This window comes from Aeromicrobium sp. (genome assembly GCF_047606445.1).
In the GTDB taxonomy this organism is placed as follows: Bacteria; Actinomycetota; Actinomycetes; order Propionibacteriales; family Nocardioidaceae; genus Aeromicrobium.
The window spans coordinates 1-54,296 of the sequence record NZ_JASGEK010000004.1; the positions used below are offsets into that span (position 1 = coordinate 1).

The 54,296-nt window shown below is 72.2% G+C and carries 61 protein-coding genes and 2 riboswitches (1 of these 63 running past the window's edge); of the genes, 25 read left to right on the forward strand and 36 right to left on the reverse strand.

Going from position 1 to position 54,296, the window contains the following annotated elements; translation table 11 throughout:
• The 4 genes from QM621_RS01055 to QM621_RS01070 all read left to right on the forward strand — a co-directional run.
• A partial coding sequence (locus QM621_RS01055) for an Ig-like domain-containing protein (protein ID WP_414988492.1) occupies window positions 1-1,153 on the forward strand: 1,153 nt, incomplete at its 5' end.
• Between the two features lie 120 nt (window positions 1,154-1,273).
• On the forward strand, window positions 1,274-2,434 hold the full coding sequence (locus QM621_RS01060; protein ID WP_414988493.1) for an MFS transporter: 1,161 nt from the start codon (window positions 1,274-1,276) through the stop codon (window positions 2,432-2,434).
• A 37-nt stretch (window positions 2,435-2,471) separates the two neighbouring features.
• Entirely contained in the window at window positions 2,472-3,128 is a 657-nt protein-coding gene (locus QM621_RS01065; protein ID WP_414988494.1) for a lysoplasmalogenase family protein, read from the forward strand.
• Window positions 3,125-3,886, forward strand: a complete 762-nt coding sequence (locus QM621_RS01070) for a lysophospholipid acyltransferase family protein (RefSeq protein WP_414988495.1) — start codon at window positions 3,125-3,127, stop codon at window positions 3,884-3,886. The genes QM621_RS01065 and QM621_RS01070 overlap by 4 nt, the downstream gene beginning before the upstream one ends.
• Here the strand turns inward: QM621_RS01070 and QM621_RS01075 are convergent.
• Window positions 3,876-4,541: an exonuclease domain-containing protein gene (locus QM621_RS01075; RefSeq protein WP_414988496.1), complete on the reverse strand. Its 666-nt coding sequence runs from the start codon at window positions 4,539-4,541 to the stop codon at window positions 3,876-3,878. The two genes, QM621_RS01070 and QM621_RS01075, sit on opposite strands and share 11 nt — an antisense overlap.
• A gap of 98 nt (window positions 4,542-4,639) precedes the next feature.
• On the opposite strand from QM621_RS01075, the gene QM621_RS01080 reads away from it, so the two are divergent.
• Complete coding sequence (locus QM621_RS01080) at window positions 4,640-5,485, forward strand: SDR family oxidoreductase (RefSeq protein WP_414988497.1); 846 nt, start codon at window positions 4,640-4,642, stop codon at window positions 5,483-5,485.
• 3 nt (window positions 5,486-5,488) lie between these two features.
• Here QM621_RS01080 and QM621_RS01085 read toward each other — a convergent pair whose 3' ends face one another.
• From QM621_RS01085 to aroQ, 4 genes are read right to left on the reverse strand one after another with little or no spacing between them, the layout of a single operon-like run.
• The gene (locus QM621_RS01085; RefSeq protein WP_414988498.1) at window positions 5,489-6,151 is read right to left on the reverse strand and encodes a dihydrofolate reductase family protein; all 663 of its coding nucleotides are present in this window, start codon (window positions 6,149-6,151) and stop codon (window positions 5,489-5,491) included.
• Between the two features lie 14 nt (window positions 6,152-6,165).
• On the reverse strand, window positions 6,166-6,633 hold the full coding sequence (locus QM621_RS01090) for an SRPBCC domain-containing protein (RefSeq protein ID WP_414988499.1): 468 nt from the start codon (window positions 6,631-6,633) through the stop codon (window positions 6,166-6,168).
• A complete protein-coding gene (locus QM621_RS01095; RefSeq protein ID WP_414988500.1) occupies window positions 6,626-6,976 on the reverse strand; it encodes an ArsR/SmtB family transcription factor in 351 nt (116 codons plus the stop codon). Before QM621_RS01095 ends, QM621_RS01090 begins: the two co-directional genes overlap by 8 nt.
• Before the next feature lie 30 nt (window positions 6,977-7,006).
• A complete protein-coding gene (gene aroQ / locus QM621_RS01100) occupies window positions 7,007-7,441 on the reverse strand; it encodes a type II 3-dehydroquinate dehydratase (RefSeq protein WP_414988501.1) in 435 nt (144 codons plus the stop codon).
• A 38-nt stretch (window positions 7,442-7,479) separates the two neighbouring features.
• Here aroQ and QM621_RS01105 point away from each other — a divergent pair, with 38 nt between their 5' ends.
• From QM621_RS01105 to mnhG, 7 genes are read left to right on the forward strand one after another with little or no spacing between them, the layout of a single operon-like run.
• Window positions 7,480-8,703, forward strand: coding sequence for a type II toxin-antitoxin system HipA family toxin (locus QM621_RS01105; RefSeq protein ID WP_414988502.1), 1,224 nt, complete (start codon window positions 7,480-7,482; stop codon window positions 8,701-8,703).
• Window positions 8,704-8,715: 12 nt separating this feature from the next.
• The gene (locus QM621_RS01110) at window positions 8,716-11,553 is read left to right on the forward strand and encodes a Na+/H+ antiporter subunit A (protein WP_414988503.1); all 2,838 of its coding nucleotides are present in this window, start codon (window positions 8,716-8,718) and stop codon (window positions 11,551-11,553) included.
• A complete protein-coding gene (locus QM621_RS01115) occupies window positions 11,550-11,993 on the forward strand; it encodes a Na(+)/H(+) antiporter subunit C (RefSeq protein ID WP_414988504.1) in 444 nt (147 codons plus the stop codon). Before QM621_RS01110 ends, QM621_RS01115 begins: the two co-directional genes overlap by 4 nt.
• Complete coding sequence (locus QM621_RS01120; protein WP_414988505.1) at window positions 11,990-13,555, forward strand: Na+/H+ antiporter subunit D; 1,566 nt, start codon at window positions 11,990-11,992, stop codon at window positions 13,553-13,555. The genes QM621_RS01115 and QM621_RS01120 overlap by 4 nt, the downstream gene beginning before the upstream one ends.
• Entirely contained in the window at window positions 13,552-14,091 is a 540-nt protein-coding gene (locus tag QM621_RS01125) for a Na+/H+ antiporter subunit E (RefSeq protein WP_414988506.1), read from the forward strand. Before QM621_RS01120 ends, QM621_RS01125 begins: the two co-directional genes overlap by 4 nt.
• The gene (locus QM621_RS01130; protein ID WP_414988507.1) at window positions 14,088-14,381 is read left to right on the forward strand and encodes a monovalent cation/H+ antiporter complex subunit F; all 294 of its coding nucleotides are present in this window, start codon (window positions 14,088-14,090) and stop codon (window positions 14,379-14,381) included. The genes QM621_RS01125 and QM621_RS01130 overlap by 4 nt, the downstream gene beginning before the upstream one ends.
• Window positions 14,378-14,692 carry a monovalent cation/H(+) antiporter subunit G gene (mnhG, locus tag QM621_RS01135; protein WP_414988508.1) on the forward strand — a complete coding sequence of 105 codons (315 nt, stop codon included), beginning with the start codon at window positions 14,378-14,380 and terminating at the stop codon, window positions 14,690-14,692. Before QM621_RS01130 ends, mnhG begins: the two co-directional genes overlap by 4 nt.
• Window position 14,693: 1 nt before the next feature.
• Here mnhG and QM621_RS01140 read toward each other — a convergent pair whose 3' ends face one another.
• Window positions 14,694-15,551 (reverse strand): DNA-formamidopyrimidine glycosylase family protein, encoded by an 858-nt coding sequence (locus QM621_RS01140; protein WP_414988509.1) that lies wholly within the window; start codon window positions 15,549-15,551, stop codon window positions 14,694-14,696.
• 80 nt (window positions 15,552-15,631) lie between these two features.
• On the opposite strand from QM621_RS01140, the gene QM621_RS01145 reads away from it, so the two are divergent.
• Window positions 15,632-16,015, forward strand: coding sequence for a helix-turn-helix domain-containing protein (locus QM621_RS01145; RefSeq protein WP_414988510.1), 384 nt, complete (start codon window positions 15,632-15,634; stop codon window positions 16,013-16,015).
• Window positions 16,012-16,602, forward strand: a complete 591-nt coding sequence (locus tag QM621_RS01150; protein ID WP_414988511.1) for a PIN domain-containing protein — start codon at window positions 16,012-16,014, stop codon at window positions 16,600-16,602. The genes QM621_RS01145 and QM621_RS01150 overlap by 4 nt, the downstream gene beginning before the upstream one ends.
• On the opposite strand, the gene QM621_RS01155 is transcribed toward QM621_RS01150, so the two are convergent.
• From QM621_RS01155 to QM621_RS01180, 6 genes are all read right to left on the reverse strand, one after another.
• Complete coding sequence (locus QM621_RS01155) at window positions 16,599-17,663, reverse strand: alpha/beta hydrolase (RefSeq protein ID WP_414988512.1); 1,065 nt, start codon at window positions 17,661-17,663, stop codon at window positions 16,599-16,601. The genes QM621_RS01150 and QM621_RS01155 overlap by 4 nt on opposite strands.
• A 42-nt stretch (window positions 17,664-17,705) precedes the next feature.
• Window positions 17,706-18,932 (reverse strand): DEAD/DEAH box helicase, encoded by a 1,227-nt coding sequence (locus QM621_RS01160; protein WP_414988513.1) that lies wholly within the window; start codon window positions 18,930-18,932, stop codon window positions 17,706-17,708.
• 157 nt (window positions 18,933-19,089) lie between these two features.
• Window positions 19,090-19,311, reverse strand: a complete 222-nt coding sequence (locus tag QM621_RS01165) for an SCO4848 family membrane protein (protein ID WP_414988514.1) — start codon at window positions 19,309-19,311, stop codon at window positions 19,090-19,092.
• Entirely contained in the window at window positions 19,308-19,979 is a 672-nt protein-coding gene (gene purQ, locus QM621_RS01170) for a phosphoribosylformylglycinamidine synthase subunit PurQ (RefSeq protein WP_414988555.1), read from the reverse strand. Before purQ ends, QM621_RS01165 begins: the two co-directional genes overlap by 4 nt.
• 82 nt (window positions 19,980-20,061) lie before the next feature.
• The gene (gene purS, locus QM621_RS01175; protein WP_414988515.1) at window positions 20,062-20,304 is read right to left on the reverse strand and encodes a phosphoribosylformylglycinamidine synthase subunit PurS; all 243 of its coding nucleotides are present in this window, start codon (window positions 20,302-20,304) and stop codon (window positions 20,062-20,064) included.
• 29 nt (window positions 20,305-20,333) lie between these two features.
• The gene (locus QM621_RS01180; RefSeq protein WP_414988516.1) at window positions 20,334-20,735 is read right to left on the reverse strand and encodes a hypothetical protein; all 402 of its coding nucleotides are present in this window, start codon (window positions 20,733-20,735) and stop codon (window positions 20,334-20,336) included.
• Here QM621_RS01180 and QM621_RS01185 point away from each other — a divergent pair.
• A complete protein-coding gene (locus QM621_RS01185) occupies window positions 20,727-20,969 on the forward strand; it encodes a hypothetical protein (protein ID WP_414988517.1) in 243 nt (80 codons plus the stop codon). The genes QM621_RS01180 and QM621_RS01185 overlap by 9 nt on opposite strands.
• 65 nt (window positions 20,970-21,034) lie before the next feature.
• Here QM621_RS01185 and QM621_RS01190 read toward each other — a convergent pair whose 3' ends face one another.
• The 5 genes from QM621_RS01190 to QM621_RS01210 are packed head-to-tail and all read right to left on the reverse strand — an operon-like array spanning window position 21,035 to window position 25,229.
• Complete coding sequence (locus QM621_RS01190; protein ID WP_414988518.1) at window positions 21,035-21,901, reverse strand: AIM24 family protein; 867 nt, start codon at window positions 21,899-21,901, stop codon at window positions 21,035-21,037.
• 13 nt (window positions 21,902-21,914) lie between these two features.
• Window positions 21,915-22,844: an AMP-binding protein gene (locus QM621_RS01195; RefSeq protein ID WP_414988519.1), complete on the reverse strand. Its 930-nt coding sequence runs from the start codon at window positions 22,842-22,844 to the stop codon at window positions 21,915-21,917.
• Between the two features lie 34 nt (window positions 22,845-22,878).
• Window positions 22,879-23,574 carry a SecDF P1 head subdomain-containing protein gene (locus QM621_RS01200; protein ID WP_414988520.1) on the reverse strand — a complete coding sequence of 232 codons (696 nt, stop codon included), beginning with the start codon at window positions 23,572-23,574 and terminating at the stop codon, window positions 22,879-22,881.
• Window positions 23,575-23,578: 4 nt separating this feature from the next.
• A complete protein-coding gene (locus tag QM621_RS01205; protein ID WP_414988521.1) occupies window positions 23,579-24,316 on the reverse strand; it encodes an HNH endonuclease family protein in 738 nt (245 codons plus the stop codon).
• A 31-nt stretch (window positions 24,317-24,347) separates the two neighbouring features.
• Window positions 24,348-25,229, reverse strand: a complete 882-nt coding sequence (locus tag QM621_RS01210) for a phosphoribosylaminoimidazolesuccinocarboxamide synthase (RefSeq protein ID WP_414988522.1) — start codon at window positions 25,227-25,229, stop codon at window positions 24,348-24,350.
• 230 nt (window positions 25,230-25,459) lie between these two features.
• Here QM621_RS01210 and clpB point away from each other — a divergent pair, with 230 nt between their 5' ends.
• From clpB to QM621_RS01235, 5 genes are read left to right on the forward strand one after another with little or no spacing between them, the layout of a single operon-like run.
• Window positions 25,460-28,054, forward strand: coding sequence for an ATP-dependent chaperone ClpB (clpB, locus tag QM621_RS01215; RefSeq protein WP_414988523.1), 2,595 nt, complete (start codon window positions 25,460-25,462; stop codon window positions 28,052-28,054).
• A gap of 27 nt (window positions 28,055-28,081) precedes the next feature.
• A complete protein-coding gene (locus tag QM621_RS01220; RefSeq protein WP_414988524.1) occupies window positions 28,082-29,101 on the forward strand; it encodes a hypothetical protein in 1,020 nt (339 codons plus the stop codon).
• 9 nt (window positions 29,102-29,110) lie between these two features.
• Window positions 29,111-30,454 (forward strand): NAD(P)/FAD-dependent oxidoreductase, encoded by a 1,344-nt coding sequence (locus QM621_RS01225; RefSeq protein ID WP_414988525.1) that lies wholly within the window; start codon window positions 29,111-29,113, stop codon window positions 30,452-30,454.
• 14 nt (window positions 30,455-30,468) lie between these two features.
• Complete coding sequence (locus QM621_RS01230) at window positions 30,469-31,230, forward strand: LamB/YcsF family protein (RefSeq protein WP_414988526.1); 762 nt, start codon at window positions 30,469-30,471, stop codon at window positions 31,228-31,230.
• Window position 31,231: 1 nt separating this feature from the next.
• Window positions 31,232-32,737: a carboxyltransferase domain-containing protein gene (locus QM621_RS01235; RefSeq protein ID WP_414988527.1), complete on the forward strand. Its 1,506-nt coding sequence runs from the start codon at window positions 31,232-31,234 to the stop codon at window positions 32,735-32,737.
• Here QM621_RS01235 and QM621_RS01240 read toward each other — a convergent pair.
• Complete coding sequence (locus tag QM621_RS01240) at window positions 32,694-32,933, reverse strand: hypothetical protein (RefSeq protein WP_414988528.1); 240 nt, start codon at window positions 32,931-32,933, stop codon at window positions 32,694-32,696. The genes QM621_RS01235 and QM621_RS01240 overlap by 44 nt on opposite strands.
• Window positions 32,934-33,237: 304 nt before the next feature.
• Between QM621_RS01240 and QM621_RS01245 the strand changes: the two genes are divergently transcribed.
• Complete coding sequence (locus QM621_RS01245) at window positions 33,238-33,660, forward strand: hypothetical protein (protein WP_414988529.1); 423 nt, start codon at window positions 33,238-33,240, stop codon at window positions 33,658-33,660.
• Between the two features lie 73 nt (window positions 33,661-33,733).
• Here the strand turns inward: QM621_RS01245 and QM621_RS01250 are convergent, their stop codons facing one another.
• Window positions 33,734-35,644: an acyl-CoA dehydrogenase gene (locus tag QM621_RS01250; RefSeq protein ID WP_414988530.1), complete on the reverse strand. Its 1,911-nt coding sequence runs from the start codon at window positions 35,642-35,644 to the stop codon at window positions 33,734-33,736.
• Between the two features lie 35 nt (window positions 35,645-35,679).
• Here QM621_RS01250 and QM621_RS01255 point away from each other — a divergent pair, with 35 nt between their 5' ends.
• On the forward strand, window positions 35,680-37,167 hold the full coding sequence (locus QM621_RS01255) for a cobyric acid synthase (RefSeq protein ID WP_414988556.1): 1,488 nt from the start codon (window positions 35,680-35,682) through the stop codon (window positions 37,165-37,167).
• Window positions 37,164-37,898 (forward strand): cobalt-precorrin-6A reductase, encoded by a 735-nt coding sequence (locus QM621_RS01260; protein ID WP_414988531.1) that lies wholly within the window; start codon window positions 37,164-37,166, stop codon window positions 37,896-37,898. Before QM621_RS01255 ends, QM621_RS01260 begins: the two co-directional genes overlap by 4 nt.
• Before the next feature lie 14 nt (window positions 37,899-37,912).
• Here the strand turns inward: QM621_RS01260 and QM621_RS01265 are convergent, their stop codons facing one another.
• The 12 genes from QM621_RS01265 to QM621_RS01320 form a co-directional block, all read right to left on the reverse strand.
• A complete protein-coding gene (locus QM621_RS01265) occupies window positions 37,913-38,878 on the reverse strand; it encodes a cobalamin biosynthesis protein (protein ID WP_414988532.1) in 966 nt (321 codons plus the stop codon).
• Window positions 38,875-39,636, reverse strand: a complete 762-nt coding sequence (locus QM621_RS01270) for an adenosylcobinamide-GDP ribazoletransferase (RefSeq protein WP_414988533.1) — start codon at window positions 39,634-39,636, stop codon at window positions 38,875-38,877. Before QM621_RS01270 ends, QM621_RS01265 begins: the two co-directional genes overlap by 4 nt.
• A gap of 7 nt (window positions 39,637-39,643) precedes the next feature.
• On the reverse strand, window positions 39,644-40,699 hold the full coding sequence (gene cobT / locus QM621_RS01275) for a nicotinate-nucleotide--dimethylbenzimidazole phosphoribosyltransferase (RefSeq protein WP_414988534.1): 1,056 nt from the start codon (window positions 40,697-40,699) through the stop codon (window positions 39,644-39,646).
• Window positions 40,696-41,511, reverse strand: coding sequence for a CbtA family protein (locus QM621_RS01280; protein WP_414988535.1), 816 nt, complete (start codon window positions 41,509-41,511; stop codon window positions 40,696-40,698). The genes cobT and QM621_RS01280 overlap by 4 nt, the downstream gene beginning before the upstream one ends.
• Before the next feature lie 109 nt (window positions 41,512-41,620).
• Entirely contained in the window at window positions 41,621-41,836 is a 216-nt protein-coding gene (locus tag QM621_RS01285; protein WP_414988536.1) for a CbtB domain-containing protein, read from the reverse strand.
• A gap of 54 nt (window positions 41,837-41,890) precedes the next feature.
• A riboswitch (cobalamin riboswitch) is annotated at window positions 41,891-41,956 on the reverse strand.
• Window positions 41,957-41,973: 17 nt separating this feature from the next.
• Entirely contained in the window at window positions 41,974-42,402 is a 429-nt protein-coding gene (locus QM621_RS01290; protein WP_414988537.1) for a histidine phosphatase family protein, read from the reverse strand.
• Window positions 42,399-43,160, reverse strand: a complete 762-nt coding sequence (gene cobA / locus QM621_RS01295; RefSeq protein WP_414988557.1) for a uroporphyrinogen-III C-methyltransferase — start codon at window positions 43,158-43,160, stop codon at window positions 42,399-42,401. The genes QM621_RS01290 and cobA overlap by 4 nt, the downstream gene beginning before the upstream one ends.
• A 236-nt stretch (window positions 43,161-43,396) precedes the next feature.
• A complete protein-coding gene (locus QM621_RS01300; RefSeq protein WP_414988538.1) occupies window positions 43,397-45,856 on the reverse strand; it encodes a cobyrinate a,c-diamide synthase in 2,460 nt (819 codons plus the stop codon).
• The gene (gene cobO, locus QM621_RS01305) at window positions 45,850-46,464 is read right to left on the reverse strand and encodes a cob(I)yrinic acid a,c-diamide adenosyltransferase (protein WP_414988539.1); all 615 of its coding nucleotides are present in this window, start codon (window positions 46,462-46,464) and stop codon (window positions 45,850-45,852) included. The genes QM621_RS01300 and cobO overlap by 7 nt, the downstream gene beginning before the upstream one ends.
• Complete coding sequence (locus tag QM621_RS01310; RefSeq protein WP_414988540.1) at window positions 46,464-48,437, reverse strand: magnesium chelatase subunit D family protein; 1,974 nt, start codon at window positions 48,435-48,437, stop codon at window positions 46,464-46,466. The genes cobO and QM621_RS01310 overlap by 1 nt, the downstream gene beginning before the upstream one ends.
• A gap of 21 nt (window positions 48,438-48,458) precedes the next feature.
• A riboswitch (cobalamin riboswitch) is annotated at window positions 48,459-48,588 on the reverse strand.
• A gap of 42 nt (window positions 48,589-48,630) precedes the next feature.
• A complete protein-coding gene (locus QM621_RS01315) occupies window positions 48,631-49,026 on the reverse strand; it encodes a type II toxin-antitoxin system VapC family toxin (RefSeq protein WP_414988541.1) in 396 nt (131 codons plus the stop codon).
• Window positions 49,017-49,241 carry a type II toxin-antitoxin system Phd/YefM family antitoxin gene (locus QM621_RS01320; RefSeq protein WP_414988542.1) on the reverse strand — a complete coding sequence of 75 codons (225 nt, stop codon included), beginning with the start codon at window positions 49,239-49,241 and terminating at the stop codon, window positions 49,017-49,019. The genes QM621_RS01315 and QM621_RS01320 overlap by 10 nt, the downstream gene beginning before the upstream one ends.
• Before the next feature lie 94 nt (window positions 49,242-49,335).
• On the opposite strand from QM621_RS01320, the gene cbiE reads away from it, so the two are divergent.
• Both cbiE and cobM read left to right on the forward strand, forming a co-directional pair.
• Window positions 49,336-50,547 carry a precorrin-6y C5,15-methyltransferase (decarboxylating) subunit CbiE gene (cbiE, locus tag QM621_RS01325; protein ID WP_414988543.1) on the forward strand — a complete coding sequence of 404 codons (1,212 nt, stop codon included), beginning with the start codon at window positions 49,336-49,338 and terminating at the stop codon, window positions 50,545-50,547.
• Window positions 50,544-51,305 (forward strand): precorrin-4 C(11)-methyltransferase, encoded by a 762-nt coding sequence (gene cobM / locus QM621_RS01330; protein WP_414988544.1) that lies wholly within the window; start codon window positions 50,544-50,546, stop codon window positions 51,303-51,305. Before cbiE ends, cobM begins: the two co-directional genes overlap by 4 nt.
• Here the strand turns inward: cobM and QM621_RS01335 are convergent, their stop codons facing one another.
• The 5 genes in view from QM621_RS01335 to QM621_RS01355 are tightly spaced (at most 41 nt apart) and all read right to left on the reverse strand, a layout consistent with a single transcriptional unit that may run on beyond the window.
• Window positions 51,306-51,656 (reverse strand): DUF86 domain-containing protein, encoded by a 351-nt coding sequence (locus tag QM621_RS01335; protein ID WP_414988545.1) that lies wholly within the window; start codon window positions 51,654-51,656, stop codon window positions 51,306-51,308.
• Entirely contained in the window at window positions 51,646-51,939 is a 294-nt protein-coding gene (locus tag QM621_RS01340) for a nucleotidyltransferase family protein (protein ID WP_414988546.1), read from the reverse strand. Before QM621_RS01340 ends, QM621_RS01335 begins: the two co-directional genes overlap by 11 nt.
• 41 nt (window positions 51,940-51,980) lie before the next feature.
• Window positions 51,981-53,459: a precorrin-3B C(17)-methyltransferase gene (cobJ, locus tag QM621_RS01345; RefSeq protein WP_414988547.1), complete on the reverse strand. Its 1,479-nt coding sequence runs from the start codon at window positions 53,457-53,459 to the stop codon at window positions 51,981-51,983.
• Window positions 53,456-54,118, reverse strand: a complete 663-nt coding sequence (locus QM621_RS01350; protein WP_414988548.1) for a precorrin-8X methylmutase — start codon at window positions 54,116-54,118, stop codon at window positions 53,456-53,458. The genes cobJ and QM621_RS01350 overlap by 4 nt, the downstream gene beginning before the upstream one ends.
• A protein-coding gene (locus QM621_RS01355; RefSeq protein WP_414988549.1) for a nitrite reductase crosses the window boundary here: on the reverse strand, window positions 54,109-54,296 show its 3' end. It continues 715 nt past the right edge of the window; only the last 188 of its 903 coding nucleotides appear in the window; the start codon falls outside the window, past its right edge — the gene reads right to left on this strand; its stop codon occupies window positions 54,109-54,111. The genes QM621_RS01350 and QM621_RS01355 overlap by 10 nt, the downstream gene beginning before the upstream one ends.

Sequence of the window (54,296 nt, forward strand, 5' to 3'; positions counted from 1 at the left end):
GAGCGAGGACGGTTCGGAGACCTTCACCTCCACGATGGTGGTGGACGTGATCGGCGAGGTCGCCGACGACACGGCCACGATGCAGCCGGGCGAGACGAGCGTGACGGTCGACGTGCTCGCCAACGACTCGGTCGACGGCGTGGTGCTCGACCCGACGAGCGTGCGGCTGGTCGACCCCGGCACCGGCGCCCTGGTCGACGAGGTGGTCGTGTCGGGCGTCGGCGTGTGGAGCGTGGACACGACCACCGGCGCGGTCACCTTCACGCCCGTGCCGAACTACGTCGGCGAGGTCCCTGCGGTCTCCTATGTCGTGACCGGCGACGACGGCGCGACCTACACCGCCGACGTCTCCGTCGAGGCGCTCGGCGCGGCCGACGACGACGTCGCCTACACGGCGCCGGGCGGTCCGGGAACGGTCGACCCGCTGGCCAACGACTCGGTCCCCGGGGCGGTGCTGAACCCGGCGTCGGTACGGCTGGTCGACCCGGCCACCGGCGACGAGACGACCACGTTGACCACCGCCGAGGGCGCCTGGACCGTGAACCCGGCGACCGGGAGGGTCACGTTCACGCCGACCGCCGGATACGTCGGCACGCCCGCCCCGGTCGCCTACCTCGTCGACGACGGCGAGGGCCGCACCTACACGGCGACCATCACGGTGACCGCGGTCGGCGAGGCCGCCGACGACCAGGCGACGGCCTCCGATAGCGGGCCCGTGGTGATCGACCCGCTCGCGAACGACAGCGTGGGCACGGTGCTGATCCCGTCGAGCGTGCGGCTGATCGACCCGGACACCGGCCTGCCGGTGACCGAGCTGGCGGCCGACGGCGTCGGCACGTGGACCGTGGACACGACCACCGGACGGATCGCCTTCACCCCCGCCGACGGCTTCACCGGGGCCGTCCCGCCCGTCGTCTACATCGTCACCGGCGAGAACGGCCTCACCTACGGCGCGATGATCGAGCTCACCATCGAACCCGCGACCGACACCGACACCGACACGACCGGGACGGCCGACGACCCCGACGACGGCCCGCCCGGCCTGCTCCCCGGCACCGGCACACCCGTCCCGCCGATAGTGCTGCTCGCCGCGCTGCTGGCCGTCGTCGTCGGAGCGGCGCTGCTGCGCCGCTCCCGTCGGCACAACAGCTGACTCGCGCGCTGAGACGGCGCCCGCCATCGTGCAGATCTGGACCGAGTCCACCCGCGACCCCGACTGTGCCGAGGTCGTTCACCACGCCCTCGACCTGCTCGCCACCATCTCGACCGTCCCATGACCCGGACCGCGTGGACGGCGCTGCTGATCCACTCCGCCCTCGTGCAGGCGATCACCTTCTGCCTGCGCCCGGCCAGCACCTACCGGGCCATCGAGCTCGACGTGCCCGGGGCGGCGCTCGGCGCCATCGGCGCGTCCTTCGCCCTCGTCCCGCTGCTGTTGGCGCTGCCCGTCGGCGGGCTCGTCGACCGCGTCGGCGAGAAGGCGCTCGTGCTCAGCGGCGGGGTCTGCATGGTCGGCGCGTCGACGGTCTTCCTCACCCTGTCCGACACGGTCGCCGGACTCGTCGCTGCCAACGCACTGCTCGGCGCAGCCCACCTCGCCTGCGTGATCGGCCAGCAGGCACTCGTCGCGAACGTGTCCGGCACGAGCCAGCTCGACACGATGTTCGGCTACTACACGTTCATGGCGTCGCTCGGCCAGGCTGCCGGACCGGGTCTGATCGCGGCGGTGTCGGGCAGCTCGGTGCAGCCCGACACCGGACCGATCTTCGCGCTCGCCCTCGTGCTCAGCGTGGTCCTTCTGGCATCGGCACTACCGCTGCCCCGACGTCGGCGCAGCGCGAGCGAACGGTCCGAGGCTGGCGGCGGACTCGTCGCGCTGCTGCGCACGCCGGGCCTCGGCCGCGCGCTCACCACCAGCGCGATCATCCTGTCGGCGGTCGACCTGACGCTCGTCTACCTGCCCGCGCTCGGGGCCGAACGGGGGCTGTCGGCGGCGACGGTCGGCGCGCTGCTGACCGTGCGAGCGGTCTTCTCGATGGCGTCGCGACTCCTCCTTGGACGCCTGTCGGCCTGGCTCGGCCGCACCCGACTGATGAGCGTGTCTATCCTGTTGTCGGCCGCGACCCTGGCCGCCTGCGCCGCGCCACTGCCCGTCTGGGCACTGCTGATGATCGTGGCGCTGCTCGGCCTCGGACTCGGCGTCGGCCAACCGCTGACGATGTCGTGGCTGACTGAGCAGGCCCCGCCCGCACGGCGCGGGCAAGCCCTGTCGCTGCGCCTCGCGGGCAACCGGGTCGGCCAGGTGGTCGTCCCAGCGACCCTCGGCGCCGTCGCGGGCGGGTCGGGCGCGGCCGCGGTGCTCGCCGCCACGGGCGTGGTGGTCGGCGCCTCGGCCTTGCTGTTGCGCGGTTTCAGCATCGACCCCGGCGAGTGAGCCGCGCTTCGGCCCCGTCGCGCACTACCGTGAGGACATGCGCGAGGTCCCGTCGATCCCCTGGTGGCCGCTCTTCGGCGCGGTCGCTCTGATCCATGTCGTCCTGCTCAGCGTCGGCGCCGGGCCGTGGGACAGCGTCACGAAGTGCCTCGCGGCGCCGCTGCTCGTCGGCTGGCTGTGGTCGATCGGCGCGCCGCGCATCCTGATGTTGGCGATGATCTTCTGCCTCGGCGGCGACTTCTTCTTGGAGTTCGACAAAGACCCCTTCTTCCTCGCGGGCATGGCGTCGTTCGCGCTGGCCCACGTCTGCTTCATCGCGTGGTTCGTGTCACGTGGGGCGCTGCCGCTGCTGCGTCAGCAACCCGCGCTGATCGGCGTGCTCGTGGCGGCGGCCGTCGCCATCGTGGCGACCGTGTGGACCGACATCGGCGACGTGGTGATCCAGGCGGCGCTCCCGTTCTACGCCCTGTTGTTGGGCGGCACGGCGGCCACGGCGCTGGTGGTCGACAAGCTCGCCGGGGCTGGCGCGGTGCTGTTCCTGGTCTCCGACGCGATCATCGCGCTGACCGCGTTCGGCACGGTCAAAGCCACGACGGTCACCGATGTGGCGATCATGGTGCTCTACTTGTCGGCCATCGCCCTGCTCGCCGTCGGCGCGAGCCGCCTCGACCCGAAGGTCGCCGCGTCGCAGTGAGCGGGGGGAGCCGCTTCTACCGCTGTGTCGCCTGGCTCGCCGCGACCCTTCTGCGCCTCCAGGGCTACCGCTTCGACATCCAGGGGACCGAGAACATCCCGACCGACGGGCCCGGTGTGCTGGCCGCGAACCATCAGAGTTTCATCGACTTCATCCTCGTCGGCTATGCCGCGCGGCAACGCGGACGACTCGTGCGGTTCATGGCGAAGCAGGCGCTCTTCGACCTGCCGCTCGCAGGGCGGGCGATGCGCCGCATGGGGCACGTCCCCGTCACCCGTGGCAGCGGGGCGCTCCCCTACCGGCGAGCCCGCGACTGGATCGACCGGGGCGAGCTGGTCGGCGTCTTCCCCGAGGGGACGATCAGTCGGTCGTGGCTGATCAAACCGCTCCGGCCGGGGGCGGCGGGCCTGTCGCTCAGCCGTGGCGTGCCGCTGATCCCGGTGATCTCCTGGGGCGGTCACCGGATCTTCTCGGTCGACGGACACCGGAGTCTGCGGCGGCGTATCCCGGTGACCATCCGTGTCGGCGAGCCGCTGACCCCCGACGAGGGCGAGGGCGTGCCGGAACTGACCGACCGACTCCGCGTCGCTCTGACGGCCCTGCTCGACCAGGCCATCGAGGACTACCCCGATCAGCCCAAAAACGACGCCGACCGCTGGTGGCTCCCCCACACCCACGGCGGCGCCGCCCCCGACCCGGAGACGGCCCACGCCTTGGACGTGGCGGCGGTGGAGCGGCTGGGGGACATCATCGAGTGAGCGGCCAGGCGGCGAGGTCGTCGAGGGCGCGGTTGTTCTGGCGAGCCCAGCGGTTCCAGTCCTCGGCTTTGGCGGCGTGCCAGCGGCGCTGGCGCTCCATCAACTCCTTGACCGACAGGCCCGCGAGTCTCGGGTCGGAGGCCTGAGCGCGGGCGACGTCAGCAGCGGCCCGCGCGTCGGAGAGCGCGTCATGGGCGTTCTCCAAGACCACGCCCAGCCGCTGGGCCACATCGCCCAACCGACGCTGACCGCGCAGCCGGGGGTTGAGGCCCCAGTCGACGACGAACGGGTCGACCACGACGAGTCGCGACCACTCCGGCTCACGCAGACCATGCCGTCGGCACTCCGCGGCGAGCATGGTCAGGTCGTAGGCGGCGTTGAACACCACGAGCGGAACCGACCGCTCGACGAGCCCGTCCACCCAACGGGCGGCGTCATCGATCACCCGCTCCGAACGCGGCGCGCCCCGCACCGCCTCGGCGTCGAGCCCGTGCACCGCCGACGCCGCCGCGGGGATCGGGACGCCCGGGTCGACCAGCCCCTCCCGCGTCGCGTCACCGTCGATCAGCGCGAACGAGACCACCCGGTCGTGCCGGGGGTCGACGCCGGTGGTCTCGAAGTCGAGCGCCGCGAGCGGTCCGTCGTGCCATGCCATGCGTTCACCGTAGGGGGAGCCTCGGACAATGGAGTAGCCACCTCGATCGTCAAGTAGTACGATCGTACAAATTCTTCCGCCTCACTCAGGAGTACAGCGTGCGCAAGACCAGCTTCGACGGGACCCTCACCGTCATCACCGGCGCGGCCAGCGGCATCGGTCGGGCGGCCGCCGAACTGGCCGCCCGTCGCGGCGCGCGCCTGGTGCTCACCGACGTCCAGGCCGAGGCGCTCGACGAGACAGCCCGCTCGCTCGGCGACGCTGTGGTCTACCACGAGGCGCTCGACGTCGCCGACGCCGACGCGGTGCTGGCCTTCGCCGACCGAGTCCACGCCACGGTCGGGCCGGTCGGCGTCGTCATGAACGTCGCGGGCATCTCCACCTGGGGCCGCATCCAAGACCTCGAGCTGAAGCACTGGCGGCGCACGGTCGACATCGACCTGATGGGTCCGATCCACGTCATGCACGCCTTCACCCCGGCGATGATCGAGGCGGGCCGCGGCGGCCACATCGTCAACGTCAGCTCGGCCGCCGGACTCTTCGGCCTGCCGCTGCACGCCCCGTACAGCGCGGCGAAGTTCGGCCTGCGCGGCGTCAACGAGGTGCTGCGCTTCGACCTGGCCCGCGAGAAGATCGGCATGACGCTGGTCTGCCCCGGCGCGGTCGCCACCCCGCTCGTCGGCACCGTCGACATCGTCGGCGTCGACCGCGACGACCCGAACGTCAGCAAGCTGGTCGGCCGCTTCGAGCAGCACGCGGTCACCCCCGAGGTCGCCGCCGAGAAGATGCTGCGCGCGGTCGAGAAGGGGCGTCACACGGCGTTCACGTCGAACGACATCCGCTTCGGCTGGTACGCCCAGCGCTACTTCCCGTTCGGCTACTCGGTCGTCATGCACATCATGAACCGACTCGCCCAGCGGGCGCTGCTCAAGAGCAAGGGCTGACTCTCACCCGTCGCGGCGACGCGTGAGGGTCAGATGGACGACCCCGCTCGGCGACGGCGTCTGTTCGATGTCGAAGCGTTGCTCCAGCCCTTCCAGCCCGTCCCACAGCCGCTCGCCGCGACCGAGCAGGATCGGCACGACGACCACGTGCAGCTCGTCGATCAGGTCGGCCTGGAGGAACTGACGGACGGTCGTGGTCCCGCCGCCGATCCGCACGTCGAGTCCGCCGGCCAGCTCGCGGGCCCGTTCCAGCGCCTCGACCGGCTCGGCGTCCATGAAGTGGAAGGTCGTGCCGCCGCCGGTTTCCAACGGCGGTCGCGGCTGGCTGGTCAGCACGACGACCGGCGTGCCGAAGGGCGGGGTGTCGCCCCACCATCCGCGCCAGGCGTCGTCGGGCCACGGCCCCGACGCGGGCGCGAACTTGTGACGGCCCATGATCTCGGCGCCGATCCCGGTGTTCCAGCGGCTCGCGAAGGCCTCGTCGACCCCGACCTCGCCGTCGCCCTGGTCGCCGTGGAAGCCCATGCGCGTGAAGGTGCGCGTCGGCAGCGCCCAGGACAGCAGGCGGTGGCCGTCGTGGCCGAAGGGCGCGTCGAGGCTCTGCCCCTCGCCCGTGCCGAAGCCGTCGAGCGAGATCGAGAAGTTGTGGACACGGACGAGTGACATGGGGCCTCCTGGCGTCAACGGTCGGTGAGATGTTCGGCGACGTGGGCCGCGAGTTTGCGCAAGGTCTGGCGGCCGCCCTCGACCGCCCGGTATTTCTGGACGGCCTCGTCGCGGAGCTCGCGGGTCGGGAAGACCGTGCGCAGCTCGACTCGGGTCGCCTCGCCCTCGACCATGAAGGTCAGGAACGAGTCGAAGGCGTTCGGGTCGCCCGCGAACTCGCCATGCCGCAGGGTGATGCGCTCGGGCGGGACGATCTCGGTCCAGCCGATCCACTCCGGGTAGCGCGTGCCGTCGGGGCCGGTGAGCGTGAACACCCATGCGCCGCCGACCCGGAAGTCGAAGGAGTCGGTGGCGGTGGTGAACCCCTCAGGACCCCACCAGCGCGACAGGTGCCGGACCTCGGTGAACGCCTCGAAGACCAGCTCGCGCGGCGCGGCGACGAGATGGGAGACGACGATCTCCCGGTCGGCGGTCTCACTCATGCCCGCCCGCCTCCCGGGTCCGCTGGAGGCCCTGCACATAGGCGTCCAGTCGTTCGAAGCTCTCGGTCCAGAACCGTTCGAAGCCGACCAGCCACTCGCGGACCGGACGCAAGCCGTCGGCGTCCAGCTCGTACAGGCGCTGTCGGCCGTCCTCGCGCACCCGCACCAGCCCGACCTCGCGGAGGACGCGCAAGTGTTTGGACGCCTGGGGCTGGGTCAGGCCCAGCTGGTCGGCGAGGTCGTTCACCGCGTGCTCGCCGTCGCGCAGCCGGTCGAGGATCTCCCGGCGGCGCGGCTCGGCGATCGCGTTGAACGCGTCAGAGGTCGTGGTCGCCCGTGCCATGCGACCACCATATTCCCATATGGGGATATGTCAAGCGATCTGAGCGATCAGCTCAGCGGTGGCGCGGGCGTAGCCGGGGACGCCCTCCCCCACGACGACCACGTCGGCGACGTCGCTCAGATAGGAGTGGTGGCGGAAGGACTCGCGCGCGTGGACGTCGGAGATGTGCACCTCCGCGAACGGCAGCGCGACCCCGGTCAGCGCGTCGCGCAGGGCGACCGACGTGTGGGTGAGCCCGCCGGGGTTGATCACGATCCCGGCGACGGTCGTGCGGGCGGCGTGGATCGCGTCGATCAGCACGCCCTCGTGATTGCTCTGCAGCGCCTCGACCTCGAAGCCGGACTCGCCCGCCGTCCGCTCGACCAACGCGACCACGTCGTCGAGCGTCTCCGCCCCGTACACCTCCGGCTCCCGCACACCGAGCAGGTTGAGGTTCGGTCCGTTGAGCAACAACAATGAAGGCACCTCGCCACGGTAGCGCGGCGACAACCTCAGGAACCACCATGTACCGCATCGCCGTCGAACTCCACGGGATCCCCCTCGGCGCCCTCCACGGCGACGCGCGTTCCTTCGACTTCCTCCCTGATCCTGAGGCGGTCGAGAGGTTCGGCGACGGTTCGACGGCCCTGTCCGTGGCGGTTCCCCTCACCGAGCGACCGCGTCGACATCACGCCGAGCGACGGCGCAACTGGTTTCGAGAATTGCTCGCCGAGGGCGATCAGTACCGGAACCTGCTGCGCCACGGCGACCTGCCGACCGACGACGCGCCCGCCTTCCTCAGCCGTTACGGCGGCGACCTGCCGGGAGCGGTCACCCTCCGACACCCCGACGAGACCGCCGCCCCCGAGCTGCGCGCCGTCGACAGCGCCGAGGTCAGGCGACTCCTCGACGACCCTGTCGGATCACCCTTGGCGAACGCCCCCACAGCGGGTAAGTCCTCGCTCGGCGGGGTGCAGCCGAAGATCGTGCTGGCCCGGACCGCCGACGGATGGGCGCAGGCGCTCGGCGGACACGCCACCACGCACCTGCTCAAGCCACGGCTCGACGGCGACGAGACGTCGGTGATCTTCGACGAGGAGTACGGCACGCGACTGGCTCGCCGCCTCGGGCTCGCCGACCACGCGACCACGCTGGAGGAGTTCGACGGACTGCCGACCCTCGTGGTCGAACGGTACGACCGCGACGGCTCCGAACGCGTGCACCAAGAGGACTTCAACCAGGCCCTCGGCGCGAGCCGCAATCAGAAATACCAAGAGATCGGCGGCGTCGTCAGCCTCCAGCGGATCGCCACGACGATCCAGCGCCACTGCCCCGACGAGGACCTGACACGGCTCGCCCGCATGGTCGTGCTCGCGGTGGCCGTCGGCAATCTCGACATGCACGCCAAGAACATCGCCCTCGTCCACGAGATCGACGGCCCGGTCCGCCTCGCCCCGGCCTACGACGTCGTGCCGCACGCCCACCGACCGAACGACGGTCGCCTCGCCCTCGCGGTCAACCGCGTGTACTCCCACGCCACTGTCACCGCGCGCGACCTCGCCGCCGAGTTCGCCTCATGGGGGCTGCGGCGAGGCGCCCGGCTGATCGACGACACGCTGGAGGAGATCGCGGCGCTCCTCGAGGAGGAGACACCTCACCCGCAGGCCGCGCCTGACCTGCGCGAAGACCTGCGGCGGTTCGTCGCGAACCTGCGCGGGGGTGGTCCGGCCGGGGAGCCGAACCGATAGACTCCGGCCAGGATGATCACCCTGCTGGCTGTGCATTTCCTCGCCTCAGCGGGGGCCCCTGCCCTGGTCCGGCTGCTCGACCGGCGGGCCTTCCTCGTCCTCGCGCTCGTCCCGGCCGCCAGCCTCGTCTGGCTGGCTCCGAAAGTCTGGCGCGGCGACACCCCCACCGACCGCCTCCCCTGGGTCCCCGGCCTGCACCTCGACATCACGCTGCACCTCGGGCCGGTCGGCGGGCCGCTGTCGCTGCTGGTCACCGGCATCGGCGCGCTCGTGCTCGTCTACTGCGGCTGGTACTTCAAACCCGGCGACCCGGAGATCTGGCGTTTCACCGCCGTCTTCACCGCCTTCGCCGGAGCCATGCTGGGCCTCGTCCTCGCCGACAACGTCTACCTCCTCTACCTGTTCTGGGAACTGACCACCGTCCTGTCGTTCCTGCTCGTCGGCCACAACCCCGAGCGTCGGGCTAACCGTCGCGCGGCGATCAACGCGCTGCTCGTCACCACCTTCGGCGGCCTGGCGATGCTGGCCGGACTCGTCATCGTCCACCAGGAGACCGGTTCGCCGCTGCTCAGCGAGATCGTCACGCATCCGCCCGAGGCCACGGCCACCGTCCAGATCGCCGTCGGCCTGCTGCTCGTCGGCGCGATCTCGAAGTCGGCCCTCGTGCCCTTCCACTTCTGGCTGCCCGGTGCGATGGCCGCCCCCACCCCGGTCAGCGCCTACCTGCACGCCGCCGCCATGGTGAAGGCGGGCGTCTTCCTCGTGACCGTGCTCGCCCCGGCCTTCGCCGACCTGTCCTGGTGGCGGCCCTCGCTCGTCGCGCTCGGCCTGCTGACGATGACCGTCGGCGGGCTGCGGGCGCTGCGCCAGTACGACGTGAAGCTGCTGCTCGCCTACGGCACCGTCAGCCAGCTCGGCTTCCTCACCCTCGTCGCAGGCCTCGGCACCCGGTCGGCGGCCGTCGCCGGACTCGCGCTCGTCGTCGCGCACGCGTTGTTCAAGTCGACGCTGTTCCTCGTCGTCGGCCTGATCGACCGCAGCACGGGCACCCGCGACCTGCGCGTTCTGTCGGGCCTGTGGCGACTGCTGCCGTGGCCGTGCGCCGCCGCCGTCGTCGCCGGGGCGTCGATGGCCGGCGTCCCGCCACTGTTCGGCTTCGTGGCGAAAGAGGCGGTGCTCGCCGCGCTGGAAGACCTCGACGCCGACGCCGGAACCACCTGGGGACTGATCGCGCTCGGCGGCGTCGTCCTCGGGTCGATCCTCACCGTCGCCTACACGGCGCGCTTCGTCTGGGGCGCGTTCGCGACGAAGAAGGGCGTCGAGCCGCCCGCGCTCACCCGCCACCCGGCCTGGTTCACCGTGCCGCCGTTCGTCCTGGCGCTCTCCTGCCTCGCGGCGGGCCTGCTGAGCGAGCGCGTCGCCCCGCTGATCGAACGAATCGGCTCCTCGTACCCGACCGGCGCGCACGAACCGAGCCTCGCCCTCTGGCACGGCGTCAACCTGCCGCTGCTGCTGTCGACGCTGAGCGTCGTCGGCGGCGTCGCGCTGTTCATCGCCCGCCATCCCGTCGCCGCCGCGCAGCACGCGGTCACCGACCGGGTCTGGCTGCCCGAGGCCGAGCAGACCTACTACGCCTTCCTGCGCGGCCTCGAACGCCTCGCCGTCGAGGTCACCGGCCGGGTGCAGCGCGGCTCGCTGCCGCTCTATCTGACCACGATCCTCGCGGTCGTCACCCTCGCGCCGGGGGCCATGCTCGTGCGGGCCTATCTGGAACGCGGCGAGCCGCTCGACGTCACGGTCGCGAACCGCCCGGCCCAGCTCGTCGTGGCGCTGCTCATCATCGGGGCGGCCGTCGCCACCACCCGCTCGCGCCGGCGCCTGCGCGCGGTGCTGCTCGTCGGCGTCACCGGCTACGGCACGGCGCTCATGTTCATCCTGCACGGCGCGCCCGACTTGGCCCTGACGCAGATCCTCGTCGAGACCTTCCTGCTCGTCACCTTCGTGCTGGTGCTGCGACGCCTCCCCCGGTTCTTCTCCGAACGCCCCTTCACCGCGAACCGCTGGCTGCGGGTCGGCGCGGGCGTCATCGTCGGCGGCGTGGTCGCCGGACTGGCCCTGCTGATGGCCGCCTCGCGCACCGCCGACCCGATCGGCCACGAGTTCGCCGGACCGGCCGTCGAGTACGGCGGCGGCCACAACATCGTCAACGTGACCCTGGTCGACATCCGCGCTTGGGACACCCTCGGCGAGCTGTCGGTGCTGGTCGTCGCCGCGACGGGCGTGGCCAGCCTGATCCACCTGCTGACCGACCGCGCCGAGCGCATCAACCGGGTGCCGCGCAGCACCGGCGAGGCCCGCTGGCTGCGCCGCGTCGACGCGGTCAAGGCGTCCAAGCGCTCGCTGGTCTTCGAGGTCGTCACCCGGCTGGTCTTCCACGCGGTGATCGTCTACTCGGTCTTCATCATGCTGGTCGGCCACAACCAGCCCGGCGGCGGTTTCGCCGGCGGGCTGATCGCCGGCCTCGCCCTCGCGGTGCGCTATCTCGTCGGCGGCCGCAAAGAGCTCGACGCCGCCGCGCCGGTCGACGCCGGACTCGTGCTCGGCCTCGGCCTGGCCACCGCCGCGCTGTCCGGCCTGCTGCCGACGCTGCTCGGCGGCGGGGTGCTGCAGAGCGCCATCGTCGACCTCCATCTCGGCCCGCTCGGCGACCTCCACCTCGTCACCTCGGTGTTCTTCGACGTCGGCGTGTATCTGGTGGTCGTCGGCCTGGCCCTCGACGTCCTGCGCAGCCTCGGCGGCGGCATCGACCAGCAGGTCGAGAAGGAGGACGAGGCGGTGACCCTCGTATGACCGTGGACCTGGTGCTCATCGCCGCCATCGGCGTGCTCGTCGCCTGCGGCACGACCCTCGTGCTGGAGCGCAGCCTGACCCGCATCCTCGTCGGCTTCGTGCTGCTCGGCAACGGCGTCAACCTGTTCTTCCTCGTCGCGTCCGGCGACCCGGGCGGCGCGCCCATCGTCGGGCTGAGCGACGAGCCGATGGCCGACCCGCTCCCCCAGGCGATGGTGCTGACCGCCATCGTCATCACCCTCGGCACCACCGCCTTCGGCCTCGCGCTGGCCTACCGCGCCTGGCAGCTCGAAGGCCACGACGACGTGCAGGACGACCTCGAGGACGCGCTCATCATCCGCCGGGCCGAGCGCGACGACACCTCGACCAGCTTCGACGACATGGACGAGACGCTGCCCGACGAGGAAGGCTCCGACACCCCCGAGGAGCGCGACCGATGAGCCACCACCTCTGGGACCAGCTCGTGCTGCTGCCGGTCATCCTGCCGCTGCTCGGCGCGGGGCTGTGCCTGGCCTTCGGGCGGTCGGCGCCGGCCCAGCGCCTCATCAGCGTCGTCGTGCTGACCGTCGTCGTCGCCGTCGCCGGAACGCTCCTGTGGCGCGCCGACGCCTACGGCCCGCAGTCGGTGAACGTCGGCGGATGGTCGGCCGACATCGGCATCAGCCTCGTCGCCGACCGGCTCTCGGCGCTGCTGCTCGTCGTGTCGACGATCGTCACGCTGAGCGTGCTGCTGTACTCCTTCGGCCAGGGCATCGTCGAGTTCGGCCGCGACGCGCCGCTGTCGGTCTTCCACCCGACGTTCCTGGTGCTGAGCGCGGGCGTCTCGGCGGCCTTCCTGTCGGCCGACCTGTTCAACCTGTTCGTCGGCTTCGAGATCCTGCTCGCGGCGAGCTTCGTGCTCATCACCCTCGGCGGCACCGAGGCACGGGTGCGGTCGGGCACGATCTACGTGATCGTCAGCCTCATCTCGTCGTTCCTGTTCCTCATCTCGATCGCGGCGGTGTACGCGGCGGTCGGCACCGTGAACCTCGCCGCGCTGCCCGAGCGGATCGCCGAGCTGCCCGAGCCGGTGCAGTTGGTGCTCCAGCTCATGATCTTGGTGACCTTCTCGATCAAAGCCGCCGTCTTCCCGCTGTCGGCGTGGCTGCCGGACTCCTATCCGACCGCGCCAGCCCCGGTCACCGCAGTGTTCGCGGGCCTGCTGACGAAGGTCGGCGTCTACGCCATCATCCGCGTGCAGACGACCGTCTTCCCCGACCAGCCGCTCAGCGACCTGCTGATGGTCGTGGCGATCCTGACGATGGTGATCGGCATCCTCGGCGCAGTCGCGCAGTCCGACATCAAGCGTCTGCTGTCGTTCACGCTGGTCAGCCACATCGGCTACATGCTCTTCGGCATCGCGCTGGCCACCGAGGCGGGCTACGCGGGCGCGATCTTCTACGTCGTCCACCACATCACCGTGCAGACGGCGCTGTTCCTGGTGGCCGGTCTGATCGAATACCGCACCGGCACCACGCAGCTCGACCGGCTCGGCGGGCTCGCGCGCGCCACGCCGATCCTCGCCGTGCTGTTCTTCATCCCGGCGATGAACCTCGCCGGCGTCCCGCCGTTCTCCGGCTTCCTGGGCAAGCTCGCGCTGATCCAGGCGGGCGCGGCCACCGGCGAGCTGCTCGTCTACGGCGGCGTCGCGGCGGGCCTGGCGACCAGTCTGCTCACCCTGTACGCCGTCGCGAAGGCGTGGAACCGGGCCTTCTGGCAGCCGCTCGACGACGACATCGAGTACGGCTCGCCCACCTCGGCGGCGCTGCATCCGACCATCGCCACCGCGGACACCGTCTCGCGTCTGCCGCGCGGCATGGCGCTGCCGACCCTCGGCCTCGTCGTCTTCTCGCTGACGCTGTCGGTGGCCGCCGGGCCGCTCGTCAGCCTCAGCCAGCGGGCCGCCTCCGAGCTGGCCGACCAGAGCGCGTACACCGAGGCCGTGCTGGGAGAGACGCCATGATCCGCTGGAGGGCGGTCGCCGCCCTGACCGTGCTGTGGCTGCTGCTGTGGGGCGACGTCACACCGCTGCTCGTGGTCGGCGGCATCGTCGTCGCAGTCGTCGTCCTGCTGGTCTTCCCGTTCCCGAGCGCCGAGTGGGACGGCACGCTGCGCCCCTGGCCGTTCGCCGTGCTCGTCAGCCGCTTCGCCGTCGACCTCGTGGTGGCGAGCTTCCAGGTGGCCTGGCTGGCCGTCCGGCCCAAGCCCTTGGGACCGGGGGCCTTGATCCAGGTGCAGCTGCACACCCGCTCGGAGTGGCTGCTGACGCTCACCGGCGAGCTGATCTCCCTCGTGCCCGGCACGCTGCTCATCGAGATCGACGCCGACAACGGCAAGATGGGCCTGCATGTGCTCGACGGGAGCCGCGACCTCGCCGACACCGAGCGCGAGGTGCTGGAGCAGGAGCGTCGGGTGATCGCGGCGCTCGGCTCGCGCGACGAGTACGCGGCCTACTGCACGGCCGGGCAGGAGTCGAACGACGAGGAGGCGGGACGATGACCGAGGTCGGATGGGTGTGCCTGGGGCTGCTCGGCGTCACCGGCGCCCTCTGCGTGGTGCGCGTGGTGCGCGGGCCGACGATGCTCGACCGGACGGTCGCCGCCGACGTCTTCGTCGCCGCGACGGTCGGCGCGATCGGCATCGAGGCGGCGGTCAACCGGCACACCACGACGTTGCCGATCCTCGTCGCGATGTCGCTGGTGGGCTTCCTCGGCTCGGTCAGCATCGCCCGGTTCACCACCCGCGACGACCGCCCGAACGAGCACCCCCGGAAGAAGACACAGGCATGATCGACGTCATCGCCGGATTCCTGCTCATCACCGGCGCCGCGCTGGCCACCATCGCCAGTATCGGCCTGGTGCGCTTCCCCAACGTGTTCTCCCGCATGCACGCGGCGACCAAGCCTCAGACGCTCGGTCTGATCTGCATCCTGCTCGGCGTCGCGCTGCGGCTGCAGACGGTCGCGGCGACCACGACGCTGCTCGTCGTGATCGTCTTCCAGCTGGTCACCGCGCCGGTCGCCTCGCACATGGTCGGCCGCGCCGCGCACCGCGTCGGCCTCATCGACCCCGACCGCCTCACCCGCAACGATCTGGACTGACCTACTTCACGAACTTGCTGGTGGTGCGGTTCTTGAGGAGCTGGCCGCCGGTCTGGCAGGCGGGGCAGTACTGCAGCGAGGAGTCGGAGAAGACGACCTCGGCGACGACCTCGGCGCAGACGGGGCAGGGCTCGCCCGCCTTGCCGTGAACGCGCATGCGGGTGCGCTTGTCGTCTTTGAGCTCGGCGGCGGGCTTGCCGTGGGCGTGCTCGACCGCGTCGGTCAGCACCTCACGGATGGCCGTGTCGAGGCGGACGATCTCGTCGTCGTCCAACGTGGCGGCGATGGCGAAGGGCGACAGGCGGGCGGCGTGCAGGATCTCGTCGCTGTAGGCGTTGCCGATCCCGGCGAGGATCTTCTGGTCGCGCAGCAGCCGTTTGACCTGCATACGCCGGCCGAGCAGCGGTCGGATCGTGAAGCCGTCGGCCAGCGGCTCGGGTCCGAGGGCGGCGATCCCGGGGACGTCCTGGGGATCGCGCACGAGATAGACGGCGAGACCTTTACGGGTGCCCGCCTCGGTCACGTCGAAACCGCCACGCGGCCCGTCGCCGCGGTCGATCCGGACGCGTAGCGCCAGCGGTCCGCCCTTCTTGACCGGATGGTCGGAGAAGTTCTCGACCCAGCGCAGCCATCCGGCCTTGGCGAAGTGGATCACCAGGTGGAGCCCGTCGACCTCGACGTCGACGAACTTGCCGTGCCGCCGCACCCCGGTGACCGCGAGCCCGCGCAGCGCGTCGGCGGGCGGGTCGAAGGTCTTGAGCACCGCGAACGACGCCACCTCCGCCTCGGCGACCGTCACGCCGACCAGACGCGCGCTCATGTCCGCGACCAGCGCGTCGACCTCCGGCAGTTCAGGCATGCCGCCATCTTGTCACCTCGACAGACTTCTCAGGCAGAGTTACAGTTATTTCAGATAGTTCAGTTGCTTCGGAGGCCGCTATGACCGATCTGCTCATCGACGACGCCGCCGCCCTGCGTCACGCGCTGGCCGCGGACGGCGAGGAGGTCACGCTCCGCCTGTCTCGCTCCACCGCGGAGTGGCTGTCGCGTGTCATCGACGCCAAAGCCCAAGGGCAGGACGTCATCACCACGCGCGGCCACGACGAGGTCACACCCGCCGAGGCGGCCAAACTCCTCGGCATGTCCCGCCCCCAGGTCCGCAAACTCATGGATGAGGGCCGACTCCCCTTCCGCAAGGTCGGCTCCCACCACCGCGTCAGCGTGTCCGCTGTCAACGCCTTCCTCGACGCGGAGCGGGCACAGCGCGAGGTGGCCCTAGCAGAGTTCGCACGAGTGCAGAACGAGCTTGGCCTCTTCGAATGACCAGCCGTCCGACTGACATCCTTCCGCTGCCGGTCGTCCTCAGCGACGCCAACGTGCTCTACTCGCGGGTGATTCGCGACTACCTCGTGTACGCGAGCGACCAACAGATCCTCACGATCAAATGGACTACAGCGATCCTCGACGAAGTGGTCAGGAACCTCGCCAGCAACCGCCCCAACTTCACGCACGAAGCTGGAGCACGTCTCATCGGACTGCTCAACACCGCTTACCCGTTCGCCGAGGTAGAGGTCACCGCCCAAGCATGGGAATCAGTGAGCGCCTTCCCACTCCCTGACGAGGACGACCGTCACGTGCTGGCGGCGGCGGTGGCCGCCGAAGCCGACATCCTCTGCACCGACAACATCAAAGACTTCCCGTCAGCCGTCATGGACCAGATCGGCGTCCAGGCGATGACCGCTGACGACCTGTTGAGCCACCTCGCCATCGGGTTCCCCGCTCAGATGCGCGCCGCCCACCGCTTGGCCGTCTCGCGGCTGCCCGGAGCCACCGACGCCTCCACTCTCGCCGCTCTCCGGCGCGCGGGATGCCCGGTCACCGCCGGCCGCATGGCCGCTCTGCTCGCTTAGTCGAAGCGGGAGAAGAAGGCCTCCATGCCGGGCCAGGTGGTTTTTTTGGCGGCGCGGCCGGTGAGGACGCCGAGGTGGCCGCCGGGGGCCTGCAACAGCTGTGTGCTCGGCGAGCCGGTCACGAGGTCGAGCAGATGGGCGACGGCGGGGGTCGGGGCGAGGGTGTCGTTCAGACCCGCGACGACCAGCACCGGAACGTCGATATCGGCCAGGTGGACCGGACGCCCGCCCAGCTCCATCGTGCCGGTCGCGAACTCGTTGGTGCGCATGACGACGTGGTACAGCTGCCCGAACGTGCGGCCCGGGTAGGCGTACATGTTGTCCATGAACCGGTCGACGGCCTCCAACTGCGCGAGGAAGTCCCGGTCGTCGGAGTGCGTCAGGATCGACAGCGGCTTGGTCAGGTACTTGTCGGCCGCCGAGAGCTGGAAGCCCCACTTCGTCAGCGGCGCGGGCACCCCTCCGACCGCCCGGTAGGCCGAGCCCACGAGCCCGCCGAAGACCCAGTCGAGCGGGCGGGCGAGCGCCAGCAGCGGCACCCGTCGCAGGTCGAAGGGGCTCGCCACGGCCGTGGCGGTCGCGATGGGCAGGTCTTGGCGCGCGGCGGCGGTGAACATCGTGAAGATGCCGCCGAGGCTCCACCCGGCCATGTGCAGGTTGACACCGTGCGCGTCCTCCGAAGCCAACGTCAACGCCTGCGGCAGCACCTCGTCGACCCAGTGCTCGATGCCCTGGTCGCGGTCCCCGAAGTCGACCGGGCCGTAGTCGACGAGGTAGACGTCGCGGCCCTCCTCGACGAAGTACTCGGCGACCGAGCAGCCGCGCCGCAGGTCGAAGGCCATCGCGGGCGCGGCGAGCGGCGGGGTGAGGAAGACCGGACGGCCGTGCGGGCGCGCCTCGTCGTCGGGCAGGTAGCGGTACAGCGTGAAGTGCTCGTTCTTCTCGATCGCGGTGCGCTCCATCGGCCGGGTGTCGGCCATCCGGCGACGCCGCGCCTTGTCGAGCAGGTTGTCACGGGCCGCGCCGAGGTCGCGCGGGATACGCAGGGGAGACATCGCCATGGCTCGATGGTGGCACAGCCGGTGACGAGCCTCCCCCACCTCTCAACGACGCGGGCGCCGACGGCGGGCGTTTCCCGAGCCGCCGCCGTTCGGGCGCTGCTGACGCGCCGGACGCGGCACCTCCTCGCCCGGACGGCCGGTGGTCGCCAGCGAGTCGACGGTCAGCGGGTTCGCCAGCTCGCCGCGACGGTGCTGACGCGCCACGACGTCGGCCTTACGCTGCAGCGCGACGACGTCCTTCAAGTCCTCGGGCGTGGTCATCGTGACGACCGTGCCGGACTCGCCGCCGCGTGCGGTGCGGCCCGAGCGGTGCGTGTAGGCCTTGTGCTCGGCGGGCGCGTCGAAGTGCAGCACGAGCGGGACGTCGTCGACGTGGATGCCGCGCGCGGCGATGTCGGTGGCGACGATGGCCTGCGCCTCGCCGGAGGAGAACTTGGCGAGATTGCGGTCGCGCTTGCGCTGGTCGAGGTCGCCGTGCAGGTCGACCGCCTCGATGCCGCGCTGGCTCAACTGGCGGGCCACCCGCGCCGCGCCGCGCCGGGTGCGGGCGAAGACGATGGTGCGCGGGGTGTTGGCGAGCAGCTTCTCCACGACGTCGAGCCGCTCGGTGCGCTCGGCGATGACGACGTGGTGCGTCATGACGCCCTCGGCCTCGTCGGGCGCGGGCTCGATCTCGTGCAGGTCGTGCTGCGGCAGGTGGCGGCGCACCAGCTTGTCGACGTCGCCGTCGAGCGTGGCCGACAGCAGCAGCCGCTGCGCGGTCGTCGGGGTCTTGGCGAGCAGCGCGTCGACCGGCTTGTAGAAGCCGAGGTCGCACAGGTGGTCGGCCTCGTCGAGCACGACGATCTCGGTCCGGTCGAGGGTCACCGCGCGCCGGTCGACCAGGTCGGTCAGTCGGCCGGGCGTGGCGATGACGAGGTCGACGCCGTCGCGGAGCCGGTGGATCTGCCGGTTGATCGGCACGCCGCCGAGGATCGTCATGATGCGCAGCTGCAACGGCTGGGCCATCGGGGCGAGCACCCGCTCGATCTGGCTGGCGAGCTCGCGCGTCGGCACGAGGATGAGGCCGCGCGGGGCCTTCGGACGCCGCTGGCCGCCGGCCAGCTGGTCGAGGACGGGGATGCCGAAGGCGAGCGTCTTGCCCGAGCCGGTGCGGGCCTTGCCCAGCACGTTGCGGCCGCCGAGCGCCGACGGGAGCACCGCCTGCTGGATCGGCGTGGGGTTCACGATGCCCTCGCGGGCGAGGGCCTTGACGAGGGACGAGGGCAAGCCCAGGTCGGAAAAACCGGTCGGACCGGCAAGAGTAGAAGTCACGAATCTCTCAGACGTTAGGCGCCTGATGCCCGGAACTCAGCCGACGAGAGGCGCGAAGAAGCGGCTCACGAAATGGAGCCGCTGCGACGAGTCTACCCCGCTGACGCCTCGATCAGGAGAACAATCCGACGAGACCTACGACACCCACCGCGACGCCGAGCGCCAGCGACACCGAGATCAGCACGGCGTGCACGGTGAAGAACGTCGTGCGCTGGCCCTGCTCGTCCTTGGAGCGGGGGTCGGCGATGATGCGCTGGGCGAACCGCGGCCAGATCACCAGGTTCCAGGCTCCGGCGACGACGAGGAACAGGGCCACGCCCAGGGGGAGGGTCATGCGTTCACCATGCGGTCGAGGACGGATGTGAAGAAGCCGAGACCCTCCGTGCCGGGACCGCACAGGTCCTCGACGGCGTGCTCGGGGTGGGGCATGAGGCCGACGACGTTGCCGCGCTCGTTGGCGACGCCCGCGATGTCGCGCATCGAGCCGTTGGGGTTGACGCCCGCGTAGCGCACGACGACACGGCCCTCGCCCTCCAGCCGGTCGAGCGTGGCCTCGTCGGCGACGAAGCCGCCCTCGCCGTTCTTCAGCGGGACGGTGATCGTCTGGCCCTGCTCGTAGGAACTCGTCCAGGCGGTGCTGGTGTTCTCGACGACCAACTGCTGGTCACGGCAGATGAAGGTGCGATGGTCGTTGCGGATCAGCGCGCCGGGCAGCAGGTGGGACTCGCACAGGATCTGGAAGCCGTTGCAGATGCCGAGCACCGGCAGGCCGCCGTGGGCCGCGTCGACGACCTCGGTCATGATCGGCGCGAAACGGGCGATGGCGCCGCAGCGCAGGTAGTCGCCGTAGGAGAAGCCACCGGGCAGCACGACCGCGTCGACCCCGGACAGGTCGTGGTCGCCGTGCCACAGCGCCACCGGCTCGGCCCCGGCGAGACGGACCGCCCTCCGGGCGTCGACGTCGTCGAGCGACCCGGGGAAGGTGACGACGCCGACGCGCATGCTCATGCCGACACCGCCTCAAAGAACGTGAACGTAGCCGATGTCGGCATGAAGACACTCATGTGAGCTCGCTGACGCTCGCTCATGCGTCGACCCGGACCGTGTAGTCCTCGATCACCGGGTTCGACAGCAGCGTCTCGGCCATCTTCTCGATCTCGGCGAGGGTGGCGTCGCTGGTGTCGGCGACCTCCAACTCGAAGCGCTTGCCCTGACGGACATCGGTGACGCCGTCGAAGCCGAGCCGAGGGAGCGCGCCGTGGACGGCCTTCCCCTGCGGGTCGAGAATCTCGGGCTTGGGCATGACGTCGACGATCACGCGAGGCATGCGGGGAGTCTATCGCGCGGCGACAGGGCTCAGCCGAAGACGTCGGCGATGCTGTCAGCGGTGACAGCGCGGCGCAGCCATTCGATGAGTTGGTCGATGTCCTCGGCCTCCGTGCCGAGAATGCGCTCTCGAACTTCCTCATCGACCGCGACGCCGCGAACCTCGAGAACCATGAGCAGATCCTCAGCCTTGCTCCTGGTGAAACCTCGCTCATGAGCTTGCTGGTTGTCCTCGCTGAACCAGGCACGGGGAATGGCTGTGGTCGTCATGAACTTCCTCCATTCGTCACGGACCGCCTCCGACATGACGGCCTTGACAAGATCATGGTAAGTCGTGGCCTGATCGATGCCCAGCCTCGCGGACACCGACTCGAGCGCCATGACCAACGCGGGAAAAGCCGCGGCGACATCGCTGTCACGCCGATGCGCCATGACGGCCGGCAGCGTTCGGACCGGCTCGCGCTCCGCCTCGTCGGGATCGACCGCCAGCGGCAGATCGTCCGGCGTGATGACGAAGGGCCGCAGTCGAAGGCTCGCTCCGGCGTCGCCGTCATCACAGGCGGCAGGCTGACCCCGAACTGGCGACGCAAGACGTCGGTCGCCAGTTCGGGGGCGAGCCGGATCAACTCGATGACGGCTTCATGTTCGGCGGACGGCATGCGCTGATCACAGCGCATGCCGTCCGATCTGTCACCCAGGTTGTCCACATGTCCCTGGGCGACCCGCGAGCCTCAGTTCGAGGCGGGGACCGGGGGCGGGCCCTCGGAGGGCTGGACGATGACGAAGCCGGCGCCCCGGAAGGCCACCTGGAAGGCCTCGCCGGAGCCGCGGCCGATCAAAGCGCTCGCCTTGAAGCTCGACGCGATCGACGTCTGGAGGTTGACCGACCAGGCGATGAGCGCGTCGGCGTCGGCGTAGGTGGCCGCCTCGGCCGGGTTGAGCACGACCGGCTGGCCGTCGGTGGTGATGGCCACCCAGCCGGTGCCGCGCAGCGTCGTGTTGAACAGGCCGCCGGCCATCATGCTGCCGCCCTTGACCCGCTCGACGTTCCACTCCAGCGACGACGAGAACGCCAGCACTGCCTTGCCGCTGACCGAGATGCCGCCGTTGGTGATCTGCAGGATGTGGACGTCCTTGCCCTCGTCGGCCAAGAAGACGTCGCCCTGGCCGCTGACCGCCATGAGGTCGAGGCCCTCGCCGGTGAACGCCTTCTTGAGGAACTTCGCCGCGCCGCCGCCCTGGTAGGCGAAGTCGACATTGCCCTGGTAGGCGACCATCGACCCCTGCTTGGCCATGAACGGCTGGTCGAGGCGCACCCGCAGCATCTTGCTGTTCTGCTTCATCGGGCCGACGCCCTCGACCTCGCTGTAGGTCCCGTCGACCAGGTCTCCGGACAGCCCGGCCCAGGGGTCGCCGCCCCCGGCCTGGGCCTGCGCGACCGGCGGCGGGGCGGTCGCTCCGGCCTGCGGCGGCGGGGCGCCCAGAGGCGCGACCGAGGCCTGGCCCCCGTTGCTCACATGTTCGGTCCACTGCGTGCCGTCCCAGTAGCGGTACTCGTGCCGCCCCTCGGGATCAGGCTGCCATCCGGCTGCGCTCATCGGTTCATCTCTTTCATTGAGGGTGGTGCCCTGTCGACAGCGCCGACAGGCTCTCGCGCGCCGCGTGGGGCGCGCGGGTCTCGGGGGCATGGTCGCCCCAGATGGTGACGGAGACGCCGAAACGCTCCACGAAGCGTGCTCCCAGGTCGGTCGGCACGGCCTCGGCGGCGACCACGACACGCAGCGACGAGGCGACGGGCGTGTCCGGGTCCGCCGCGTCGAGCAGATCTTCCAACGCATGGCGGTCGGCCGCGAGACAGGTGACCTTCTCCCGGGCCATCAGTCCGAGCGCCCTGCGCGCGTCGAGACGCGGCAGCAGGACGACCGTGCCGCCCGTGGCGAGGACGCCGTTCTGGACGACCGCCCGCGCGAACGGGTCCGACAGCGGCAGCAGGCTCAACGACGTGTGGGGACTGCCGGCAAGGACGATCGTCTCGTCGCCTCCGCCCGGCGCCGACGTGAAAGTCGTGGCCTGCCGGGCGACGAGCGGCGCGTAGAACTCCGGCGGGACCAGCGGCTCGGGGGTGGCCGAGTCGAGTTTGACGAGGAAGAACTCGCGGCAGGAGTCGACCGCCTGGAAAGCCGTCCAGGCCTCCTCCCCGATGGGCTGGTCGACCATGGCCTCGAAGGCGAAGCAGGCGACCGCGCGGGTGTCGGCGAGACGACGGGCGATCTCCTCGGCGCTGAGCGAGACGTCCAGCGGGAGCAGTCTCGCCCCGGCTTTGAGGAGGCCCAGGCAGATCGTCGGGAAGTACGGGACGTTCGGACAGCTCAACGCGACCGTGTCGCCCGGCCGGACGCCGCGCGCGACGAGCAGGTTCGCGACCTGGTTGACGGCCCGGTCGAACTCGGCGTAGCTGATCCGGGCGTCGCCGAAGACGACGGCCGTGCGCTCGGGACGAGTCCGCACAGCGTCGTCCAGCAGCGCGGCTAGATCGGCCACGACGCCCCCTTCGGTCAGACGTTCTTCTCGCAGCCTAGAGCACCGAGGCGACGAGACGCGCCGTCCAGGACGTGAAATCTCCGGCGATCTGCGTGGTGTCGCCCGGGTTGTCGCACAGGTCCGGCTGGACGACGGGGGCGCTGATCGCCCGGCCGCCCCAGACCACGGCGATCTGGGCGTTGTCCAACGTCCGGCAGGCCTGGTCGACGAGCGCCTGCCATCCGTCGGCGCCGTCCTCGGCGAAGACGAGGTCGATCCTCCACCGGTCGCCCTGCTCGTGGGGCCGGGCCGTCGCCTCGGCCACCTCGCCACCGGTGAGCTGCGCCGGTCCGACGAGCAGCCGCTGGCCCAGATCGTCGGCGACGCTCTGCTGTCCCTCGGCGGGTTCCCGTCCTTCCTGCGCGACGTCGACGACGCTGTGGAACGTCACCTCCGAGCCGGCGTCGCAGCCGTATTCGTCCAGCAGGTCGGCGTGCTCCTCACGGTCGTCGGCCAGGTCGGCCAGCTCCTCGTCGGTGGCGTCGGACTCGACCAGCGCCGCAGCGTGGCACTCGACGACCGGGAGCAGCCAGTCGGGCGTCTCCTCGGACAACGCTGCGACGAGGTCGGCCTCGGTGGGACGCTCGACCCCGGGCGTCGGATCGGGCTGGGCGTCGGGCTCGGTCTCACCGCCGCAGGCGGCCAGCAGCGGCAGGGCCACGGCGATCACGGCGGCGAGGATTCGGCTCACCCGCTCAGCGTAAGTCGGCCGGGCCTGTCGCGCAGGTGGCGAGCATGTCGGCGAGCGCGGCGACCTCGCTGGCGTCGGCGGCGAGGTCCCACCGGCGTTTCACCGCGATCCAGGTCGTCGCGTACTCGCACTGGAACTGCTGCTTGGGCCGCCAGGAGGCGGGGTCGTACGAGCCCTTGCCGGCGTTGGTGGGGCCGTGCGCGGCGACGAGATTGTCGAGGTCGTTGGCGTAGAGGCGTCGCTGGTCGTCGGTCCACTCGGCCGCCCCGGAGCGCCAGGCCTCGGCGAGCGCGACGATGTGGTCGATCTGGACCGCCTGCGCCTGCGAGGGGTTCTTGAGGTCGTCGAGGGTGACGACCGTGCCGTTGTAGGGGTCGGTCCAAGTTCCAGCCAGGACGTCGTGGTCGCAGGCCCGCTGCCGTCCGACGACGACGGTGGCCGGGTCGGCGTCGCGCAGCAGCACGTCGTCGCGCTGGTCGCAGCCGTTGCCGTCGATGTCGGCCCAGGCGCTTCCGAAGGCGTCACGGCGGTACGGCGGCAGGCCGTCCGGATTCCGTTCGACGACGCGCAACCGGGCGAGCTGTTCGGCGGGCTCGCCGGTGGGCGGGGGCGTGGTCGCGCTGGGCGTCGCCGACGGACTGCCCTCCCCCTCTGGTATCACGTCGGGCCAGAGCACACCGACCACCGCCGCACAGACGGCGAGCGCCGCCCCGGCGAGGGACCACGAACGCAGATCGGACATGAGCGCGATCCTGCCAGCAGGGTCGGACAGGTCAGAAGGTCTCGCCGGTGAGGCGTTCGTAGGCCTCGATGTAGCGGGCGCGGGTCTTCTCGACGATCTCCGGCGGCAGGGTCGGCGGAGGCGTGTCGGAGCTCTTGTCCCAGCCGGACTCCGGGGACAGCAGCCAGTCGCGCACGAACTGCTTGTCGAAGGACGGCTGCGGACCGCCCGGGCGCGCCCCAGAATCCAGCACCGTGTCGGCGGGCCAGAAGCGCGAGGAGTCGGGGGTCAGCACCTCGTCGGCGAGCACGATGGTCCCGTCCTCCCGCGCGCCGAACTCGAACTTGGTGTCGGCCAGCACGATGCCGCGCTCGCGGGCGATCCCCTCGGCCCGGGCGTAGACGGCGAGGGTCAGCTCGCGCAGCCGCTCGGCGAGGTCGGGGCCGACGGTGGCGACGACATGGTCGAAGTCGACGTTCTCATCGTGCTCGCCGATCTCGGCCTTCGTCGCGGGAGTGAAGATCGGCGCGGGCAGCCGGGAGCCGTCGGTGAGGCCGTCGGGCAGCGCGACCCCGCACACCGCGCCGGTCGCGCGGTAGTCGATCAGGCCCGAGCCGGTGAGGTAGCCGCGAGCGACGCACTCGACGGGGAACATGTCGAGCTTCTCGCAGACGACCGCGCGGCCGACGACCTGCCCGGGCACGTCGGTGGAGATCACGTGGTGCGGCACGAGGTCGGTCAACTGGTCGAACCACCACAACGACATGCGGGTGAGGATCTCGCCCTTGTCGGGGATGCCGGGCTCCAGCACGTGGTCGAAGGCGCTAATCCGGTCGGAGGCGACCATGAGCAGGTCGCCTCCGGGCAGCGTGTAGAGGTCGCGCACCTTGCCGGAGTGCAGATGGGTCGCGCCGGGGATGTCGTCTCGCGTCACCGGCTCAGCCTAGTGGCGCGATCCCACCGCACCTGCACGCGACATCGGCCAGTGCCCCGGCCTTGCGGCCGTCGGTACGCGCGATGATGCCTTCGGGTCGTCATAGCGACCCTTTTCCATCATTCTGCGTCTCCCGCGCGCGGCTGACCTTGAGTGGAATAGACTCAACTTTAGTGCGGTTGAGTTTGATAGTCCTCGCATGGGAGCGGGGTCGAGCACGAGGAGCACGCATGAACCTTGATTCCTTCACGACGCGCGGCCAGCAGGCGCTCGCCGCCGCGATCAGCGCGGCGGCCGCGGCCGGGAACCCGGTCGTCGAGCCCGCGCATGTGCTGGCGGCACTGCTCCAGCAGGACGGCGGCACCGCAGCGCCGCTGCTGCAGGCCGTCGGCGTCGACCCGGCCGCCGTCGCCGCCGGGTTGACCGACGAGCTGACCCGCCTGCCCAGCGCCTCTGGCCGGACCGTCGCCTCGCCTGGTCTGTCGCGCGCGAGCCACGCCGTGCTCGCCCAAGCCCAAGAGCTCGCCGGCAGCCTCGGCGACGACTTCACCGCCACCGAGCACCTCGTCGTCGCCATCGCCACGGTCGAGTCGCCCACCCGCGACCTGCTGGTCCGTCTGGGCGCGACCCCCGAGGCGCTGCAGGCCGCCTTCGAGTCGGTGCGCGGCTCGGCCCGCGCCACCAGCGCGGGCGCCGAGGACGCCTACCAGTCGCTCGAGAAGTACGGCGTCGACCTGACCGCCGCCGCTCGCGACGGCAAGCTCGACCCCGTCATCGGCCGCGACGCCGAGATCCGCCGCGTCGTGCAGGTGCTCAGCCGCCGCACCAAGAACAACCCCGTCCTCATCGGCGAGCCCGGCGTCGGCAAGACCGCCGTCGTCGAAGGCCTCGCCCAGCGCGTCGTCGCCGGGGACGTGCCCGAGTCGCTGCGCGGCCGCCGCCTCATCAGCCTCGACCTCGCCGCGATGGTCGCGGGCGCGAAGTACCGGGGCGAGTTCGAGGAGCGGCTCAAGGCCGTGCTGGCCGAGATCACCGCCTCCGACGGCCAGGTCATCACCTTCATCGACGAGCTGCACACGGTCGTCGGCGCGGGGGCCGGCGGAGAGGGCGCGATGGACGCCGGCAACATGCTCAAGCCGATGCTGGCGCGCGGCGAGCTGCGGCTCATCGGCGCGACCACGCTCGACGAGTACCGCGAGCGCATCGAGAAGGACCCCGCCCTGGAACGCCGCTTCCAGCAGGTCCTCGTCGGCGAGCCGAGCGTCGAGGACACCATCGCGATCCTGCGCGGCCTCAAGGAGAAGTACGAGGCGCACCACAAGGTCGGCATCGCCGACGCCGCGCTGGTAGCAGCCGCGACTCTCTCGGACCGCTACATCACCGGCCGCCAACTGCCCGACAAGGCCATCGACCTGATCGACGAGGCCAGCAGCCGCCTGCGCATGGAGATCGACTCCAGCCCCGTCGAGATCGACGAGCTGCGCCGCGGCGTCGACCGGCTCCGCATGGAGGAGCTGCACCTCGACAAGGAGTCCGACGACGCCAGCCGCGAGCGGTTGGAGAAGCTCCGCGTCGAGCTGGCCGACAAGGCCGAGGCGCTGCGCGCGCTGGAGCAGCGGTGGGAGGCCGAGAAGGCGGGCCTGAACGCGGTCGGCGAGATCAAGGAGCGCATCGACGAGCTGAAGATCGCCGCCGAGCGGGCTCAGCGCGAGGGCGACCTCGCCACGTCGAGCCGTCTGCTCTACGGCGAGCTGCCCGCGATGGAGCGCCAGCTGGCCGACGCGCAGCAGGCCGAGGCCTCGGCGTCCTCGGAGGACCGCATGGTCCACGAGGAGGTCGGCTCGGACGAGATCGCCGAGGTCGTCGCCGCGTGGACGGGCATCCCGACGGGCCGCCTGTTGGAGGGCGAGTCCGGCAAGCTGCTGCGCATGGAGGAGGAGCTCGGCCGCCGGTTGATCGGCCAGAAGTCCGCCGTCGCCGCGGTGTCCGACGCCGTCCGCCGCAGCCGCGCGGGCATCGCCGACCCCGACCGGCCGACCGGCTCGTTCCTGTTCCTCGGCCCCACCGGCGTCGGCAAGACCGAGCTGGCCAAGAGCCTCGCCGACTTCCTCTTCGACGACGAGCGCGCCATCGTCCGCATCGACATGAGCGAGTACGCCGAGAAGCACAGCGTCGCCCGGCTCGTCGGCGCCCCTCCGGGCTACGTCGGCCACGAGGACGGCGGCCAACTGACCGAGGCCGTGCGGAGACGCCCTTATTCGGTTGTGTTGTTGGACGAAGTGGAGAAGGCTCATCCAGACGTCTTCGATGTACTCCTACAGGTGCTCGACGACGGCCGCCTCACCGACGGCCAGGGCCGCACGGTCGACTTCCGGCAGACCATCGTCATCCTCACCAGCAACCTCGGGTCCGCATTCCTGGTCGACCCGGAGCTGGACGACGCGGCGAAGAAGGCCGCGGTGACGGACGCGGTCAAGGTCGCCTTCAAGCCGGAGTTCCTCAACCGGCTCGACGAGATCGTCACCTTCGACCCGCTGGGCACCGACGAGCTGACGCATATCGTCGACCTGCAGCTGGCGTCGCTGGAGAAGCGACTCGCCGCCCGCCGGATCACCCTCGACGTGACCGAGGCGGCCAAGGAGTGGCTGGCGCTGACCGGCTGGGACCCCGCCTACGGCGCGCGTCCGCTGCGGCGGCTCGTGCAGCAGGCCATCGGCGACCAGCTCGCCAAGGAGCTGCTGTCCGGCCGGGTCCGCGACGGCCAGAGCGTCCGCGTCGACCGCGACGAGGCGTTGGAGGGATTGACCGTCGCAGCCGTCGAGTGAGGCGGGCGCCTGTGATGGGATGGACCTATGCCTGACGACGCCGTGCGGCGACCGCCCGCCGTGACGATCGCCTGCCTGTTCGCGCTGTTCGCGGCGATCCTGGTGGTGGTCGACATCGCGACGGTCCTGTCGGACTGGGGGTCGTTGGAGCTGCAGGAGGCCGTCGAGACGGGCATCGCCGAGGCCGGCCTCCAGGAGCGGGTCGGCATGGGCACGGTGCTGTCCTGGCTGCGCGGCGTGCTGTACGTCCTGGTCGTGCTGGCCGTCGCGATGGGCGTCTTCGCGTTCTTCGCCCTGCGCGGCGACCGTCAGTCCCGCGTCGCGTTGACCGTGCTGTCGGGGCTCGCCGGGATGGCGCTGGCCCTCGGCGGCGGATTCTGGGCGCTGCTCCCGGCCGTGCTCGTCACCGCCGTCGCCTTCGTCCTGTGGACGCCGGAGGCGCGGGTCTGGTTCGACACGGTCAACGGGCGCACCCCGTCGCCGCAGCTCCTCGCACGGGCGAAAGCGCGCCAAGGCGGCCCGGCCGAGCCGTCCGCGACGTCGGTCCGCCCCGACTTCGCCGCGCCGCCCGGGCCGACGCCGCCGGGCCTGCCGGTCCGACGTCCGCGGCCCCCGGGCAGCCTGATCGCCGCTGCGGTCACCATGCTCTCCGGGTCGCTGATCACCGGCATGTTCCTGTTCTCCCTGCTCATGGTCTACGCGCTGCGCGCCCTCGACCCGGCCGAGTACGAGCGGCTGATGGGAACCGAGCCGCTGCTGCCGGAGGCCATGTACGGGCTGAGCGACGACAGCAGGACCGTCCTGCTGACGGTGCTGGTCATCGTGCTGCTCGGCCTGGTCGCCGGTCTGGCCGCCCTCGCCGCGCTGGTGCTGCTGATCGGCCGTCCCGAGGCGTTCACTCCCTCCCTCGCGCTCGCCTACGTCGGGCTGATCGGCAGCGCCGCCGCCCTCCCGACCTCGCTTCCGATCACCGTCGCCGCTGTGGCCACCGTCATACTGCTGCGCCGAACGGAGGTGCGCCGCTGGGCGCGCGGCGGTCGCTCGTAGACTTTCGTCATGACAGAGCAGCAGTCCTCACGCCCCAAGCGTCCGCATCTCGTGGTGGTCGGCGGAGGCTTCGGCGGCCTCGCCCTCGTGCGCAAGCTGCGCCGCGCCGACGTCTCGATCACGCTGATCGACCGGCACACCTACAACACCTTCCAGCCGTTGCTCTACCAAGTGGCCACGGCGAGCCTGAACCCCGGTGACATCACCTGGTTCCTGCGCGCGGTCCGCTCGCACCAGCGCAACGTCCGCTTCCTCAAGGGCATCGTCACGGCGGTCGACCACGAGAAGAAGCTGCTGAGCCTGCACGGAGACGTCTCGGTCTCCTACGACTACCTCGTCTTCGCCAACGGCGTCACCACCAACTTCTTCGGCACGCCGGGCGCCGAGGAGAACGCGATCCCGCTGTACAAGCGCTCGCAGGCGCTCCAGGTGCGCGACAAGCTCTTCGCCAATCTCGAGGAGTTCGCCATCAACGGCCAGGACGCCGACCTGCGCATCGTCGTGGTCGGCGGCGGCGCGACCGGCGTCGAGACGGCCGGCGCCTACGCGGAGTTCCGCAACAACGACATGCCGACGACCTATCCCGAGCTCGACCGCGCGCGCATCCACGTCTCGCTCATCGAGATGTCGCCGCACGTGCTCGGACCCTTCCACCCGAAGCTGCGCGACTACGCCAAGAAGTCGTTGGAGGAGCGCGACGTCGACCTGCGGCTCGGCACAGCGGTCAAGGAGGTCCGGGAGAACGGCGTGCTCATCGAGCGCGACGGCGAGCAGGAGTTCCTGGAGGCGGGCATCGTCGTGTGGGCCACCGGCGTCACCGTGCATCCGACCGTCAAGGACTGGGACGTCCCCCAGGGCCGCGGCGGCCGGATCGAGGTCGACGAGCACCTGCGCGTCAAGGGCCGCGAGAACACCTTCGCCATCGGCGACGTCGCCATCGGCCCCGACGCCCTGCCGCAGCTCGCCCAGCCGGCGCTGCAGGGCGGCAAGCACGTCGCGAAGTACCTCAAGGCGCACCTGAAGGGCAAGACGGTCAAACCCTTCAAATACTCCGACAAGGGCACGATGGCGACCATCGGCAAGTCCTCGGCGGTCGCGGAGATCACCCACCTGCCGCGGCTCAAGGGCTTCCCGGCGTGGATCATCTGGGTGGCGCTGCACGTGGCCACGCTGCTCGGCGGCCGCAACCGCCTGGCGACGATGATCAACCTCGGCGCCAAGTACCTGTTCAGCGGCAGCCACAACGCGATCGTCGGCGAGACCCCGTACGTCGTGGCCAAGCACCAGGTACACATCACGCCCACCTCGAAGAAGAAGCCCAAGAGCCTCGACGCCGCTCCGCCCGCGGAGTGATCGAGGCGTCGGCGGTGGCCCGCGTCGACCTCAACGCCGACCTCGGCGAGGGGTTCGGCGCGTGGAGCCTGGGCGACGACGACGCCCTGCTCGACGTCGTCACCAGCGCGAACGTCGCCTGCGGCTTCCACGCCGGCGACCCGTTGCGGCTGCGTGCCGCGGTGCGAGCGGCGGCCGAGCGCGGGGTGGTCGTGGGCGCGCATGTGGCCTACCGCGACCTCGTCGGTTTCGGGCGGCGCTATGTCGACGCGACGCCGGAGGAGCTGGGCGCCGACGTCGTCTACCAGGTCGGCGCGCTGCAGGCGTTGGCGCGGGCGGAGGGCACGGCCGTGCGGTACGTGAAGCCGCACGGCGCGCTGTACAACACCATCGCCCACGACGAGCGGCACGGACGGGCGGTGATCGAGGCGGTCGGCGCGCTCGACGCCGACCTCGCGCTGGTCGGCCTGGCGGGCTCGCCGCTGCTCGGCTGGGCCGCCGACGCGGGGTTGCCGGCGGTAGCCGAGGCCTTCGCCGACCGGGCGTACCGCGCTGACGGCCAGCTGGTGTCGCGTCGGGAGCCGGGCGCGGTGCTGCACGACGCCGACGAGGTGGCCGAGCGCATGGTCCGGCTCGTGTTCGAGGGGACGGTCGAGGCGGTCGACGGGTCGTCGGTGGAGGTGAGGGCCGCGTCGATCTGCGTGCACGGCGATTCGCCGGACGCGGTGCGCATGGCGCGGACGGTGCGCGAGCGGCTGGAGGCGTCGGGCTTGCGCCTGGCCCCGTTCGCCGGCTGACATGCGATTCCTGCCGGTCGGCCAGGACGCCACCCTGGTCGAGTGCGCCGACCTTGACGAGGCGATGGCGCTGTCAGGGTTCTTGCGGGAGCGTCCGGTGGCTCCGGGGCAGATCGTGCCGGGCGCGCGGACGGTGCTGACGCCGGGATGGCCCGAGCGGGTGCGCGACCATCTGGACGGGTGGTCGGCGGCTCGCAGTGATTCGGCGATACGTCGACAGATCGAGATCCCAGTCGTCTACGACGGGGAGGATCTGGCCGAGGTCGCGGCGTTGACCGGACTGTCGGTCGCCGAGGTCGTGGAGCGGCATCAGGCGGCGTGCTACCGGGTGGCGTTCACCGGTTTCGCGCCCGGTTTCGCGTACCTGTCCGGCGGCGATCCGGCGTTGGACGTGCCGCGTCGGTCCTCGCCGCGCACGTCGATCCCGGCGGGCTCGGTCGCGGTCGCGGGCGAGTTCACCGGCGTCTATCCCCGGTCCAGCCCCGGCGGCTGGCAACTGCTCGGCCGCACCGAGGCGGCGATGTGGGACCTGGAGCGGGACCCGCCGGCGTTGTTGGGGTTGGGGGACGAGGTGCGGTTGGTGGGCGTCACGTCCCTTCGTCCGTCGATCCTCCGCCAACGGAAGGAGCCCCCACGCCGAAGACCGGCTCTCCAGGTCCTCGCGCCCAGCCCACTGCTGACCGTCCAAGACCTCGGGCGCGCCGCCGCCGACCTCGGGGTCACGACGTCCGGGGCGATGGACCGTCCGGCGTTGCGGGCCGCGAACCGGGCGGTCGGCAATGAGGCGGGAGCCGCCGCGCTGGAGGTCGCCTACGGCCCGGCGCGGCTGCTGGCGCTGCGTGATCTGGTGGTGGCCGTGACCGGGGCCGCTGGTCCGTGCGGCCCCTTCCTGCTGGCCGACGGCGAGGAGCTGGAACTCGCCGCGCCGTCGCGGGGCGTGTACTCCTACGTCGCGGTGCGCGGCGGGATCGACGTCGATCCCGTGCTGGGCAGCCGGTCGGGCGACACGCTGTCGGGCGTCGGGCCGGGGCCGCTGCGGACGGGCGACCTGCTGCCGGTCGGGCCGCCGGGACGGCGAGCCGTCGAGCCGGTGGTGCCCGGGCCGTGTCCGCCGGAGTCCGGCGAGGTGGTCGAGGTCGAGGCGGTGCTCGGCCCCCGCGACGACTGGTTCACCGACGAGTCCGTGCGGCGGTTCCTCACGCAGGACTGGGAGGTGACGGCGGCGTCGAACCGGATCGGTGTCCGGCTGCGTGGCGAGCGGGCGTTGGAGCGGTCGGTCACGACGGAGTTGCCGAGCGAGGCGACCGTCGAGGGCGCGGTGCAAGTGCCCGCCGACGGGCAGCCGGTGGTCTTCACCGCCGATCATCCGGTGACCGGCGGCTACCCGGTGATCGCCTGTCTGCCCCCGACATCGCTCGCGCGGGTTGTGCAGGCGCCGGTGGGCTCCTTCTTGTGTTTCCGGGTCAGCTCGCCGCGTGGCCAGCGCGATCGTTCGCCTGCTGGATGAGGATCTGATAGATCCCGTCGAAGCGTGCGTTGCTCTCGGTGCGGAGGGTGTCGATATCACCCTTGAGCTCGGTGCGGGTCTCTTTGATCTCCTCACGAATCTTCTCTAACTCCTTGTTGATGTGCCGTGTGAAGCCGCCGAGCGCGACGAGCAGTGCGACGAGGGAGACCCAGGTGTCGAGGTCCATGACGTTCATTCCTTCAGTGTGCGTGGTCGGAGTGGCTGATGACCAGCAAACCGTTCGGTGGACGCGACCGCGACCGCTTTTTCGGCGCCTGTGGACAGTGTGACGCGCTCGTGCGGGGTCCCTGTGGAAAACCAGAAACTCACTGCTGGGAAGCGCACGTGCTTCGTGTGCGTGCGGCGACATCAGCGAGAGCGGTCGGTCCGATCATGGCGACACCGTCGCGCTGGGGCTGATCGCCGATGCTGAGACGGTCTGCCGTTGACGGACGGCCCGGACGCTGCCAGGCTGTCGCGCAGACTACGAAGGAGTCACGATGAAGATTCGTCTGCTCGGCGCCGCCGCCGTTCTGCCCCTGTCCGCCCTGGTCGCCTGTGGCGGCGATGCCACGGCCGACTTCTGCGACACGATGAAGGAGGCCGAGGAGACCTTCGACGCCGAGGAGGAGGTCTCTGACGAGGACGCCCCCGAGAAGCTGGACGAGGCCGGGGAGCAGCTGAACAAGCTGAAGGACGCCGCGCCCGACGAGATCAGCGACGACATGGACCTGCTCGTGGAGTACTCCGAGGCCTACCTCGACCTCGCACGCGTCCAGCTGGAGGACGGCGACGAGGCGGCCATGGAGGGCTTGACCAAGCTCAGCGAGGACTTCGACCAGGAGGAGCTCGAGGCCGCCAGCGACTCTGTGACGGAGTTCACGGAGAAGGAGTGCGACATCGACTCGGACTTCCTGTCCTGAAGCACTGGCGGGAACGCAGGATGATGGAAAAGGGTCGCTATGACGACCCGAAGCCATCATCCTGCGTCTCCCGTCAGGCGCCGGAGGCCTCGTCGACCAAGATCTGGGCGCCGAGGGTGGACTCGGGGATGCCGAAGCCCTCGATGAGGGTGAGCAGGTGGGGGCGGAGGACCTCCAACTGGGTGTTGACCAGCGAGGTGACGGTCTTCGCGCGGTGGTCCGACAGGCGGTTGTGGCCCATGAACCAGGCCAGGTCCTCCTCGATCACGCTCAGCGCGTACAGGTGGCACACCTGGCGCAGCAGGTCGGCGGCCTCCTCGTCCTCGCAGCGCGCGATACCCGCCGTGAAGGCCTCCAGCACGATCCGGTCGATGTGCGTCCGGCCGCAGCGCAGCACATGGTCCTGGGCGTTGTTGAAGACCGCGAACGCCTGGGCCGGATCGCTCTTGGACGCCTTCTGCAAGCGCCGGGCCGCCGTCTCGATGACGTGCCGCTCACGGTCCTCGAACAGGTCGAGCTGGGTGCCCCGGTCGAGCAGGTCGTGCTCGTCGCCGCCCGGCCGCGCGTCGATGAGACGCTGGATCAACTGCGAGGCGGCGGTCCGCTCGCGCACGGTGTCCGAGACGGTGCTCGCCACGAACTTGACCATGCCGACCGGGTTGAGACCACGGACTTCGTGCGCGTAGCCGGTCAGCAGCTCCTTGGCGACCAGCTGCAACAACACGTGGTTGTCGCCCTCGAAGGTCGTGAACACGTCGATGTCGCCGCGCAGCGCGCTGATCCGGTTCTCGATGAGATAGCCCGCGCCGCCGCACAGCTCGCGCGCCTCCTGGATCGCCTGCGACCCATGCCAGCTCAAGACCGCCTTGAGCCCGGCCGCGCGGCCCTCCAACTCGCGCTGCTCCAGCGGGTCGGGGTCCTCGGATCGCTGCAGCCGGTCCATGCGCGCGACCAGCTGGTTCTGCGCGAAGCGGTAGGCGTAGGCCCGGGCGATCAGCGGCAGCAGGCGGCGCTGGTGCACGCGGTAGTCGGCCAGCACGACCTCCGTGCCGTCCGGCGCGGCGAACTGCCGCCGCTGCAACGCGTACCGTCCGGCGATCGACAAGGCCACCTCTCCGGCTGCGGCCGACGCCCCGCCGACGCTCACCCGACCCCGGATCAGCGTGCCGAGCATCGTGAAGAAGCGCCGGTTGAGGTTGTCGACAGGTGAGGAGTAGACGCCCGCCTCGTCGACGTCGCCGTACTTGTTCAGCAGGTTCTCGCGGGGGACGCGGACCTGGTCGAACATCAGACGCCCGTTGTCGACGCCCTTCAAGCCGCCCTTGTGGCCGCAGTCGGACGTGGTGACGCCGGGCAGGTCGTTCCCGTCCTCGTCGCGGATCGGCACGAGCAGGCAGTGCACGCCGTGGTTCTCGTCGCCGACCACCAACTGGGCGAAGACGGCCGCCATGGTCGCGTGACGGGCCGCGTTGCCGATGTAGTCCTTGCGGGCGCTCGGCGTGGGCGAGCAGACCACGAACTCACCCGTCTCGGCGTCGTAGGTCGCGGTGGTCTCGATGCTCTGCACATCGCTGCCGTGCCCGGTCTCGGTCATCGCGAAACAGCCGACGAGGTCGAGTCCGATGATGCGCGGCACCAGCGCGTGATGCCGCTCGGTGCCCAGGTTGGCGACCGCGCCGCCGAACAGGCCCCACTGCACGCCCGCCTTCACCATGATGGACAGGTCGAACTGCGCCAGCATCTCGATGCCGGTGACCGCCATGCCCGGGTCGCCCGTGCCGCCCTGCTCGGTCCGGAAGCCCGCCGCCGGGATGCCCGTCGGGACCAGCAGCCGCAACTGCTCGAAGGTGCGCTGCCGCGCGGCCTCCAGGTCGAGGTCGTGGTCGAAGGCCAGGTCGAGGTCGGGAAGGGTGCGGCGCGCGTCGTCGCGCACGTGCCGCCATTTCCCGTCGAGGGCGATCCGCAGTTCGTCAGCCAGCGTCATGGCCCCACCGTAGCCCCCACTAGCCTGACTCCGTGGTGAACGGGCTGCTCGTGGCGGGAACGACCTCCGACGCCGGGAAGACCGTCGTCACGACCGCGCTGTGCCGCGCCTTCGCCCGGCGCGGCGTGAGCGTCGCCCCGTTCAAGTCGCAGAACATGTCGAACAACTCCATGGTGACGGCCGACGGCGCGGAGATCGGCCGGGCGCAGTGGACGCAGGCGCTCGCCGCCCGCGCCGAGCCGGAGGCCGCGATGAACCCGGTGCTGCTCAAACCCGGCGGCGACCACACGAGCCACGTCGTGGTGATGGGCGAGCCGGCCGGGACGCTCGGCGCGCGCAGTTTCGCAGGCGGCGGACGGGCGCACCTCGCCCGGGCCGCCTTCGGGGCGCTCGACGACCTCGCCTCCCGTTACGACGTGATCGTCGCCGAGGGGGCCGGGTCGCCCACGGAGATCAACCTGCGCGCCGACGACTACGTCAACATGGGGCTCGCCCGGCACGCCGGCCTGCCGACGGTGGTCGTCGGCGACATCGACCGGGGCGGGGTGTTCGCGGCGCTCTTCGGCACGGTCGCGCTGTTGGAGGCCGCCGACCAAGACCTGATCGCGGGCTTCGTCATGAACAAGTTCCGGGGCGACGTCGGGCTGCTCGCGCCGGGGATCGACCGGCTCGCGGAGCTGTCGGGGCGGCCGACGTACGGGGTGCTGCCGTGGCATCCCGACCTGTGGCTCGACTCCGAGGACGCCCTCGACTTGGAGGGACGGCGCGCGGGGGAACGAGACGACGCGCTGCGGGTGGCGGTCGTGCGGCTGCCGCGGATCAGCAACTTCACCGACGTCGACGCGCTGGGGATCGAGCCGGAGGTCGACCTGGTCTTCGCGACGCGTCCGCAGCACCTCGACGACGCCGACCTCGTCGTGCTGCCCGGCACCCGCGCCACCATCAGCGACCTCGCCTGGCTGCGCGAGCGCGGACTGGCCGACGCCGTCGCCCGGCACGCGGCGTCGGGGCGTCCGGTCCTGGGCGTGTGCGGCGGCTTCCAAATGCTGGGTCGGGTGATCGCCGACCCGGACGGCGTCGAGGGGGCGGCGGGGGCCGAGGCGGAGGGCCTGGGCCTGCTCGACGTGCGGACGGACTTCGTCGCGGAGAAGACGCTGCGGCTGCCGACGGGTTCGGCGCTGGGAGAGTCGGCGGCGGGCTACGAGATCCACCACGGCCGGATCACCCGGGAGTCGGGCGAGGAGTTCCTGGGCGGGGCGCGCTCGGGGTCGGTGTTCGGCACGATGTGGCACGGGAGCTTGGAGTCCGACGGGTTCCGGCGCGCTTTTCTGGCCGAGGTCGCGCGGGCGGCCGGGCGGCCGGAGCCGGTCGCGCGGGTGTCCTTCGGGGAGCGGCGTGAGGCGCGGCTCGACCTGCTCGGCGACCTCGCCGAGCAGCACCTGGACGTCGACGCGCTGCTCGACCTCGCCGCTTCCGGCGCGCCCTCGGGCCTGCGTCGCCTCGCCCCGGGAGCGGGCGCGTGAGGGTGCTGCTGCTCGGCGGCACGGCCGAGGCGCGCGATCTGGCCGAACGGCTGCTGGCGACCGGGATCGACTTCGAGTCCTCGCTCGCCGGGCGGGTGGCCCGTCCGCGTCTGCCAGTCGGTCCGGTGCGGATCGGCGGCTTCGGCGGGGTCGAGGGGCTGCGGTCGTATCTGCGCGAGCGCGCGGTGACCGCCGTGATCGACGCGACGCACCCCTTCGCCGAGGGCATGACCCGCCACGCGGCGGCGGCCTGCGCGGCCGAGGGCGTGCCGTGGATCCGGCTCGCCCGCCCCGGATGGTCCGAGGCGCCGGGGGCCGACGCCTGGCACTGGGTCGACGACCACGACGAGGCCGCGCGGGTGGCCGCCGCGTTGGGCGAGCGTCCGTTCCTGACCGTCGGACGGCAGGCGCTCGGCCGCTTCGCGGGCCCGTTGGCGGGCCACGCGGCGCTCGTACGGGTGGTCGACCCGCCCGCCGTCGACCTGCCGGAGCCGTGGACGCTGCTGACCAGTCGGGGTCCTTACCGCCTCGACGGCGAGCTCGCGCTCATCGACGAGCACCGCCTCGACGTCGTCGTCACCAAGGACTCCGGCGGCTCCTACACCTGGCCCAAGATGGAGGCCGCCGCCCAGCGTGGTCTGCCCGTCGTCGTGGTCCGTCGCGGCGACCCCGCCCCCGGGATCCCCGAGGTCACCACCCCCGCCGACGCCCTCTCCTGGCTCGCCTTCTAGCCAGATTTGCTGGGTTATCCACCCTTTTGGCGTCGGGAAACGGTGGATAAGTCAGCAAATCTGGCGAGGACGGAAGCCACAGCGAGGGCGGAGAGGTGGACGAGGGAGGCGAGGCGGACGGCGCGGGGGATGTCCTGCGGGGTCGGCGGAGGGCCGTCGCCGAGGCGGACCCGGTCGTCCATGACGCCCTCGTAGTGGTTGACGCCGCCGAGCCGGCAGCCGAGCGCCCCGGCGAAGGCGGCCTCGACCGCGCCCGCGTTCGGGCTCGGGTGGCCGGGGGCGTCGTTGCGCCAGGCGCGCAGGGCGTCGGACGGGCGTCCGCCGACCAGCGGGGCGGCCACGGCCGTCAGCAGCGCCGCCAGCCGGGCGGGAACGAGGTTGGCGAGGTCGTCGAGCCGCGCCGACGCCCAGCCGAAGTTCCGATACCGGGTCGAGCGGTGGCCCACCATCGCGTCGAGCGTGTTGACCGCGCGATAGCCGATCAGCCCCGGAATCCCGGCGACGCCGCCCCACCACAGCGGCGCGACGACCGCGTCGGAGGTGTTCTCGGCGACCGACTCGACCACGGCGCGCGCCAACTCGTCGGCGTCGAGGACGCTCGGGTCGCGGCCGACGAGGCTGCGCACCCGCTGGCGGGCGCGGGGGAGGTCGTCGGCCAGCACCGCGTCGCCGACCGCCGCCGCCTCGCGGCCGAGCGAGCGTCCGCCGAGCACCGCCCAGGTGGCGACGGCGGTGACGAGGGTGTGGAGCAGGGGTCGCCGTCGGGTCGCCCGCTCGGCCAGCGCGCCCGCCGCGACGACCGACCCGACGGTCGTCGCGGTGAACACGACTCCGGGAATGCGGTCGTCGGCGTACAGGCGTGTTTCGAGCCGTCCGGCCGCCTGGCCGAAGCCCGCCACCGGGTGCCAGCGGGCCGGATCGCCCCAGACTCGGTCGGCGGCGAAGCCCAGCGCCAGGCCGAGCGCTCGCGACCGGCTCACGGGACCGCCGCCACGACGAGTCCGGCGGTCAGCGCGATCTCGACGCTCGCGCCGAAGCAGTCGCCGGTGACCCCGCCGTGGCGTCGCAGGCAGCGCTCCAACACGAGCGCCGCGCCGAGCAGCAGTGCGGCGGCCAGCACGAGCCCCCGCCACCAGGGGAGGTCGCCGAGCATGGCGAGCCCGACGCAGGCCCCCGCGACGAGCAGCCAGGTGAGGGCGGCCGCCGTGCGCGGGACCGTCTCGGCGAAGCTCACCGCCAGACCCGACGACCGCGCCGGACGGAACCCGCGCGCGCAGCACAGCGCGAGCGCCGCCCGCGACAGGCAGACGAGCGCTCCGACGACCACCGGCCCGACGTCGGCGCCGACCAGCGCCGCGACCGACGCCGCCTGCGCGCCCAGCACCAGGACCAGCGTCGCCGCGCCCGCCGGACCGGCCGTGCCGCCCTTCATGACCTCCAGCGAGCGGGCGGGGTCGTGCGAGGCGGTGAGGCTGTCGGCGACGTCGGAGAGCCCGTCGAGGTGCAGCGCCCGGCTGCCCAGCGCGAGCGCCGCGACCGTCAGCAGTCCGACGACCAGCGGCGGCCCGGCGACCAGTCCGCCGGTCCAGACGACGAGCCCGGCCAGCACGCCCAGCGGCGCCACCGCCAGCGGCGCCACCAGCATCGCCCGGGCCGCCACCCCTCGGTCGACGCGGGCGGGGGCGGGCCAGCGCAGGACCGTCAGCGTCCCCGCCGCCAGCAGCCAGGCGTCACGCATCAGCGGGTCAGGGCACGAGGTCGGCGAGCAGGGCCGTCTCGGACAGGAGCAGGCCGGCCGAGCGGACCAGGGGGACGGCGGCGACCGCGCCGCTGCCCTCGCCGAGGCGCATGCTCAGGTCGAGGATCGGGTCGAGGCCGAGCTTGTCGAGCGCCAGCGACTGCGCGGGCTCGGTGGAGCGATGGCCCGCCGCGCACCACGCGGACGCGCCCGGCGCCAGCCGTTCGGCCAGCAGCGCCCCGGCGACGCTGATCACGCCGTCGATCAGCACCGGCACGGCAGCCCGGGCGGCCGTCGCGATGAAGGACGCCGACGCGGCCAGGTCGGCGCTGCCGAGCGCCTGGAGCGTCTGCACGGGGTCGTCCGTCCGGTCGCCCGCGCGGTCGAGCGCCTGCTGGACGACGTCGATCTTGTGCGCCAGGCCGGCGTCGTCGACGCCGGTGCCGCGCCCGGTGACCTCCTGGGCGGGCAGGCCGAGCGAGGCGGCGATGAGCGCCGACGAGGGCGTGGTGTTGCCGATGCCCATGTCGCCGGGGATCAGCAGCTGCGCGCCCGCCGCGATCTCCTCGGCGGCGATCCGCGCGCCCGCGGCGAGCGCCGCCTGGGTCTCCTCGGCCGTCAGCGCGTCCTCCAGGTGGATCGGACGGGAGCCGGAGTTGACCTTGAAGGCCTTGACGGCCGGGTCGACGTCGTCGAGCGGATCCTCGACGCCGAGGTCGAGCACCCGCAGGCTGACGCCGTGCTGGGCGGCCAGCACCGAGACGCCCGCCTTGCCCGCAATGAAGGTGCGGACCATGATGCCGGTGATGGCCTTCGGATAGGCCGAGACGCCATGGTCGGCGACGCCGTGGTCGCCGGCGAAGACGACCGCGCGCACGCGCTCGATCGGCGCGGGCGGCACGGCGCCCTGGGTCGCGGCGACCCAGAGGGACAGCTCCCCGAGCCGCCCGAGGGCGCCCGCCGGCGTGGCGAGGCCGTTCAGCCGCTCCCGGGCGGCCTCGACGAGCGAGGGGTCCGGGGGCGTGACGGGCGTGCCGACGGGCGGCACGGGGAGCGCGCTCACAGGGCCGCCGCCGCTTCGCGCCGGGCGGTCTCGACGGCCTCGCGCTTCGCGGAGCGGTCGACCAGGCCGGTCAGCGCCACGCCGAGGGTCAGCCACAGCGCGCCCTGGGTGACGAGCGAGGCGGCGCGGAAGTCGGCGAGGACCTTCGCGGGGAACTCCTTCTCGACCAGCGACTCGGCGATCGACGGCATCGGCTCCATGAGCCAGGCCGTGACGGCGATGACGGCGACGTACAGCACGACGCCGGCGGTCACCGCGGCCCACGCGCCGGCCGTGGCGAGCACCGTGCGGGCCACGAGCACGGCGGCGACCATCGCGAGGATCGAGATGACGACGAAGGAGAAGTACAGCGCGGTGCGCGTGCCGATCGACTCGCCGCTGCCGACCGCGGGCGGGTTCGCGGGGTACTTCAGCCACGGGGCGAGCACGTAGGCGACGAAGCCGAGGCCGACCACGGTCGCCGTCGTGGCGACCGGGCCGAGACGGCCGAGACGGCCCGCGGCGAAGGCGGCGGTCACGCCGACGACGCCGCCGAGCACCGCGCCGACGAGCAGGGTGGCGGTGGCAAGGCCGGGGCCGGCCTGCTGGCCGCGGGTGATGCCCTCCTCCTCGTCACCGTGGGAGTGGCCCTCTTCGGCGGCCTCGTCGCCGTGGTCGTGGGCGGGAGCCTCCTCGGCGGCCGAGGCGGCCTCCTCGACGGCGATGGCGTCGTCGACGGGCGGCTCGCCGACCGTGAAGGCCACGATGAAGGCGACGAAGCCGGCCAGCAGGCCGGCGATCATGCCGTGGATCAAGAAATTGCGGGGGGTCATGCGGAACTCCATCCGGGAGTGGGAACGGCCGACGTCTCGACGTCGCGCCGTGAGGAAAAGGGGTCGCCGACATCGCTGACGCGCGGAGCGTCAGCGATCGGTCAGCGGGTCAGTGGCAGGGGAAGCCGAGCAGGTGGCGTCCGTCGTGGACCCACTCGTGCACGTCGCTGCCGGAGATCAAGGACGTCGCGCCCTGCTCGGCTCCGACGAAGTACACGACGACGACGGCGAGCAACGCCGCGAACAGGCCCCACGGGGCGAGTTCCTTGACGGGGATGGAGACCGGGGCGACCTCGGGGGTCGCGGCCGGGTTCAGCTGGCTCATGTCTCTCCTAGCGGGATGATGCGTCCCAGGGTTGGGATGACTGCCGGTCCCCGGGTCTGGCTCCACCCGCCGGAGCGGGTGTCACAGTAGCGCGACTGCGCCGGAATCCCACCGGCTTCCGTGCTGGACCGACGGGCTCATCGTAGACCCAACGGCTCCCCGGCGACCACCTCCCCGTTGCCGGGGCAGCGGCCGAGGCCGGTGGCGAGGGCGATGACGTCGCCGTGGGTGACGAGCAGGGTGGTCTGCGTTGGGTCGAGTTCGGCGACCAGGGCCGACACCCGGCGCAGCGTGGAGGCGTGGTCCTCGCGCAGGCCCTGCTCGACGAGGCGGGGGTCGAGGTGGACCGGCAGGCCGAGCCGCGCCGCGACGACGACGGCGGTCTGCCGGGCCCGGACGGCGGGCGAGGAGACGATCCGGCGGGCGCCGAGCACGGCGACCTGATCGGCGGCGTCGGCGGCCTGCTGGCGGCCGAGCTCGGTCAGCGGCGGGTGCGGCGTGTGGCCCTGGAGGCGTCCGAGGGCGTTCCAGGTGGACTGGCCGTGCCGCAGCCAGAGCAGCCTCATGCGCCCAGGGCCGCGACGGCGCCGACCACCGTGACGGCGGGCGCGCCGACCCCCGCCTCCTGCGCCTGCTCGGCGATGGCGGCCACGGTGGCGCGGACGACCCGCTGGCTGGGCCGCGCGGCGTCGGCGACCACGGCGGCGGGGGTGGCGGGGTCGAGGCCGCCGTCGACCAGCGCCTCGGCGATGCGCGACAGGTTCCTCATGCCCATGAGCACGACGACGGTCACGCCGGAGCGGGCCAGCGCCGACCAGTCGACGGTCGAGGTCGGATGGCCCGGCGGCACATGGCCGGAGACGACCGTGAAGCCCTGGCTGACACCGCGATGGGTGACCGGGATGCCGGCCAGCTCCGGCGCGGAGACCGCCGAGGTGACGCCGGGGATCACCCGGGTCGCGACGCCCGCCGCCTGGCAGGCCTCGACCTCCTCGCCGCCGCGCCCGAAGACGAAGGAGTCGCCGCCTTTGAGCCGCACGACGCGACGGCCCGCTCGGGCGTGCTCGATCAGCAGCCGGTGGATCTCCTCCTGGGCGGTGGAGCGGCCGTAGGGGATCTTGGAGACGTCGACGACCTCGACGTGCTCGGGCAGGTCGGCGAGCGCGGCGACGGGTCCGAGCCGGTCGGCCAGCACCACGTCCGCCTCGGCCAGCGCGGCCTGCCCGGCGAGGGTGAGCAGGGCGGGGTCGGAGGGTCCGCCGCCGACGAGGGTGACGAGGCCTGTCCCTTCGCCCTTCGAGGCTCGCTCGTTCCTCGCTCGCACCTCAGGGACCGACGAGTTCACCACCACATCAGCCGCCGCCACGTCTTCCAGCGTCGCCGTGCGGGCCTCCCAGACGACGAGGCCGCGCTCGTGCCAGTCCTCGACGGTCGCGCAGACCTCGGGGCAGACGACGGTGACGGCGAGGTCGTCGATCAGCGGCTCCAGGCGGGCGGCGGCGCGCAGGTCGCCGACGGTGGCGAGCACCCGCGCGCCGGGGTCGAGGGGCAGGTCGGTCATCAGGTCAGGATCCTTCTCCAGGCGGCCAGCAGCGAGCGGGTCGTCGTCGGGCGGCGAACGGCCACGCGCGTCCAGGTCGCGTCGAGACCGGGGAAGGTGTCGGCGCGGCGCACCGCGCATCCTTCCGCACGGAGCCGGGCGTGCGCCTCGGGGCCGGGCCGGGCCAGCACGAAGGACGCCGACGCGGGCGTGACGACGGGGACGCCCAGCTCGGTCAGCCCGTCGACCAGGATCGCCCGCTGGCCGGCGACGAGCCGGGCCCGCCGCTCGGCCTCGGCGACCGCCTCGTCGCCGGTCGTCGCGGTGAGCACGGCGAGCGCCGGGGTCGAGACCGACCACGGCGGCTGCTGGCGGCGCAGGTCCGCGACGATCTCGGCGTCGCCGACGACATAGCCGGCGCGGACGCCCGGCAGCGCCCACAGCTTCGTCAGGCTGCGCAGCACGATCAGGCCGGGCACGGGGACTGCGGCGAGGCTGGCGCGTTCGCCGGGCACCGCGTCCATGAACGCCTCGTCGACCACGACGACGCGGCCGGGCCGCAGCAGACGGCGCAGGTCGGCGACTGGATGCAGCACCGACGTCGGGTTCGTGGGATTGCCGACGATCACGAGGTCGGCCTCCTCCGGCACCGCGTCGGGATCGAGGCGGAAGCCGTCCTCGGCGCGGGCCAGCACCCGGTGGACGGCGTGTCCGGCGGCGGCGAGCGCCACCTCCGGCTCGGTGAACTGCGGATGCACGACGACCGGATGACGCCAGGCGCGGGCGCGGGCGATCAGCGTGAACGCCTCGGCCGCGCCGGACGTCGCCAGCGCCTCGGCGGGCGCGCGCCCGTGCCGCCGGGCCACGGCCTTCTCGGCGGGCGCGGCGTTCGGATAGGCCTCCAGGCGGCGCAGCGCGTCGGCGAGCGCGTCGTCCAGCCAGGCCGGACGCGGCTCGTCGGAGACGTTCACCGCGAAGTCGGTCAGCCCGTCGGCCAGCTCGGCGTCGCCGTGCCAGGCGAGGTCGGGGGTGGTCGTCCCTTCGAGGCTTGCTGGGCGATGGGTTGCCGGTTCCTTAGATGCCGCGAGGGACGAGCGGTGGGAGTACCTCCCGCTCGCGGGGGATCGAAGGGCGAAGGGACGTTGACTGGCCGCCTCGGCCACACGCTGCGCCAGCCGGGGGGCGCCGGCCCAGTGGGTGTGCAGGTAGGAGGCGTGCAGGGTGGGGCTGGCGAAGCCGACGGGCTCGCCGCGCTCGACCAGCCAGGCGGGGGTGTCGCCGTGCGTCGGGGCGACGGTGGTGCGGTGGAACTCGTGGGCGGCGACCCGCTCGCCCGCCCGGGTCAGCAGCGAGTCGTGTCCGGCGACGCCGGTGCGGTAGGCGAGGGTCAGCCGGGGCGTCATGCGGGCGTCGGCGTCGAGCGCGCCGACCATGGGCGCGTCGTCGACGCTGCGGCACAGGTACAGCAGTCCGGCGCACTCGGCGACCGTCGGGACCCCGTCGGCGACCGCCTCGCGCAGTTGCTCGCGCAGCGAGGCGTTGCCGGCGAGCCCGGCGGCGTGCACCTCCGGGAAGCCGCCGCCGAGGTAGAGGGCGCGGGTTCCGGCGGGCAGCTCGGTGTCGGTGAGCGGGTCGAAGACCTCCACCCGGCAGCCGGCGGCGGTCAGCAACTCCGTGGTCTCGGCGTAGGCGAAGGTGAAGGCGCGCCCGCCCGCGACGGCCACCACCGGCGCGCCGTCGACCGGCGTCACCTCATTGGCCGGACTCCAGGGCTCGGCGTCGAGGTCGGGGGCGCTGGCGGCCAGTTCGACCAGCGCGTCGAGGTCGATCCGCTCGGCCACCTGGGCGGCGAGCCGGTCGAGCGCGGCGGCGGCCTCGTCGCGCTCCTGCGCCGGGATGAGGCCGAGGTGGCGTGACGGGGCGACGATCCCGTCGTCGCGCGACAGCACGCCGAGCACCGGCAGGCCGAGCGGCTCGACGGCGCGGCGCACCTCGTCGGCGTGCCGCTGCGACCCGGCCTTGTTGAGGACGACGCCCGCGACCCGCACCGACGGGTCGAAGCTCGCCACGCCGTGCACGAGCGCGCCGATGGTGCGCGAGGCGTGCGAGATGTCGACGACGAGCACCACCGGCGAGCCGGTCACGGCGGCGACGTGCGCGGTCGACGCGAAGCCCTCCCCGCCGATCTGCCCGTCGTAGAGCCCCATCACGCCCTCGATCACCGCGAGGTCCGCGCCCGCCGCGCCGTGCAGCAGCAGCGGGGCGAGCCGCTGCTCCCCGACGAGGTGGGGGTCGAGGTTGCGGCCCGGACGCCCGGTGGCGAGCGCATGATAGCCGGGGTCGATGTAGTCGGGCCCGACCTTGTGGCCGCTGACCCGGTGGCCGGACCGGGCGAGCGCCGCCATCAGCCCGGTCGCCACGGTCGTCTTCCCGTGCCCCGACGCCGGGGCCGCGACGACGAACCGGGGGAGTCTCACCATTCGATGCCCCGCTGGCCCTTCTGGCCGCGGTCGAAGGGGTGCTTGACGTGGCCCATCTCGGTGACGAGGTCGGCGATGTCGGTCAGGTCGGGGTGCGCGCGACGTCCGGTGACCACGACGTATTGGCGGCCCGGCCGGTCCCGCAGCGTCTCGATCACGTCATCGACATCGACCCAGCCGCGCTCCATCAGATAGGTGAACTCGTCGAGCACGTAGAGGTCGTGCTGCTCGGCGGCCATCCGGCGCTTGACCTCCGCCCAGCCCTCGGCGGCCTCGGCGGCGTGGTCGGTCTCGGTGCCGGGCTTGCGCGACCACGACCAGCCCGAGCCCATCTTGTGCCACTCGACGGGGCCGCCCTCGCCGGTCTGCTCGTGCAGCTCGCCGAGCCGTTCCAGCACGGTCTGCTCGCCGATGCGCCACTTCGCGGACTTCACGAACTGGAACACGCCGATGTCCCAGCCCTGGTTCCAGGCCCGCAGCGCCAGCCCGAAAGCCGCCGTCGACTTGCCCTTGCCGTTGCCGGTGTTGACGATGAGCAGCGGCTGGTTGCGGCGCTGCTTGGTGGTCAGGCCGTCGTCGGGGACGACGAGCGGGACTCCCTGGGGCATCAGGCGGCCTCCTTCACGACGGTGGTGAGCGCGTCGGCGGTGACCTCGCCGAGCGGCAGGTGGGCGGCCTCCAGGATCTCGGCGAGGCGGCGGGCCAGGCCCATGCGCATACGTCCGGTCTCGCAGTCGACGACCACTGCCTCGACCCCGGCGAGCAGGGCGGCGGCGCGCTGCGAGCGGCCGACGGGGTCGACGCCGTGGGTGGCGCGGCCGTCGGTGACGAGCACGAGCAGCGGGCGGCGGCGGGGGTCGCGGACGCGTTCGATCCGCAGCGTCTCGGCGATCTGCAGCAGTCCCTCGGCCAGCGGCGTGCGGCCGCCGGCGGGGAGGTCGTCGAGGCGGCGGGCGGCGATGTCGACCGAGCCGGTCGGCGGCAGCGCGAGCTCGGCGGTATCGCCCCGGAAGGTGACGAGCCCGACCTTGTCGCGGCGCTGGTAGGCGTCGAGCAGCAGCGACAAGATGGCGGTCTTGACCTGCTCCATGCGCTTGCGCGCCGCCATCGAGCCGGAGGCGTCGACGCCGAAGAGGACGAGGTTCGACTCGCGCCCCTCGGTCACCGCGACCCGTAGGTCGGTCGGCGCCAGCGCGACCCGCCGGTCATCGCGGGGGCGCGACGCCTGGTGGGGGGCGGCGGCCCAGAGGGTCTGGGAAAGGTCGAGCCGACCGCCGACGCCGCCCTCGGGCCGCCGCGCGCCGACCCGGCGTCCGTTGGAGGTCAGCGCGCGGGAGCGGCGTCCGGCCTCGCCCGCGCCGATCCCGTCGACGGTGAACAGGCGGGCGCGGCTCGGCTCGCCCGCGCGCGCGGTGGTCGTGGGGGCCTGGCCGCCGCCGCTGTCAGTGCCGCCGACGTCTCCGGCGGGGGGTGGCGCCTGGGTGTCGTCGCCCTCCGGCCCGTTCGGCGGCGCGCCGCCGTCGCCTCCGCCGTCCGGGCCCCCGTCGTCGGGGCCGTCGGGCTCGGGGTCGTCGTCCTCGCCGAGCAGGTCGTCGAGCTGCTGCTCGTCGACGCCGGGCGCGTCGAAGGGGTTGCGGCGACGCCGGTGCGGCAGCGCGAGCCGGGCCGCCACCCGGATGTCCTCGGTGGTCAGCGCCGTGCGGCCCTGCCAGGCGGCGTGCGCGGCGGCGGCGCGGGCGGTGACGATGTCGGCGCGCATCCCGTCGACGTCGAAGGCCGCGCAGATCTCCGCGATCCGCACGAGGTCGTCGTCGCTCAACTCGACCTCGGCCAGCAGCTTCTGCGCGGCGGCGAGCCGCTGGGACAACGCCTGCTCCTCGTCGGCCCAGCGGGCGGCGAAGCCCTCCGGGTCGGCGTCGAAGGCCAGACGGCGGCGGGTCACCTCGGCGCGCAGCGCGGGGTCGCGGGGCGCGGCGACGTCGACGGTCAGGCCGAAGCGGTCGAGCAGCTGGGGCCGCAGCTCGCCCTCCTCGGGGTTCATCGTGCCGATCAGCACGAAGCGCGCCGCGTGCTCGACCGACACCCCGTCGCGCTCGACCGTGGCCCGGCCCATGGCGGCGGCGTCGAGCAGCAGGTCGACGAGATGGTCGTGCAGCAGGTTGACCTCGTCGACGTAGAGGATGCCGCGATGCGCCTTGGCGAGCAGGCCCGGCTCGTACTCGGTGACGCCCTCGCTGAGCGCCTTCTCCAGGTGCAGCGAGCCGAGCACGCGGTCCTCGGTGGCGCCGACCGGCAGCTCCACCAGGCGAACCGGACGGGTCTCGGAGGCCGGGTCGGGGCCGAAGGGGCCGTCGGGCGACAGCGGCGCGGGGTCGCGCGGGTCGGAGGAGAACCGGTCGCCCGCGACGACCTCGATGGGCGGCAGCACGGAGGCCAGCGCGCGCACCATGGTCGACTTCGCGGTGCCTTTCTCGCCGCGCACGAGGACGCCGCCGATCTCCGGGGAGATGGCCGCGAGGAGGAGGGACAGGGCCATGTCGTCGGCGCCGACGACGGCCGTGAAGGGGTACTGACGTGGCATTCGGGGCTCCCGCTCGTCTCGCCGTGTGGATGCGCCCGAGGCCGGTCTTCGGACTTCCCATCGTCGATGAGTCACCGCTGCGGGCCCAGCGCCGGACTTCCACCGGCTTCCCAGATTCTCCCCGGAGGGCACCTCGGGCTATGACGCTGACAGGCTATCGCCGTCCGCCCCGCGCCCCGAGCGCGGTGGGCGGTCACCAGGTGAGAAGTCGTACGCCGGGGAGCTGGGTGATGGCGGCGTCCACGGTGACGAGCGTGAGGCCGTCGGTCATCGCTTGCGCGACGAGAAGCCGGTCGAAGGGGTCGCGGTGCGCCCAGTCGAGGCTGCCCGCGAGGACGGCGTGGGCGCTGGTGACGGCGAGTTCTTCGGCCCCGAGGTCGGCGATCCGCGCCGGCCACGCGGCGACGAGAGGAGCTGCGTCGAGTTTGCCGAGTCGGACCTTGGTGGAGACTTCAAAACCACATATCGCTGAGACGAACAGACGGTTCTTCCGATCGCTCAATACTCTGCGAGCCTCGGCTGGGACGCGGTCGGGTTGACCGAGCAACCAGAGCAACACATGGGTGTCGAGCAGGTAGGTCACTCCCATGCGGCGAGTTCCTCCTCGGGGAGCGGCTCGAAGAAGGCGTCGGTCACGGCGAGGTCCATGAAACCGAAGACGCGGGGCGTCGGCTCGTCCAGGCTGTTGAGCCGGGCGATGGGTCGTCCGGCGCGGGCGATGAGGACTTCTTCCCCTTGCTCGACACGTGCCAAGAGCTCGGAGAGCCGCGTCTTGGCCTCGTGGATGTTGACGGTGACGGTCATGGCGACAGTTTAATGAACTAAGTCTGGCTAGTCTAGTTTGATCTGGCTGACGCGCGGTGACGGCAGTGGGGCTTCGCGGGTAGCCTCGCGGGTCATGGGCGCGCAGCGGGTCACGGTCGTCGGGATCGGGGACGACGGGTGGGAGGCGCTGCCTGCGGCGGCGCGCGCGTTGGTGCTCGGCGCGGACGTGCTGCTCGGCGGCGAGCGACACCTCGCTTTGCCGCCCGCAGTCGACCGACAGCGCCGCGTGTCGTGGCCGTCGCCGCTGCGGGAGGGCCTGCCCGCCCTGCTCGACTCCCTCGACGGGACGGTGGTGGCGCTGGCCTCCGGCGATCCGTTGGTCGCGGGGATCGGCACGACGCTGATCGACCTGCTCGACGCCGACCGGGTCGAGGTCGTCCCGGCGGTGTCGTCGTCGGCGCTCGCCCGCGCTCGTCTGGGTTGGCCGGCCGAGACCGTCACCGTGCTGCGCGACCATCGGGAGCTGCCGCGCCACCTCGCCCCCGGCGCGCGGATGCTGGTGCTGAGCGCCGACGAGACGACGCCCGGCGAGGTCGCTCGGACGCTCGTCGACCACGGCTTCGGGCCGAGCCGGCTCACCGCGCTCGCGCATCTCGGCGGCGCCGACGAGTCCCGCCACGAGGCGACCGCCGCGACGTGGGCGCACACCGTGCCGACGCTGCATGTGCTGGCCGTCGAGGCGGCGGCCTCGACGGGCGCCGTGGCGCTCGGCTGGACGCCCGGCCTGCCCGACGAGGCCTTCGAGCACGACGGACAGATCACCAAACGCGACCTGCGCGCCTCCGCGCTCTCCCGCCTCGCCCCGCGTCCCGGCGAACTGCTGTGGGACGTCGGCGCGGGCGCGGGGTCGGTCGGGATCGAATGGTCGCGGGCGCATGTCCGCTGCCGGACAGTCGCGGTCGAGGCGCACGCGGAGCGGGCCGACCGGATCGAACGGAACGCCGTCCGCCTGGGCGTCCCCTCGCTGCGCGTGGTCCGTGGTCGCGCGCCCGGCATGCTCGCCGGTCTGCCGACTCCCGACGCGGTCTTCGTCGGCGGCGGCGCGTCCCGTGAGGGCGTGATCGAGACGGCGTGGGAGCGGCTGCGCCCCGGCGGCCGGCTCGTCGTGCATGCGGTGACCTTGGAGACCGAGGCGGTCGTGGCCGGGTGGGCGGCGCGGGTCGGCGGCGAGCTGACGCGGGTCGCGGTGGAGACCGCCCGCCCCATCGGCACGTTCACCGGCTGGGAGCCCGCCCGCGCCGTGGTCCAATGGGCCGTCGTCAAGCCACAGGAGGAGTCGTCGTGACGGTGCGTTTCGTGGGGGCCGGACCGGGCGCCGCCGACCTGCTGACGCTGCGCGCGGTGAACCTGCTGCGCGCCGCCGACGTCGTCGTCTACGCCGGGACGTACCTCGACGCCGAGGTGTTGTCGCACTGTCGCGAGGGCGTCCGGCTGGTCGACGCCGCCGACCTCGACCTCGACCAGATCACCGCCGAGCTGGTCGGCGGGCACGAGGCCGGTCTGGAGGTCGTGCGGCTGTGCTCGGGCGACCCGTCGCTGTACTCGGCCGTCCACGAGCAGGGGCGACGGCTCGACGTCCACGGGGTGCCGTGGGAGGTCGTGCCCGGCGTGCCCGCCTACGCGGCGGCGGCGGCGCTCGTCGGCGCGGAGTTGACGGTGCCCGAGCTGGTGCAGTCGGTCGTGCTCACTCGCACCCAGGCGCGGTCGACGGCCATGCCGGAGGGCGAGGCGCTGGCGAACTTCGCGGCGACCGGCGCGACGCTCTGCCTGCACCTGGCGATCACCCGCACCCGCGTCTTGGCCGAGGAGCTGGCGGCGCACTACGGCGCGGACTGCCCGGTCGTCGTGGTCGCGCACGCCTCCCGTCCCGACCAGCTGGTGCTGCGCGGCACGCTCGCCGACATCGCCGACCAGGTGGAGGCGGCTGGGCTGCGTCAGGCCGCCGTCATCCTCGTCGGCCGCGCCCTCGCCGAGGACGTCTGCGGCAGCGAGTCCTACCTCTACTCCCCCGCCCGCGACCGCTCCCTCAAGTCGCGCAGGTGATTAGACGCTGTCAGGCGACAGTGAGGTGAGGACCGTGCGGAGTTGGCTTTGGAGCGTGTGGATGTCGCGGTGGGCGACGGTGAGCAGGATGTCGAGATCAGCTGACCAGTAGCCGTGGACGATCCGGTTGCGGAGAGCCGCGGGTCGTCGCCAAGGGATGTCGGGATGCTTGTCTTTGACGGAGTTGTCGACGCTGTTCAGCGACTCCCCGAGGACGGTGAAATTCCAGAGCAGCGCCTCGCGCGTCGTGGCGTCGTCGGAGAGCGAGTCGACGGTGGCGCCGTCGGTCAAAGCGATGACACGGTCGATGGCTCCGAGCGCTTCGTGAACGCGAAGCCAGTCACGCCGCATAGAGTTCCCAAGCCTCGTCGAAGACGCGTTCGCGCAGGGCGGGGTGGAGATGGTCGCGGGAGACCAGGTCGACTGGTCGGCCGAAGATCTCGGAGAGTTCCACCTCGATGTCGAAGAACTCGAAGCCGAGGTGGATGTCAGGGGCGAGCACGTACAGCAGGTCGATGTCGCTCTGCGGGGTGTCCTCCGCCCGGGCGGTCGAGCCGAAGACGTCGAGGCGTGCGATGCCGTACCGCTGGCATACATCGCGCAGGCGGTCCCGGTCGAATGACACGCTCTCCATGCCTCTCAGCGTAACGAGAGCGGCAGCCGATCGCTAGGGCCTCACTCCACGAAGCGGGGGGTCCAGACGCGGCCGGCGGGGGTGACGCGGGTGGACGAGGCGCCGACGATCAGCAGGCACTTCATATCGATCGACTCCGGGTCGAGGTCGGCGAGGGTGGTCACCGTGAGGGACTCCTCGGCGCGGCCCACGTCGCGGCCCACCACGACCACCGTCTCCGGCGCGCGGTGCTCCAGCAGGATCGCCCGCAGGTCGGCGACCTGGGTGGTGCGGCTGCGCGAGCGGGGGTTGTAGATCGCGAGCACGAGGTCGGCCTCGGCGATGGCGCGCACCCGGCGCTCGATCACCTCCCACGGCTTGAGCCGGTCCGACAGGCTCAGCACCGCGAAGTCCGCGCCGACCGGGGCACCGGCCCGCGCGGCCACCGCCTGCACCGCCGAGACGCCCGGCAGCACCCGGATCGGCACGTCGGCGTAGGCGGGGTCCTCGGCGGCCTCGAACACCGCCGACGCCATGCCGAACACGCCCGCGTCGCCGCCGGAGACCACCGCGACCCGTTCGCCGGCCTTCGCCAGGTCGAGGGCGTGACGGGCCCGGTCAACCTCGACGGTGTTGCCCGAGGCGTGCCGTTGGAGCCCCGGGCGCTGCGGCACCCGGTTCACATACGGCGCGTAGCCGACGACGTGGTCGACCTCGGCCAGCGCGGCGGCGGCCTCCGGCGTCAGCCAGTCGTCCGGTCCGGGGCCGAGGCCGATCACGAGGAGTTCGGCGGATTTCTCGGCGAGTGACGAGACGGCGGGGGCGGGCTTGGTGTCGCCAGGGACCACGATGAGCGAGAAGTACGGGACGGTCGCCGGGTTGACGTCGGCGACCGGCAGCAGCCGCTGCGCCTCCATCGACGCCCGCTCGACGTAGACCGCGCCGTCGAGGCGGCCGGCCTGCTCCAAGGCGTCGCGCACCCCGGGGAAACGACGGCCGAGCTTCATGATGATCGCGCCGTCGGTGTCGGCGAGGCGGCGCGCCAGCTCCGGCACGGGCAGCGTGCCGGGCAGCACCGTCAACACGTCGGTGTGCCGCACCAGCGGCGTGCCGCTCGCGGCCGTGGCGGCGGCGAAGGCGGGGATGCCGGGCACGATCTCGGTCGGGAAACGGTCCGCGAGACGGTCGTGCAGGTACATCGCCGAGCCGTAGAACAGCGGGTCGCCCTCGGCCAGCAGCACGACCTCGCGGCCCGCCTCCAGGTGGGCGACGGCCCGCCGCTCGCAGTCGTCGTAGAAGTCGCTCATCGCGCCGTCGTAGCCGCCCGGATGGTCGGTGCGGCCGGTGGTGACGGGGTACTCGAAGACCTCCTCGACCACGCCCTCCGGCATCAGGCCGGCCACGATGCGCCGCGCGTTCGACCGCTTGCCGACGCCCTGGTGATAGGCGACGACGTCGGCCGCGCCGATCAGCCGCGCGGCCTTGAGCGTCACCAGCTCGGGGTCGCCCGGTCCGACGCCGACGATGCGGAAGCCGCTCACTCCGCCTCCTGGGCCAGGGCGTTGAGCGCGGAGGCGGCCATCGCCGACCCGCCGCGCCGTCCGCGCACCGTCACGAAGGGGAGGTCGATCCCGGTCTCGGCGGCGAAGCCCTCCAACGCCTCTTTCGACTCCGCCGCGCCGATGAAGCCGACCGGCACGCCGACCACGGCCGCCGGTCGCGGTCCGCCGTCGGCGATCAGCTCGAGCAGGTGGAACAGCGCGGTCGGCGCGTTGCCGACGGCCACCACCGCGCCGTCGAGCCGGTCGCCCCACAGCGACACCGCCGCCGCCGAGCGGGTGGTGCCCCAGGTGCGCGCGAGGTCGGGCACGCGGGGGTCGCGCAGCAGGCAGACGACCTCGTTGTCGGCGGGCAGGCGAGTGCGGGTGACGCCGGAGGCGACCATGTGCGCGTCGGTCAGGATCGGCGCGCCCGCCTGCAACGCGCCCCGCGCGGCGGCGACGAGGCCGGGATGGACGACGAGGTCGGCGGCGAGGTCGGTCTGCCCCGTGCCGTGGATCATGCGGACCGCGACCTTCTCGGCGTCGGCCGGGATCGCCGACAGGTCGGCCTCGGCGCGGATCGTCGCGAAGGAGTCGACGTAGATCGCCGCGCCGCTGCCCTCGTAGGCGTAGCGGCGGGGTGGGGGCGTCAGGGGCATGCGGGCTCCGCGTCTTCGGGCAGGTCGGGCAGGTCGGGCAGGATCAGGCTGCGCCAGGGGGTCACGACGACCTCCTCGTCAGCGCGGGCGAGCACCGTCGCCGCGAGGTCGGGCGTCAGGCGTCCGCCGGGGACCGCCAGGTGCTCGGCGCGGCGGCCGTCGTCCTGGCCGATCATGC

Coding starts and splice junctions, on each gene's coding strand:
- QM621_RS01205 (WP_414988521.1), bottom strand. CDS start 24,316: ATGTCCGATCTGCGTTCGTGGTCCCTCGCCGGGGCGGCGCTCGCCGTC.
- QM621_RS01250 (WP_414988530.1), bottom strand. CDS start 35,644: ATGACGCTGGCTGACGAACTGCGGATCGCCCTCGACGGGAAATGGCGG.
- QM621_RS01185 (WP_414988517.1), top strand. CDS start 20,727: ATGCGCCATGACGGCCGGCAGCGTTCGGACCGGCTCGCGCTCCGCCTC.
- QM621_RS01270 (WP_414988533.1), bottom strand. CDS start 39,636: ATGCGTGACGCCTGGCTGCTGGCGGCGGGGACGCTGACGGTCCTGCGC.
- QM621_RS01335 (WP_414988545.1), bottom strand. CDS start 51,656: ATGCGGCGTGACTGGCTTCGCGTTCACGAAGCGCTCGGAGCCATCGAC.
- QM621_RS01340 (WP_414988546.1), bottom strand. CDS start 51,939: ATGGAGAGCGTGTCATTCGACCGGGACCGCCTGCGCGATGTATGCCAG.
- QM621_RS01140 (WP_414988509.1), bottom strand. CDS start 15,551: ATGCCTGAACTGCCGGAGGTCGACGCGCTGGTCGCGGACATGAGCGCG.
- QM621_RS01150 (WP_414988511.1), top strand. CDS start 16,012: ATGACCAGCCGTCCGACTGACATCCTTCCGCTGCCGGTCGTCCTCAGC.
- QM621_RS01090 (WP_414988499.1), bottom strand. CDS start 6,633: ATGAGTGAGACCGCCGACCGGGAGATCGTCGTCTCCCATCTCGTCGCC.
- QM621_RS01095 (WP_414988500.1), bottom strand. CDS start 6,976: ATGGCACGGGCGACCACGACCTCTGACGCGTTCAACGCGATCGCCGAG.
- cobO (WP_414988539.1), bottom strand. CDS start 46,464: ATGCCCCAGGGAGTCCCGCTCGTCGTCCCCGACGACGGCCTGACCACC.
- QM621_RS01145 (WP_414988510.1), top strand. CDS start 15,632: ATGACCGATCTGCTCATCGACGACGCCGCCGCCCTGCGTCACGCGCTG.
- QM621_RS01220 (WP_414988524.1), top strand. CDS start 28,082: ATGCCTGACGACGCCGTGCGGCGACCGCCCGCCGTGACGATCGCCTGC.
- QM621_RS01115 (WP_414988504.1), top strand. CDS start 11,550: ATGACCGTGGACCTGGTGCTCATCGCCGCCATCGGCGTGCTCGTCGCC.
- QM621_RS01290 (WP_414988537.1), bottom strand. CDS start 42,402: ATGAGGCTGCTCTGGCTGCGGCACGGCCAGTCCACCTGGAACGCCCTC.
- QM621_RS01155 (WP_414988512.1), bottom strand. CDS start 17,663: ATGGCGATGTCTCCCCTGCGTATCCCGCGCGACCTCGGCGCGGCCCGT.
- QM621_RS01060 (WP_414988493.1), top strand. CDS start 1,274: ATGACCCGGACCGCGTGGACGGCGCTGCTGATCCACTCCGCCCTCGTG.
- QM621_RS01180 (WP_414988516.1), bottom strand. CDS start 20,735: ATGGCGCATCGGCGTGACAGCGATGTCGCCGCGGCTTTTCCCGCGTTG.
- purQ (WP_414988555.1), bottom strand. CDS start 19,979: ATGCGCGTCGGCGTCGTCACCTTCCCCGGGTCGCTCGACGACGTCGAC.
- QM621_RS01120 (WP_414988505.1), top strand. CDS start 11,990: ATGAGCCACCACCTCTGGGACCAGCTCGTGCTGCTGCCGGTCATCCTG.
- QM621_RS01285 (WP_414988536.1), bottom strand. CDS start 41,836: ATGAGCCAGCTGAACCCGGCCGCGACCCCCGAGGTCGCCCCGGTCTCC.
- QM621_RS01075 (WP_414988496.1), bottom strand. CDS start 4,541: ATGGCATGGCACGACGGACCGCTCGCGGCGCTCGACTTCGAGACCACC.
- QM621_RS01310 (WP_414988540.1), bottom strand. CDS start 48,437: ATGCCACGTCAGTACCCCTTCACGGCCGTCGTCGGCGCCGACGACATG.
- QM621_RS01245 (WP_414988529.1), top strand. CDS start 33,238: ATGAAGATTCGTCTGCTCGGCGCCGCCGCCGTTCTGCCCCTGTCCGCC.
- QM621_RS01280 (WP_414988535.1), bottom strand. CDS start 41,511: ATGACCCCCCGCAATTTCTTGATCCACGGCATGATCGCCGGCCTGCTG.
- QM621_RS01190 (WP_414988518.1), bottom strand. CDS start 21,901: ATGAGCGCAGCCGGATGGCAGCCTGATCCCGAGGGGCGGCACGAGTAC.
- mnhG (WP_414988508.1), top strand. CDS start 14,378: ATGATCGACGTCATCGCCGGATTCCTGCTCATCACCGGCGCCGCGCTG.
- QM621_RS01225 (WP_414988525.1), top strand. CDS start 29,111: ATGACAGAGCAGCAGTCCTCACGCCCCAAGCGTCCGCATCTCGTGGTG.
- QM621_RS01165 (WP_414988514.1), bottom strand. CDS start 19,311: ATGACCCTCCCCCTGGGCGTGGCCCTGTTCCTCGTCGTCGCCGGAGCC.
- QM621_RS01110 (WP_414988503.1), top strand. CDS start 8,716: ATGATCACCCTGCTGGCTGTGCATTTCCTCGCCTCAGCGGGGGCCCCT.
- purS (WP_414988515.1), bottom strand. CDS start 20,304: ATGCCTCGCGTGATCGTCGACGTCATGCCCAAGCCCGAGATTCTCGAC.
- QM621_RS01240 (WP_414988528.1), bottom strand. CDS start 32,933: ATGAACGTCATGGACCTCGACACCTGGGTCTCCCTCGTCGCACTGCTC.
- QM621_RS01350 (WP_414988548.1), bottom strand. CDS start 54,118: ATGCCCCTGACGCCCCCACCCCGCCGCTACGCCTACGAGGGCAGCGGC.
- QM621_RS01105 (WP_414988502.1), top strand. CDS start 7,480: ATGTACCGCATCGCCGTCGAACTCCACGGGATCCCCCTCGGCGCCCTC.
- QM621_RS01065 (WP_414988494.1), top strand. CDS start 2,472: ATGCGCGAGGTCCCGTCGATCCCCTGGTGGCCGCTCTTCGGCGCGGTC.
- QM621_RS01315 (WP_414988541.1), bottom strand. CDS start 49,026: ATGGGAGTGACCTACCTGCTCGACACCCATGTGTTGCTCTGGTTGCTC.
- QM621_RS01300 (WP_414988538.1), bottom strand. CDS start 45,856: ATGGTGAGACTCCCCCGGTTCGTCGTCGCGGCCCCGGCGTCGGGGCAC.
- clpB (WP_414988523.1), top strand. CDS start 25,460: ATGAACCTTGATTCCTTCACGACGCGCGGCCAGCAGGCGCTCGCCGCC.
- QM621_RS01235 (WP_414988527.1), top strand. CDS start 31,232: ATGCGATTCCTGCCGGTCGGCCAGGACGCCACCCTGGTCGAGTGCGCC.
- QM621_RS01125 (WP_414988506.1), top strand. CDS start 13,552: ATGATCCGCTGGAGGGCGGTCGCCGCCCTGACCGTGCTGTGGCTGCTG.
- QM621_RS01085 (WP_414988498.1), bottom strand. CDS start 6,151: ATGTCACTCGTCCGTGTCCACAACTTCTCGATCTCGCTCGACGGCTTC.
- cbiE (WP_414988543.1), top strand. CDS start 49,336: ATGGGCGCGCAGCGGGTCACGGTCGTCGGGATCGGGGACGACGGGTGG.
- QM621_RS01130 (WP_414988507.1), top strand. CDS start 14,088: ATGACCGAGGTCGGATGGGTGTGCCTGGGGCTGCTCGGCGTCACCGGC.
- QM621_RS01320 (WP_414988542.1), bottom strand. CDS start 49,241: ATGACCGTCACCGTCAACATCCACGAGGCCAAGACGCGGCTCTCCGAG.